The following is a 57,671-nucleotide window of genomic DNA, read 5'->3' as shown; positions in this document are numbered from 1 at the left end:
CTACTTAGAGAATTCTTTCCTAAGAAAACTGATTTAGCTAAAATCAAAAATAAAGAACTAGTAGATGTTATATATAAAATAAACTCCAGACCGAGAAAATGCCTAGAGTTTGATACGCCATTTGAACGTTTTATGCACGAATTAAATTTGTTAGGAGAGGTGTCGCAATAATTATTGCAATTCAACATAAAATAAAGAGAGTCTTTAGGGACTCATAACTCTTATACACTTGGTGCGGATGAAAGGACTTGAACCTTCACGCCGTGAGGCATATGCTCCTAAGGCATACGTGTCTACCAATTCCACCACATCCGCATATTTGATATTGTGAAATATTTCTGTAAGTAAGTATATCAGTAGATAAAATAAATTACCACATTTTTAATATTTTTATTTAACAGGAATTTTCTTTGCTAAATCTAATAACAACTCAATCAACTGCGAACTCATAATAGGAGCTTCCTCTTTGCTTTTAAATAATCCTTTTGATTTTTTAACTTGATTATTCTCTTCATTATTGAATATTCGGTATGCAACTGTTTTGATAATTTCATTTCTTAATTTCACATCACCTTCAATACTTAGCAGATAAGGCTTTAATGCTTTAAGTTGATGAGCTGTTCGTTGATTAGCTCGCTGTGCTTTGCGGTGCTCGCTTGATTGAGTGGCTGTATATCCTGCTACACCTCCAGCAAATAGCATAACAAATGCTCGAGCTATTAAGAATTGCCATGACGCGTCCTTAATATGAATAACTTCATAAACTACCCAGCAAGAAAGTCCTAACATTACAAGCAGTAAAATTGTTGTTACTACACTCCATACATAAGCAGCTATTTTATCTTCCTTAGCACTACTAGAATAATCGTGGATTAGTGTTTTATCTCCAGCCATATTCAATAATTCATCTATTCTAGCAAGGCTATCTCTTGCCTCTATCTCGGTGGCATTTAACTTCTTGCCTATGCCATCTGCAATGCGATCGGCTTCATTACTCTTTTTACTAAATGCTTCTTCAATTGTACGTTTCTGCTCTTTGATAAATTCATTAACTGCCTCATTACGTACATTTTCAGATTTTGTAAATGATAATTGTTGTTCAGCAGAGATTTTATTTGATGAATCTTTTATATCTTTTAAGTCTTTGTTAAGTTCATCTATTTTCACACCAAGTGCTTCAAACTCGTTTTTAGCTTCAGTAACTTTTTCGTCAATGGTCTTTTCTGAGGCGGCTCCTTTAGCGGATATGCTATCAATCTCTTTTGCTGCTACACGCTTATATTGACCAACTGACCTATTTAATCTCGCAATAGCCTTGCGAGTTTCCTTTATGTCCATAGTGGGCGTTAATGAAGGAATGTACGACAATATACCATCAATGTATCCATTCATATAAGAAATACCTAGATACACATCATCGTGAGCGTTTTGCCAGTTGTCAAAGCACGAGCTTACACTTGAAAGATAGTTGTTGATATTGTCAAGATTTGATATTGATATTAAGCGGTCGTCTGTATTACTAAGTCTATCCACTAAGAGTTCAATGACTAGTTTTGCCCGATTAATATCATCGATTGCTTCAAGAGATGCATTACCAAGATCTACTTCATCAAACCTGGCTAATAATTTCTTGGCTGCAGTATACGTGGCGCTATTATGTACGCGATCTTCCCATTTGCTCATGAGACGCTATCCCTTTTACCTAATTAGTTTGCCACCCCTTATTTGAACTTCAACTATAATTATATCACTTTTGTTCTTGAGAACGGCTACCCCCTAAGAGTAGAGAATCTTACTTATCCAATTTGATTAATTAAACTCCGCCCTAGACTCCAGAATTGACTCCTTGCGCCCTGTACAATAACAAACAAAAACAGCGAGTTAGAACTCTTATATCATTTTTGCCTTTATTGCCCATTATTTGCCTGTTGTAAGCCTCTTGTCGGCGGTGTGTGCAGTTCCTCCGCTAAGTGAAAAGAAAGCTTAATTATCTAGCCTTAGGAGCATATGCCTCACGGCGTGAAGGTTCAAGTCCTTTCATCCGCACCATAGTTGAGATAGTTTGACAGACTAAGCCCTGACTCAGGGCTTTTTTAGTGGACAATAAACAATATTGTGCGATGTATGATGGAGTTTACGCCTCGCCTACCACTTATGAGGAAGGATCTCCGATATGATGCAAAACCCGACGCTAACGTCGGGTTACGGGTTATATTAGATTGCCTACTTTTATACTGAAAACTTACCTCTCTCGGCGGAAAGAGGTGAGAAAAGCATTACCATAACTACGATTGTCCACCACAACAATTTCCCTAGTTAGATTCGGAAACTCACCTCTTCCTGGATGTGATAATACCATAAGCGCCCCAGGTTTGAGAAGACTTAAAAGTTTCGATACTGTGGAAAACTGCGTATCGTGATATGGCGGATCAACAAAAATAATGTCATAATTTTCTGCTTTACCAGATTTCAGCCATACGCTAACAGATGAGTAGACCAATGAAACGTCGTTTTCGACACCAAGCGATATCATATTTTTGTGTAATATATTTTGCGCGACTTTATCACGCTCAATGAATGTAACATGCGCCGCGCCGCGGCTAAGCGCCTCAAACCCAACCGCGCCTGTTCCTGCAAATGCATCAAGTACATACGCACCGCGAACTTCACTGCCAACTCGGTTGAATAGCGCATTGCGGATACGTTCGCCCATCGGCTTAGTGCGCGTATTGCTTGACTTCGGTGCGTCAAGCTTACGTCCGCCGTATTTGCCAGCAATGACGCGAATTGATGTCACGAAGCCGCCTCGCGATACGCCGCATACCATGCGTACATCACGACCGCACAAATTTTCGGAATCAGCGTGCGCCGCGTTTGGTTTGCAAGGCGCGCCGTCCATCCTTGTTTCCAAAATGTTTCATACATGTTTAACGCGTAGACTTCCTGCACTGCACCCAAGAATACACGCTCCAGCCCTAGATCATCCGCACATTTTACCCATTCTTCGCTCGGTGCAGAGTCGGCGAATGCTGTTGTTTTGATTGCTGCCGCCACACCGATTTCAAACAGTAAATGTGTCGCAAACACACCTTTCGCACCCCAATATTCCCAATTACGCCCCATCGTGTCACGCAGATTTTCACCTTTAATAATATTCTTATCCTTAATCGACAGGCGCTCTTCTTTTGGCTTGCCCCATAGCTCCTCAATCTTATCACTGAGTGGGTAGTGATGTGCTGGCGTCAAACCGTCAGTGATCGCATGCGCCATCCAGGCGGCCTCGAACGCGGCGCGCACCCGGTTCGTATTGCGAAGCGCCTGCACCAAATTCACGTAATGATCGTTTATCATACCGACAAGCGCCCGATCGTTCGGATTCGCCGGGTCAATATAGTGCCACGGCTCATCAACACTCGGGCTTTTACGTTTAATACCATCTGGACCATTATTACCTTCAAAGTGTAGAATCTCGCGCGTTGTCGGGAAGGAATGCTCTATGCCCGTGAACTTTCGCATGTTGCGTCGCGCGATGCGGTCGATCTTTTGATGAACCCCCATGATATTGCCTGAATGGGAACGAAATGTCGTACCACTGTACATAATTATTTATTATACCATGTTAGTTAAGCGTCGTCAGGCGTTGATTGCGACGGACTTCGCGCGCAAGATCTGGGTAATCTGCCAAGTTTTCGCCGCTCGTAATAAACGCCTGCGCCGCTTTTTGAGCACGAGTAATCAACTTCGTGTCAGCAAGCGTCGCGATTTGCAAATTAAGCGCGCCATGTTGCATGCGCCCATAAATTTCACCAGGACCACGCAAACGCATATCAACTTCTGCTAGGTAAAACCCGTCGTTTGACTGCTCAATCTCGCGTAAACGCTCACTTGGTTTATTATTCGTGCTCATCATCAAATAACAATAACTTTGGTGCTTGCCGCGCCCAACACGCCCGCGCAGCTGATGAAGCTGGCTGAGGCCAAATTGCTCCGCATCTTCAATCATCATGATAGTTGCATTTGGCACGTCCACGCCAACTTCAACTACCGTCGTACTCACTAAAATATCATATTTTTTATCTTTGAAATCCTGCATAACGTGGTCTTTTTCGTCTGGTTTCATTTTGCCGTGTAGTAGTCCGATCGTACGATGACCAAATACGCTGTTTTTAAGTTTTTTGTATTCAGTTTCAACGCTTTTGCGATCGTTTTCGGGATTATCGCGGATCAGTCCGCAAATGATATACGCCTGACGACCAGCTTGCAGCTCACGCTCAACCCGCTGATAAATTTTATCGCGCGACGGTGGCGAGACGAGGCTTGTCTTAATCGGCTTCCGTCCATTAGGAAGCTCGTTAAGTACCGATACGTCTAGCTCACCGTATACCGTGAGCGCAAGCGAACGCGGAATTGGTGTTGCCGTCATTGCCAGCAAATGCGGCAGTACGCCCGATTTACCAAGCAAGCGCTGGCGCTGCTCTACGCCGAATCGATGCTGTTCATCGATTATTACGAACCCGAGATTATGAAATACAACTTTATCCTGAAACAATGCGTGCGTACCAACTACCACATCAACATCACCATTAGCAATCTGCGCGTATAACGCCGCGCGTGCCGCGCCCTTCACGCTGCCAACAAGCAGCCCAACTGTCACGCCAAATGGCGAAAGAAGTACGCGTAGCGTTTCAGCATGCTGTGCCGCTAATATCTCCGTCGGTGCCATCAACGTAGTTTGGTAACCAGCACTCGCCGCCTGACATGCCGCAATACCCGCTACTACTGTTTTACCGCTGCCAACATCACCCTGAAGCAAGCGATTCATCGGCGTAGCGTGCTCGAAATCCTGCAATATGTCCCACGCCGCCCGACGTTGCGAATTTGTAAGCGCAAATGGCAATTGCGATACAAATTGCCGTACCACATCAGACTCAAATACAATACGATGACCTTGTAGTTTTTGGTTTTCAATTTTATTCAATTGGCTTGCCAAGATTAACTGGAATAGTTCTTCAAACGCTAGCCGCTCGCGAGCGCGCGCTACATCGTCCACCTGGCGTGGAAAATGCATTGTACTGATTGCATCAGCGCGCGGCATGAGCGCTTCATGCGCAACAACGCTCGGCGGTAGCGTCTCCGGCAATACACTCATCAATGGGCGCAATTGCTCAATAACTTTGCGCACCGTCCGTGACTTAAGTCCGCGCAGTTGGCGATATACCGGTAGTAGTCGCTCAGCTTGCACTGGCAGCTCCTTTGCAAGCTCAGCGCTCGGGTTCGTCAATTGGTAGCGCCCGTAATTGTATTCAAACACACCGCTAAAGAAAAAATATTCATCGCTTGCGCCTAACTGCTGCATACGGTACGGTTGGTTAAACCATACGGCATTTAGCTTTCCACTGTCATCTGCTAGTACTGCCGTCGTCAAACGCAAACCGCGGCGCACAGGACGCGTGCTGATCTTCTCGCAGCGAGCACGAATCGTTACGTTGCCAGGTTTAAGTTCAGCAATCGACGCAACATTCGTGAAGTCTTCGTGTCTACGGGGCAAAAACACTAGCAAATCACCAACCGTCTCTAGCCCTGCACTGCGCAACTGTGCCGCCGTTTTTGGCCCAACGCCTTTGATTTGCTCTAATTTGGTTGCTAGATTCACGTTCCTGGTTATTCCGTCACGCCGAGCACGCCGTCTAACGCATATGCCGTTGTTTCCCAGCCATCAACCGCAATACTGTCAATGCCCATCGCTTTAACCGGATAGTCGTTACCGCCCTCATTGAGTTTGTCTCCAAAAAAGAGCACTTCATCTTTAGAAATGTCAAGCGCGTCGATCAGTTTGCCGATACCATACGCCTTATCAATGCCCGGGCGTGTGATATCCGTGCTCGTCGTACCGCCGATTCTTACCTCAAGTCCTGGCAGCTGTTCGGCAACTTTGTCGCGATATACCGGACGCACATCTTTGAATTTCTCTGCCCACGCGTATTTGTCCTCAGGCGTCGCTTGCTGCCCAAGCGCCGACATCGTGATTTGGCTAATACGGTCTTCAATAATTTTTCCTGCTGGCTTGTCGCACCAAATTCCCATGTCTTTAGCGGTTTTTTCGAGTACGTCAATAATATGTGCACGCTCCTTCTCGCTCAAGTCCTCAGCGTATTGCAACTCCCATTCGTTCCTAAGCGTATCGTACCGGTAGTAGCGCGTGCCGCAAGTCGGCATCGCATGAAAGCGCGCCAGTTGCTGCGGCGATACACTCAAGCGGTCAATTACTTGCAAGCGAATTTGTTTGAACGTGCCACCTGTAATCACACAGACATCATAATACTCTAGCAAACGACCCAGCAACGCCGCCATACGGTCGCTAATCGGCGATTTTGTCACCGCCAACGTATCGTCCAAATCAAATGCCAGCACCTTCTTCATGTATTTCCCCTCAGCGAACGAGTACGAACCCGTTCTTGCCTCTTTTAATTAAATTAACGCCTGATAATTCGCGATCGGCAGTAATCTTTTCTCCATTCACGCTAATAGCGTTATTAGCGATTAAGCGTCGCGCTTCGCCGTTACTCACACATGCACCCGCTTCAACAAGCGCCGAGACGACGTTTTGCGGCGACACGGTCGGAATTTCTGCCGACAACGCATCAAGATCTATATCATTCAGCTTCTGAACGCTTAGTTCGCCGAAGAGCACGCCCGTGACGCGCTCAACACTTTCACGCCGCTCGCGACCGTGTACAAGGTCAGTAACTTCGCGTGCCAAAGTTTTTTGTAGCGCCCGCTCACCTGGATTTAAATGATGATTGTCAATCAGCGCTTCAACTGTCTCACGCTCAAGCAGCGTATAAATCTTAATGAGATCTTCACTTGTCAAATCATCGCAGTTCAGCCAAAATTGATAGAATTGATACGGACTGGTCTTGTTCGGGTCAAGCCACACTGCACCGCCCTCAGACTTGCCAAACTTCACGCCAGTCTGCCTGTTGATAATAAGCGGCGTTGTAAATACATGCGCATCACCACCTTCAAGCTTGCGAACCAAACTTACACCCGTAACACTATTGCCCCACTGATCAGCGCCCGCCAACTGCAGCGTTGCGCCCTTTTCACGATACAAGTGCAAAAAATCATAGCCCTGAATCAGTGCATAGCTAAACTCGCCATAGCTGATGCCGCTACCGCCCTCGCCAATGCGCTGCTGCACAAACTCGCGATCAAGCAATTGCGTCATGCTGACATGCTTGCCGATTTGATGCAAAAAATCAATATAGTTAATATCGCGGAACCAGTCAGCGTTGTCGACAATTTCAAACTCTTTGCCGTTAAAAATCTTCACAAATTGCCGCCGCAAGCCTTCAACATTTCGCGCCACTGTCTCAGCATTACGCAAATCGCGCTCCTGCTTTTTGCCGTCTGGATCGCCGATCATTCCAGTTGCGCCACCGACAAGCAAAATCGGCTTATAACCATACTCGATGAACTGGCGACACATCATCATTGCTGCTAAATTGCCAATCTGCATACTATCTGCGCTCGGGTCAACACCGAAATAAAATGTACGCGTCTCGCGGTCAAGTTCTTTGATATCAGAGAATGTCATCTGATTGACAAATCCGCGCCAGGTTAACTCTTCGCTCAGCGTCATTTTATATCCTTTCCGTACGCTTATAAATAACTAATGCCAGTGTATCATAAAAGGACTAGGCGCGCGACATAAATAGTGCTACAATAGAGGGCAATATTGCTTATGGGAAGAAAGTTTACTGTGGGGAAAAAACAGGGATCAACGAAAAAAGGCGTGAGCGTTTATTCTAACCTCGCCCGCAAACGGCAAGTTAAAAAAGACGCTAAGGCACGAAAGAAAGCAGAGTATTTAGCAACGCTACCGAAACATCCGCTGAAGCGCCTACTGTACCGGTTACATCCGAAACGCGTAGTGAAGTACTGGTTTAGCAGGCAGGGACTGTTCATGTTCATGAAAATTATCGGCGTATGTATATTGCTGCTCGTGCTGGCAGGAACAGCGCTTTTTGCTTATTTTCGCAAAGATCTTGACCAAATTAACCCTGACACACTATCACAGCGCGTACGCACCACAGTAACAAAATATTACGACCGCAATAATAAACTGTTATGGGAAGATAAAGGCGACGGCGACTATACACTGGTTGTTGACCATAAAAATATTGCACCGTGCATGGATCAAGCAACAGTCGCGATTGAAGACAAGGATTTTTATAAACATGGCGGCATTAGCATTTCCGGCATCGTACGCGCTCTGCTGAGCAATGCCCAGGGAAATGCTGTTCAGGGCGGCTCAACCCTAACGCAGCAGCTGATCAAACAAGTGTTCTTCCGCGATGAAGCAACAAAACGCGGGCTAGCAGGTATTCCGCGCAAAATTAAAGAGATTATTTTGGCAGTTGAGGTTGAGCACATGTATAGCAAAGAGCAAATCTTAGGGCTGTATCTAAACGAATCACCATATGGCGGTCGGCGCAATGGCGTTGAGTCAGCGGCGCAAACATATTTTGGCAAGTCATCGAAAGATTTGAATTTGTCGGAGTGTACATTGCTCGCAGCAATTCCCAACAATCCGAGCGCATACAACCCATACAACGTCGCTGGACGCAATGCTCTACTCGCACGTCAGCGCAAAGTGATTGATAGTATGGTTGAGATGAAATACATCTCTAAGGAGCAAGCAAATCAAGCAAAAAGTGTCGCTATTATGGACACTGTGAAACCACTTGCCGATCAGTATTCCAATGTGAAAGCACCCCATTTCGTGCAAATGGTCAAAGAGCAGCTAGAGGGAGAACTCGGCAAAACGATCGTTGGCGAAGGCGGATTAACAGTAAAGACGACTCTCGACATTGACGTGCAGAATTTGCTGGAATCAAATATGACAGCGATGTTCAATGGCAGCATGACAAGTCGTGACTGTAACTATCGAAATTGTCCGAACTATGCTGGGTTTACGAACGGCGCAGCAGCGATTGAAGATACAAAAACCGGACAATTACTCGCATTAATAGGTAGTCGCGATTTTAATTATGCTGGATTTGGTCAAGACAATGCCGCAAAAGCATTTATCCAGCCGGGGTCGTCAATCAAGCCGTTTGTCTATGCACAGCTGTTCAGTGACCAAGGCAGTGGCAAGCAAAATTACGGCAGCGGGTCAACACTCACCGACACCAAAACAACATTCCCGGGCAATTATACGCCGCAGAACGCCGACAATAAATTTCAAAATAACATTAATATCCGCCAGGCGCTTGACCGTTCACGTAACATACCTGCCGTTAAGGCAATGGCGATTAACGAGCAGAACAATTCTGGAAGCACCTGGTCTCTCATTCGTGCCACCGGTAATAAGTACTATTGCACTAATGGCGCCGACGCGCAGGCTGGTCTGTCAAGTGCGCTTGGTAGCTGCGGCACACGGCTTATTGATCATGTCAATGCCTACTCAACATTAGGTCGCCAGGGCGTCTATATGCCGCAGACATCAATTATAAAGGTCGCGAACAGCAATGGCGAAACGCTTAAGGAATATAAGGCATCAAGCAAACAAGTCGTCAATCCGCAGGCGGCATACATCGTGACCGATATCCTAGGAGACGCAAAGGCGCGTGCCGGGCTTGGCTGGAACCAAGATTATTTACCGGCGCTCACCGGGATTGGTGTTCATGCCGCCGTCAAAACAGGAACAAGCAACGGCGAGAAGAACGGTAGAGTTGCATCAAAAGATATTTGGGCAGCCGGCTACACACCAAGTCTATCAATGGCAGTGTGGTTTGGTAACTCTGACACGTCAGTACTCAAGAGCGGCAACTCTCTCATCTCTGCAATGTTCTTTGATAAAACAATGGCAGCCGTATCAAAGCTATACGCCGACCAGAAGAAGCTGTCGCTGAGCGATTGGTACACAACACCAAGCGGTATTCAAAATATTAAAGGAGAGATCTTTCCCTCGTATTACAATAAATCGACTGGTACGTCAACAGCAAAAATGACGTTTGACAAGGTATCAAAGAAGAAGGCAACCTCATGTACACCAGAAGATGCAAAGATTGAGATTGGCGTTATCAAGGCAAGAGACGACTTTACCAAAAAAGAAATTATTACCTCGACTGATGGCAGCTATGACACCAATGCCGACGACGACGCACACCAATGCGACGATGCCAAACCAACTGTGTCAGTCAGCACAACATCAAGCGGCACCGTCTCCGTCACATATACACATGGACGCTACACACTTCAGTCAATTGAGTTATTGTCCGGCAGTACGGTTGTTGCTAGTAAACAAATCGACAGCAATGGTACATGGACGCTGTCACCAACCGATTTAGCGTCTGCTGCAAATGGTACAATCACCGCAAAAGTAACTGACGTTGGCTACTACACCGCAACGAATAGTACGAGCTATCAAAAGAGTAGCAGCTCATCAAGCGGTAGTTAGCAATAAGAGCAGGGCCGTAGTAACGTAGTAAACAGATTAGCCAATCAATCATTTTATACTAAACCCCAAACTAAGATTTGGGGTTTAGTTTAGTAACCAAATAGCGCGACAGTTCAAGCGAAAAATATGCTCACTGCTGCTCATTCACAAGAGCGATCAAGTCATTCTCGTGATTTTTGCGCGAATGATTCGTACGGCGCGGTGCAGATGCGCCACCGTCTTTTTGCGAAGTACGCGTTCGGCGAGAAGATTTGCTATTTGTCGTATTATTACGCTGTACGTTCGATGCACTCCTACTGCCTCGACGGCGTTGACTTGAAGCAGACAAGGCAACCGACTCGTTTGGTGTATTATTTACTATTTGCGATTTTACCGCCTTATTTAGCCCACTCGACACCGTAGCAGAAATTGCACCTTGCGGTTTTGACGATTGGCGCTGCGTACGGCGCTTTTCCGGCTGAATCTCGTCTACTAATTTCGCAAACATCATACGCCCCGCCGCTGTTTGCAAACTGCGCACAATTTCAACCGTGTGCGTTTGCCCGATTTTACTGCTCGCCTGCTCAACGACAACCATCGTGCCATCTGATAAATAACCAACCGCCTGGTGTGAGTCTTGCCCTTTTTGAATTAGATCAAGAAGAAGTTTTTCTCCCGGCAAATACTCCATACGCAAACTTTGTGCCAGTTCATTCAGATTCAACACTTCCGTACCCTCCACCGCTGCGACTTTGTTAAGATTATAGTCAAGCGTCATAATAACCGCACCGTGTTGTTTTGCGAGCGATAATAGCCGATCATCAACGCCTTCGCTGGCACGACTACCATCTTGTAATAACTCCACTGCGACGCGCTCCATCGCCTGCAGTTCAGTCACAACGTCAAGCCCATGACGAGCACGCGCACGCTTATCGCTGTCAGCGTGGTCTGCCAAAAATTGTAGTTCACCGATCACCGAACGCGGAATCACCAGTGTACCGCCAATGAACCCTGTACCCGCTACTGCGACAATCCTCCCATCCATCAACACCGATGTATCGACCAGAATAGCACGATCTTTCGCTTTAATATTCGTCTTTGGCAACCGTGCCAATAGATACGACACTTCACCCAAAATTAGTAGCGTCACCGCTAGTAATACAATGTCCTTTGCTTCCATACTTTCCTTTCTTTTTACGAGATCTTGTCTTTGTTAACAACTACTTCATGTAGTCGATAAGCGCCTGACGCAAATCACACACGCCGCGCACAAATGAATTCTTTTTGCCCGATTTTGGAGCAATCGCCTGAGTAAAACCAAGCTTTTTCGCCTCAGCAACACGTCTGTCAGTTAATCGTGCCGAGCGAATTTCACCGCCCAGACCAACTTCACCGAACACTACTAAGCTATCATCTAGCTTGCGCCCTGCTGCTGCCGAAGCGATCGCCATTGCAACAGCCAAATCAGCTGCTGGATCAGCTAGTTTCAGCCCACCTACTACATTGATATAAATGTCTTTATCAGATAATTTCAGTTTTGTGCGTTTCTCAAGCACAGCAATCAGCAGGTTGAGGCGATTCAAATCAAATCCACTCGCCGTCCTTTTAGGATACCCGAAATTTGTCGAATTGACAAGGGCTTGAATCTCCACCAAAATCGGGCGGTTACCTTCAAGCGTAGCAAGCACCACTGATCCATCAGCGTTTTGACGCTCAGCAAGCAATGCCTCCGACGGATTTTCGACGACACTTAAGCCACGCTCGCTCATCTCAAAGATCGCCGCTTCACTGGTTGAGCCGTAACGATTTTTCACTGCACGCACTACCTTGAAGCCACCATAACGGTCGCCCTCAAACTGTAGCACGACATCAACCAAATGTTCCAACACCTTCGGTCCGGCAATTGAACCTTCTTTCGTGACATGCCCAACTAAAATTACTGCCGCACCAGATGTTTTAGCAGCACGAATAATCGCGTTGCTTGAGTTGGTAATTTGACTGACCGTTCCCGGCGCGCTCGTCACCTCTTCAAGACTAAGCGTTTGAATGCTGTCAATTATAACAAGTTTGTAAGCGCCGCTGCGAATCGTCGCCGCAATGTCGTCAGCACTCGTGCTTGCGACAAACTGCAAATGGTCGTCCGCTACCGCGCCCAAGCGCCGAGCTCGCAGCTTAACTTGCGACGCTGATTCCTCGCCGCTCGCGTACAACACTAGCACATTTTCAGAGACATGCGCTGCTATTTGCAGCAATAGCGTCGACTTGCCAATACCCGGCTGACCGGCCAACAGCATAACACCACCCGGTAGAATACCGCCGCCCAATACTGTGTCTAAATCGGCAATACCCGTGCCAAGGCGCGCGGTTGATGCTTCTGCTGAGATTGAACGCATTGACTGCGCTTTCAATATATTGCCATGCGCAGCGCTCCGTGCCACTACAGAATTGCCCACCGTGTGCACAACTTGCTCCACGAGTGAGTTCCACTCACCGCAGTTCTCACACTTACCGACCCACTTCGGATAGCTCGCACCGCATTGCTGGCACACGAATTGACTGCGTACTTTCGCCACTACTTCACCTCACTTGGCGCGCTCACACCGTTCATGCTTTGGTTCAATTGCTGCGCCCGCACAGCAAGCTTGTTGTATTCAGCAATCATAGTATTATACGCTGATATGCGTGTGTTCAACTGATTTTGCTGACTATTTAACGACGCAACGCGCCCCGAAAGTGCACTTCGCGTCGCATAGAACTCTTGCGACGAAAAATCACCGCTTACCGCTCGCTGATTGAAGCTTTGAATATCGGAGTTTAGTTGATTCAGTTCATTCTGGTAAGCATCCGTTTCAGTTTTAAGTGACGATTCTTCAGCAGATATCTTCGCTTTTAACGACGTTGCCTGCTGGTCTAACTCCGAAAATACTTGCGTGTAACGCTGATTTAGCGTCACGATACTCGCACGGTTCGTAAAGTAACGCGCATAATATCGCTCTAGCTCACTATCAAGATTTGCGATCGTTGTTCCTAAAATTGAGTGCAATTCATTAATCTCAGCGCCTGGCTCCGCCTGCTTATAATACTCCATTAGACGTTTTAATGTCGGCTCGTTTTTCACTTTTTGATACGCTGCACGCACTAATCCGTCCACTTTATGCTGTTCAAATGTACTCAACCGCGCATAAGCCGCATGCAACAACTCATGTGCCGCCGTCACATCAAGCGCACCATCAAGCTCGCTGTTTTGTACATTATATAAATAAATCCGGTCGCGGTAGTAGCACCCCAAGATCGCTGTTGTCCGCTCCACACTATGACAACTGCCGTTAAACTGTCCGGAATCCTGCACCTCAGGACTAGTCGCGTAAAAAATCCGTCTGCCCGCTGACGTCAGCGTTACACGCTGCTCAATCGCTGAGATATGCGATGACGGCGTATACTGCTGCGCGCGGAACTCGTCAAGCAGTTGCGGACCAAACCAATACGCCGCCGCTAGCCCTCCAGCAACCGCCACAATCGCAGTAAACGATCGCATAAAGCTAGTTCGTTTCAGTCTCACTACGCCGTTCAATCGCAATTGCCCCCTCGGCCAACACTACTTCTAGAATATCACCTTTTTGGTATGAATTTGCTAAAACTCCCTCAGCAATCGCATGCTCGACTTCGTCTTCAATAACGCGACGTAATGGACGTGCACCGAATTTAACAGTGTACCCCTTATCAATTAGATATCGTTTCGCTGCGGGCGCAACCTTCAGTGCCAAACCTTGACGCACAAGTCGCTGACGCAACTCACCGATCAGCAAATCAAAAATTTTACCAACTTCCGACCGCGTGAGCGCGCGGAACGTGATAACACCATCAAAACGATTAATAAGCTCTGGTCGCATGTACTTTTCAAGCGCATCATGCGTTAAGCGGGCATTGCGCTCATGCAACGAATCAAGCTGTCCGTTTTTTATGCTGCGCGCACGAAATCCAAGTTCCGATTCTTTCATCATTTGATCGGCACCAAGGTTGCTCGTCAGAATGATAATCGTATTACGAAAGCTTACTTCCCTGCCTTTTGCGTCGGTCAACACGCCATCTTCAAGCAGCTGTAATAGTAAATTAAATACATCCGGATGTGCTTTTTCAATTTCGTCAAATAATACAACGCTGTAAGGCTGGCGCCGAATCTTGTCAGTCAGCTTACCGCCATCTTCGTAGCCAACATAACCTGCCGGCGCGCCAACAAGTCGCGATGTATTATGCTTTTCACCGAACTCACTCATATCAATTTTGACAAGCGCATCTTCGCTGCCAAACACTTCACGTGCTAGCACCTTAGCAAGTTGCGTTTTACCTACACCTGTCGGTCCCATAAACACGAAGCTACCAATCGGGCGACGGCTGCTTGCTACGCCAGAGCGGCTACGTCGAATCGCCCGCGCCACTTTCTGGATCGCTTCACGTTGTCCAATAATATACTTACTTAAATGCTTTTCAAGCTGTTGCAACAATTTTGCCTCACTGGTCTGTACTTTTTCGACTGGAATATCCGTCATCACCGCGATAGCATGTGCCACATCGTCATCGGTTAGCTGAATCGCTCGTTTACCCTCTTGCGCGATTTTTTCAACCTCTAGCTTTTCATTAATTTGGCTAATCCGCTGCTTGTAGAGCGCCGCCCGCTCATAGTCTTCATGTGTGACCGCCTCTTCCATGCGCTCATTCAAATGTTTGAGTTCTTTCAGATAATCACGCTGCCGGCTCGGTACATGTCCTTGCTTAACTCGCACGCGCGCTGCAGCTTCATCAAGTACATCAATTGCTTTATCTGGCATAAACCGATCAGATACATAGCGGTCGCTCATATACACCGCCGACTCAATCACACTGTCGGTAATCGTCACTCCGTGATGTTTTTCATAATAGCTTTTCAGCCCTTTTAAAATTGCAATCGTTTGCGTAATCGTTGGTTCTTTTACGACAATCGTCTGAAAACGTCGTTCTAAAGCTGCATCTTTTTCGATATGCTTACGATATTCATCAAGCGTTGTTGCGCCAATCATATGCAACTCGCCGCGGGCAAGCGCCGGCTTCAAAATGTTTGCCGCATCCATACTTCCCTCAGCCGCACCTGCTCCCACTAGCAAATGCAGCTCATCAATGAATACGATAATATTCGCTTGCTTTTTGATTTCTGCGACGACCTTTTTCAATCGGTCTTCAAACTCGCCGCGATATTTCGTACCTGCGATCATCGCCGCCATATCTAACATAATCACGCGTTTGTCAAGTAAATGTGCCGGCACATCCTCGTGCACGATACGCTGCGCCAAACCCTCAACGATAGCCGTCTTACCAACACCCGGCTCACCAATCAGTACAGGATTATTTTTTGTACGCCGGCTAAGAATAGTAATCATACGTTCCAACTCTTTATCGCGCCCAATCATTGTGTCAAGCTCGCTTGCCGCCGCTTTCGCTGTCAAGTCAATTCCGAACACACTAAGCGCACCGCCACGTACCGCTCGCCGCCGCGGCTCAGTCGCGATATTTCCATGCTCATTGCGATTCTCCTCAAATGAGTCCTCAAGCTCACTCATTAATTTATCAACGTCTACACCCATGTCGCGTAACAACGTCGTAGCCCGCGCATTTCCTTGGCGTAACACGCTATACAGAATATGCTCAGTGCCCAAAAAATCGTGATTATATTCTTTAGCAGCTTCCCACGCCATACGTAACGTCAACATCGCCGTTTCGCTTAAACCTACTACGCCCGTACTTGTCACGACGCGCGACGGTTTGATATCAAGCGCTATTTCTGCCTGCTGCAGTGTTACACCCGCATCTGCAAGCACTTTTGCCGCTGAGCTCGATCCCTGCGCCAATACACCTAGTAATAAATGTTCGGTTCCAATATAATTGCTTCCGTTACCACGTGCAATCGCATCAGCATGTTGCACGCTAGCGCGTGCATTATCAGTCAAATGTGAAATAAAATCTGCAAAATCCTCTGGCATCATTCGTTGCTCTCCATTTCTATGGCATAGTTACCCATACGCCCTAGTATACCGATAATGTTAGCACTCGTCAAGGTAGAGTGCTAACATTCTTACAATTTTCATACGCTTCATCATGCAAAGCTGTCGATGGTACGCCTGGTCAAACAAAAAAGCCTCTCAAGGATTTGGAGGCTTTCTGCTTTAATTTTAATGTAATAATTCTATTCTTGATCTTCAATCGCCGCAAACAGCCCATCTTCAATGTTTGTACGTGGTTTTTTCTCAACCGGCTTGGCAGCTGCTGTTTCAATATCCAATTCGTAGCCCGTTAAGCGGCTCGCCAGACGTACGTTTTGTCCGCCGCGACCGATCGCGATTGATTGTTGATCTTCTGTAACGTAGACTTTCGCTGATTTATGTTCTTTATCAATTTCAACTTTCACGATTTCCGCTGGGCTAAGTGCATTACGGATATATGTATCAATATTCTCGTCGTAGGTTACAATATCAATTTTTTCCTGATCGCCAATCTCATTCATTACCGCGTTAACGCGTGTGCCGTGCCCGCCAACGAATGTGCCAACCGGATCAACGCCCGGCACTAAGCTCGCAACTGCCAACTTCGTGCGGCGACCCGCCTCGCGCGCAATGCCTTTGATTTCGACCGCACCTGTTTCCATTTCTGGTACTTCCTGACGGAATAGATATTCAATAAAAGCTTCATTGCCACGACTAAGCACCAGCTGTGCGCCACGCCCGTCGCGCTCAATGTCCTTAATGAATACCCTGAGACGCTGTCCAACTGAATAATGTTCTCCTTGAATTTGCTCGCTTTGCGGTAAAATACCCGTCGCTTTGCCTAACTCAACACGCACAACGCGCGGCTCTACGCGCTGTACAACGCCCGTCACAACCGTACCAATTTTATCTTCAAATTCAGCCAGCACAACCTCGCGCTCTGCTTCACGTAAGCGTTGAATTACGACCTGCTTGGCAGTCTGCGCCGCCACGCGCCCGAAACTCGTAACGTCGTGTGTTTCCATCACGACTTCACTACCAAGCTCAGCGTTTTTATCAATTTTTTGTGCATCTTCCAAACTAATTTGGTTAATGTCGTTTTCAACATCCTCAACAACTGTTTTCACGACCGACACTTTCGCTGTGCCATCATTAATATTGAGTTCGGCGCGTACGTTTTGCTCGCGCTCGCCGTTATCGCGGCGCCACGCCGCAGCGATTGCTTGCTCAATTACACCCAGCACGACATCCTCAGGAAGCGCTTTCTCTTCGGCAATCGTACGCATTGCTAACGTCATTTGTTTTACGTTCAAATCTTGCATAATGTTCCTTTCTTACGAAAAATTCCGACCTGCCGGCCGGATTAGTGCGGTTTTATTGTACCCAATTGCAGTGTCCGCTGTCAAGAGCCACCCGCTAAGGATACTCTAAACTAAAACGGAACATCCCATATACTTAGAGATGTAAAGCAACTAAGTACAGAAAGGACGCTCCGTATGTCTAACATACCAAACTTTGCCAGCAATAAGAAGTGCTGGAGGCTTATCAACAAGCTTGTCTTTGGGGAGGAGGTGTCGTGCCCGCTCTGCGGGTGCGAGCTGCAAGAAAACTACCTCTCAAGATATCTCTGGTGCAAAATATGCCGCAAAAAGCTCAGAGCCACTGCCTGGCATGGTTCCTGGCTGTATGGCATGAAGCTGTCGTCCAAACAACTATTCAAGCTAATCTGGTGCTGGCAGAATCGTAAAAGTGTTGAGGCAGCTATACTGTTTGCTGGCGTTAGTTATCCAACTGTAGCTAGATGGTTCTCCCGCTTTCGAGAGAACCTGCCAGACGCTGCAACAATGCTAGAAGGCTTAATCCAAGCCGACGAAAGCTACTTCTCAAAGCTCAAGAGTAAACAAGCTACCTACATAGTTACTGGCGCCATTGAGCAGGATACCGGGCGCTTAGCCTTGCGTATAACCGGCGGCTTCCATGACGGACGAAGCCAAGATGTGCTTGAACAGTTCATCCAAGACAGCGTAAAACCAGGCAGCCTAATTATTACCGACAAATGGTACGGTTACGACGAATTACCGCTCCTAGGCTACGAGCATGAAAGCCACAACCACAGCAGAGGCGACTTTGCTAATACCAACAAAGCTGAGCTAATTTGGAGCGTAGCCAAGCGCCACATGCGCAAACTCTACGGACAACGCATCCTAACCCACCAACTAGAAGAACTCTGCAAAGAATGGATGGCAAGAGCCAACCGCCCCAAGCTATTCGAGGACCCGATGACTTACCTGCGCTTTACTTTGGATGTTCCGGGTTAGTTGACTGAACCCCGCTAAGCCTCTTACCGTTGCTCATATTGACGCCTCCACCACCGAAAGACGTGCTATACTGATGCCTATGCAGTTATCCGATTTTCATTACGATATTCCACATGAGCTCATCGCCAACCAACCGCCCGCTGTACGCGGAACGTCACGATTACTTACACTTAACCGCCACACTGGTGCAATCAACGACCGCCATTACCCTGATATCGTTGATTACCTAAATACGGGCGATGCGCTCGTCATTAACGATACGAAAGTGCTAAAAGCTCGCCTGCGTGCCCGCAAACCAAGCGGCGGCGAGCGCGAACTAGTGCTCGTCGAGCAGCATGGTTCACACGACGATTGGTTTCGGCATAAAGTAATTTACCGCCGTAAGTTGCATGCCGGCGATACGCTTTTTGTTAGTGATGACGAATTAGTTGTTGAAGAAATTTTGGGCGGCGGGGTTGCTGTCGTTCGCAGCCAGCGCAGCCTACTTGACATTGCAGAGGAATACGGCTCAGTACCATTACCGCCCTATATGAACCGCGATGCTACGCCTACTGACATTGAGCGCTACCAAACCGTTTTTGCGCACAAAATCGGTTCAGTCGCCGCGCCAACTGCTAGTCTCAACATGACAGACGAGATCCTCGCGCGGCTACGCGCCAAAGGTGTTGTTATCGTGCATGCTACATTACATGTCGGGCTTGGTACATTTCTGCCGATTCGCGTAGATGACATCACCAAGCATACTATGCACCAGGAATATTTCTCAATACCTGCCGCCACCATAGCTGCAATCCAAACCGCAAAGGCTAGCGACAACCGCGTTATTGCACTCGGTACAACAATGACACGCACACTTGAATATGCCCACCAACAAATCCTGCACGAATCGCCGCACGACATCACCGGCGAAGCAGATATATTTATCTATCCGGGCTATAAATTTCAGGTAATTGATGCGCTAATTACAAACTTTCATTTGCCAGAAAGCACCGTCCTCATGCTCACTGCTGCATTTGCTGACTGGAATGTGCTGCGCCCCGCATACAAGCACGCTGTCGCCGAGCGATACCAGTTTTTTAGCTACGGTGATAGCATGCTTATTACATAAACAAAATTTTGAAGATATGAAAAATCATCCTCTTTATTGGCGGCTAAGAATAAAGTTAAAGATTTATATAGTATTCAAGTATTTTGATATCTCTTAATGTCATAAATTTCGTTCTGTAAATAGAATCATACTCTGATGCTTGCATAGCGTCAATCGAAAACTTCATTTTTTCTAGAGCCTCCAATTTTGGAGGCCAAACAACAGTCGCCCCTTCATCTTTCTCTTTTTCTGTCAGGCTATTCTTGCCAAGATCGGCAACTTTTTGCGCAGAATATACGAAAGACAACTGCTTAAAGTTTTCCTGAGATTTGTACTCAACAGCAACACCAAGTTTTTATTGTATATCAATCGTGCAGCCTAATTCTTCCCTACATTCTCTCTGGAACGCAGCAGTTGAGTCTTCACCATCGTCCACACCTCCGCCAGGCAGTTTGTATTCTTTCTTTTTCGCTTTATATAGAAGTGCAATTTCTCTATTTTCATTCACAACAATGCCTCTTGCTCCCAGTCTTACAACAGGATCTCTGTCGTGTTTAATTGGCTTAATCCCAAAATCCTTATCTGTTATATACACGATTTCATCTAAAGCGGTCGTGTGCATTAAATTAAAGTTAAGTGTCATCTTCTCTCCTTTGTGAACAATTTGATTTATACATTTCCTGTTTGATGCTAGACCATGCCGTGGAATGATACAATAATAAATATGACAACTACCACGGAGTATACAGTACTTGAAGTCGAACGCAAACGCACATTTACCGGTAATGTGGATACGTTTATTGCAACGCTACGAGCACATGGTTTCGCACAGACTAGCCAATTACACGAAAATGATACCTATTATTCTCGCCCCGACGTTGATTTCATGCAGACTGTTGAGTGTTTGCGCGTGCGTGAGCGCGATGGGTTTGCCGAGGTGACATATAAACCGGCAACATCGCACGCAACAAGTACAAACGATGGCGTAATCATGAAACCGGAGACAAATCTATCAATTGCGCCAAACGATACAGCAACTGCCAAACAATTGCTCGTAAATCTTGGCATGATAGAACTAGTGACGGTTACTAAATTCCGACGTATATTTACCTCAGCGGCATATCCCAGCACTGTAATCGCGATTGATGAAATTGCGAATGTCGGAACATTCATTGAAACAGAGGTAACGCTTGCGGATAAAGCAGTAGCGCTTCAAACTGTTGACAAGCTGGAACGGTTACTTGATATAGACACGCTTCCTCTTGCAACGAAGCCGTATCGCGATATGTGTATGAAGATAAAACCTAATCAGACTGCATAAATTTAAAAGCAGCAAACTGCCAGCCTGTGTGTAAATGACTGTCAAAACGGTACACCACCGCTAAGCTATGTAAGTATTCTAAACTAGTACTAAAACAAGCTCGCCTGTACTGGCGCGAGTTTTAGTGGCGCAATGTCGCCTGCAATCGTGACATAATTACCAAGATACTGTTTCATCGGCATTGCAAGTAGCCGATTTTGCTGTTCCATAACGAGTAGCTGTCCGATCAATCCTACGAATGTACCAGAGAGATGCGGTTGATTCCATAGCTCTATAGCGGTACACGACGAAAGCACCACGTCGTCGATCATTACGCTTGACAATTCAGCAAACTGTGGGTTAGGAAATTGTATATTCAGTGCACGCTGGATCGCCGTAATCATCTGCTCTAATTTTCGCCGCGCCGCTACTTCGTCGTACGAGTTTTCGACTAAAATTTGCGCCTTTTTGCGCAACTGGACGCTTTCACACAATCCAGGCAGCCGGGCAATCTGTGCTTCATACTGCCGCGCGACGTTGGCGCTCGGGAACGTTTCGAGAATTACAACACTCCGCGCACCTTGCTCAAGCAGTCGTGCCAATCCACGCCCGGCATTTGAAATCCCAACTTTAACAGTCTCTGATGAAAAATACGCAAGGTACAATAAATGCGGTTTTTTGTTGAGTTCAGCTTGTTGCACACTCAATTCTGTCGTGTTGTAGAACGCTGGATTAAAGCCAGTCTTCTGTTGGCATTCAGGACACTGTTCATATTTTTCAGAGACATCGCGCTTGCCTGGACACTCATAACACTCGCCAGTTCGCATATCATACCAACCAGTACAGCGTTTGCGGCTTAGATCAAATGTCAGCGTAAAGTTACCGGCAGGACGAGCATATACAAAGACGCCGTCAGCATCCATCAGCCGAAAATACGGAGCGTTACACGTACTGTCAAAGCTAACTCTCGTGAATAGAAACTTTCCAAGCGGCAAATCAACTAATTCACGAATCATCTTTTATCTACTACAATGCGGCTTCTACCGCTGCCCAGCTGGCATCTGGGTCGTCTTCCGGCACGATGATAGTAACTTGATCGCCAACGTTAATACGGAAGTAGGTGACGCTCGCAAGTAAGATACGATACTCTTTGCCCTGCGCTTCAACATAGTATGCACCGTCATGCTGAACGAGCGTACCAATGATCTGCTTGCGTGCGACTGGCCCAATTTGTTTGTAAATGAAGCCACCGTCGCTCGCAATGGTTAGCTTGAGAATGTCGCCTTCAACCAGTTTCGATTTGCTAGCATAGTTGGCAGGCACTGGATAATTCTTGCCGTCTGGACCGACCATGGTTTGCCCGTCAAACACACCCTCAATAATTTTTCCGGTAACATCCTCGCGACTATTAACCGGTGTCACAATCTGCCCGTCATCGCCCAAAATACTCATGAGCAATTCTTTAGCGGCAGCTAAATTTGTTTCCGCTTCTTGAATCAACGACTTAAGCCGTTTGACTTGTTTTTCTGGTAATTCTGACATACTGGTTCTCGCATTCCTTTGTATGTTTTCTTGATGATATCAATTTTATTATACGCTTTCACTAGTTGCTGTCAAGGATTACATCGTTTATCCACACGAATAACAGTAGTTCCTGAAAAGTCGTTGTATTTTTTGTGCAGCACCATGGCTGCTATTTTGTAGGTGGCGCTAGCCGTACAGAGATATGAGCAGATTTTGTGATACCACGAAAAGCACGCTGCGTTATTGATCCTGCGAGTTCATTACGGGTTGTTCGCGTGAGCGTCTTTTCATAAAAATACATTGGAACAGCGGCGTAGGCTGGATGTGTTTTAAAAGCGCAAACAAGCGGTTCAAGCATCTCATTAGTAATGCGCACTTCGTGAAAATGGTGCGCGATTTGTTCTTCCGCTGCGCGGCAGTCAAACGGTTTTTTGACCGTAAATCGCTGCAGCACTACATTGCCATCCTGATATGCAGTGAAGACGCCGTTCTGCTGCGGATATGCAGCGACTGTGTCAAACGCACCATCACGCGCAATATCTAGTAGTGCCGGGTAAAAACAGAAAAAGGATCTCGTTGCCTCATCGCTTGCGTCGCTTGCCTCTATTGTGAGCATAGCGGTGTCAAAAAGCTCAGGACGTTCAGTGATAATAAACGAGTCGTCAGCTGACACGCGTACGCCGCTTGCGCCACCGACAATGCGCTGGCATGCTGCGAGCTGGCTCATCAATAAAGCATCGTTCTGGACATTAACGATAGCCATCAATTCAGCTTCAATATGTGCGAGCGATTCTGCAACAATGCGCTGGTTAATACTAAATTGTTCCGTGTAAAGTGACTGCTCAAATAACGCAATATCCTCGTCTGTGTATAGCTCGGCGTGAAAGAATATCGTCGACTCAACTGTATTACCATCAACATTGCCGACAAACGCACGCGACCGGTCAGCCGCTCGCAGTGATAATAAAAACCGGCGAATGACTATATGCTCAAACAAGTGGCATACGTCGTGCGAAAAAGGCAAATCATAGAACGCGTAGAGTCTAGCAGCAACCATACGGTTAGTATAGCAAAAGTTATCTACGGCACGCTCTGCATGCTCATCAGCAATAAAAAGACCTCGTGAGAGAGCGTCATTAACTAAAACTAAATTACCCCGCTCCTACTTTAGGGCGGGGTAACTCTATAAAACAATGCGATCTCGTAACTATGTAGAAGCGAGCCTACGCCAATTCAACAGTTGCGCCAGCGTCTTCCAGAGACTTCTTGGCAGCTTCAGCTTCGTCTTTTGACACTTTTTCTTTGATCGGGCTTGGCGCATTATCAACAAGCGCTTTAGCTTCACCGAGACCAAGTCCAGTTAGCTCTTTTACCGCTTTGATAACGGCAACTTTTTGCGAACCAGCGTCCTTTAGTGTGACAGTGAATTCGGTTTTTTCGTCGGCAGCAGCAGCTCCTGCGTCAGCGGCTGGACCAGCGACTGCAACCGCAGCAGCAGCCGGCTCAATGCCGTATTCTTCTTTCAAAATGGTTTTTAATTCATTCACCTCTAGAACTGTCAATTTAGTCAGTTCTTCGGCAAGTTTCTTTACATCTGCCATAGAATTTCTCCTTTGGTATTTTCTAACATTAATACTAAACTTTGGTTTTTACGCAACAGCCTTATCGGCAACACCGTCAAGCAGCGCATGAATATTGCCAGAAAGTGCATTCGTAACGTCGTGAACCGGCGAGAGTAATTGCGCCACCGTTTCAGCAATAAGCTGATTCTTGCTCGGTAAGCCAGCAAGCGCCGTTACTTCAGCAGTACTTTGCGCTATGCCTTCGCCACTGAAGCCAGCGACGAGCTCAAGCACTGGATGAGTTTTAGCAAAATCATTCAGCACCTTAGCAGGCATAACTTCGTCGTCCTGCGATACAGCATAAAGCAACTGTCCTGTGAGTGCCGATGTGTCGGTGCTCTTATAGGTGTTACTCTCACTCATCGCAACGCGTACCAGGCGATTCTTCACCACCTTGATAACAACGCCAGCCTCGCGTGCGTTTTTACGCAATTCCTGCAATTCAGCTACGCTGATCCCTTGGTATTTTGCGACAGCCGTGCTTTTCGCGTTCGCAAACAGCTCACTCATTTCTGCGACCAAAGCCTGTTTCTTGTCTTTGCTAATTGCCATAGACAAAATCCTTTCGTTTGCTTTGATAAATGAGACCGCATTGTTAAGGTTCGACACTGACAAAAAAACGCCCCTGCATGCGCAAAGACGAAAAAACGAAGTAATTTCCTCGGTAGCATTCTTATCGGCACTACGCTTTTTGCGACTCGCCCGCTACGGTCTTTGGCAATGTCTTACCAGATATTGTAACAGAAGAGTGCTAAGACCGCAAGAATGCGCGCGAGATTTACCATAGCAGCAATGCAGCACCAACCAACTGGACACTTCCACTTATGAAATAATCTGCAAAATCTCCGCCCGAATCTCCGCTGGTGTCTTATAATGATCTGACACAGCGCATTCAACAACGGGCAGTGACATATCGCGAGCGAGCACAGCGTAACCGTTATCTACTCTACGCTGAAAATCATCAGCGCGCGATTCAAACGCATCAAGATATATTAAACTACTACGCTCGGCAAGACGGCGCTTGCGCTCAATGTCGTCGTTAATAACCAGAACAACTACATGATCCGGTGCCATATAACGCGCATCAGTGAAAAGCGCTGTCGTTTCGCGAATATGATCAAGATCAAGCCCTTCGCCGTAACCTTGGTATGCGAGCGTCGAAAGATAATTGCGTGCCGCTAGTACGACCGCACCCCGCTCAAGTGCCGGCGCAATACTGTGCTGCCATAATTCTCGCCGCGCCGCGCTGAACAATGCCAGATTAATTTCTGGATCACGTTGCAACTGTCTATTCTTGATAATTGCGCGCAGATAGCTAGCAACGGGTGTCGTAAACGCTGGGTCGCCACCGCCTGGCTCTTCAACAATTACCACGCTACGCCCCTGCTCATGGAAATATGTTTGCAGTAGGCGGACTTGTGTTGATTTGCCCGTACCATCATTCCCCTCAATGACAATATAGCGCCCGCGCGTAATCATTATAGTAATCCTTCAGCAAGCCCCTCAACTACCCGCGGCAGCTTAACGGGCGATGCGTAGGCGCGCGGCAACAACATATCGGGGCGCCAAGCGGCCTTGATAGCAGCAAGATCAGTACTTGATACAGATTGATAGTTGCCCGAAGCGCGCGAATATTCTGTTTCAACCGGACCAGTGGCACTGAATACAATTTGCGCGATACGATAGCCAACGGGCAATACGATATGTTCGCGCTCATTGAGATTATGAATTTCCATTGTCCAACGGTTGATATAGCCCGGATCGCCCCATCCCGCGCAATAACACGCCGATATGCCAATGCGCCCTGTAGTACTGCGCGCTTGCATGCTAGTCGTACCGGGCGGCAAAATACCGATAAACTCATGCGTATGCGCGAGGATCCGCTCATTCGGTCGTAGGACAATAACAGGGTGGTCGGCGGAAATATTAGTAATCTCTGCGATATTTGCAATCGGGCTCGCCAAGCGTTTTTGCGCATCGCGCCACGGTCTTGCAATATTATACGTACCAAAATACCGCTTAACGTCCGCCTGGTCAAACGGATTAAATAACGCATCGCCATTCTCGATTCCGCCGGCGTAGTAAAAATAATAGCCAAGCATCACGTCAATACTTGAGCCATTGATTCGCGCGGGTGCCGGATCGCACACAATATGCCCGCTCGCAAGCGCTTTTTTTATCTCAATGTCGCTATAAATAGCCGTTGATTCTTGCACAATTTCCCCTAACGTTACCAATATTGTATCATGAACGTATGGAAAAATGTATTGTCGTGGCGTACGATAGAAACCGTGGTATCGGCGCACGCGGTGATTTGCCGTGGGGGCGTGCACTACCGGCTGATTTGAAACATTTTCGCGCGCTGACAATAGGCAAATCAGTCATCATGGGGCGCGCAACGTTTGAGTCGATTGGACAAGCGCTGCCGCAGCGTGAAAATATCGTAGTAACACACCGAACGCTTGACGCAGCAGGCATTACAGCAGTCGACAGCCTAGCGCGAGCATACAGAATCGCGCAGCATCAGCCGTGTGTAATCGGCGGCGCGAGTATCTATGAGCAAGCACTGGCGGATTGTGACGTTATTTATGCAACTGAAGTTGATCATTCGTTTACTGGCATCGACCGTTACTTTCCATCACTCGACGACAGCTGGCACGAGCGCGAACGTCAATCATTCCCGGCAGATGAAGCGAATCAATACGCCTATAGTTTTGTAACATATATGCGCGCGTAATACATGCAGTCTTGCTGCACACTTAAAACCCTACTACACCGCTACCGGTGCTTTGATGCTCGGGCAATACTGATAGTTAATAAGCTTGATGTCATCCGGCGCAAACTCGAAGATGTTATCAACCTCTGGATTCAACCATAGCCTTGGCAGCGGCAACGGCTCGCGGCTAAGCTGTTCATCAACCTGCGTAATGTGATTATTATAGATATGCGCGTCGCCGAATGTATGGACAAACTCGCCCGGTTTGAGCTCGGTGACATGCGCCATCATGCAGAGCAATAGCGCATAGCTAGCAATATTGAACGGCACACCCAAAAACATATCAGCGCTACGCTGGTATAATTGACAATCTAGGCGATCGCCGCGCACGTTGAACTGGAACATTGTATGGCATGGCGGCAGCCCCGCTACTGCCATCTCGTCAATATCGGCGGCATTCCACGCGCTCACAATGTTGCGCCGGCTAGCCGGGTTCGTTTTGATCGTGTCGACAGCGCGCTGGATTTGGTCGATTTCGCCGCCCTTTCCATCTGGCCAATGCCGCCATTGATAGCCGTAAACTGGACCTAAATCACCCCATTGCTCAGCAAAAGCGTGGTCTGTCGCAATGCGTCCAACAAACGCTTTCATACCGTTACGCCACTCCGGTGTAGACGTTTCTTCTGGAGACACCTGGCGCCCCTCTGTCGCCTCTACGTAATGCCGGTACGGCCAGCTGTCCCAAATGTGTACATTCTGCCGTGCGAGCGCTTCTAGATTGCGGTCGCCGCTTAAAAACCATAACAACTCGCGTTTGCAAGTATCAAAATAGAGCCGTTTCGTCGTGAGTGCGGGAAACTCGCCGCTCGATAGATCGAACCGTATCTGCCGCCCGAACACGCTGCGCGTACCTGTACCGGTACGATCATCCTTACTCTCACCATTATCACGCACATCGCGCAGCAAATCAAGATATGCATGTTCTTGCGTTCTCATTCGTTCCCTCATGAAATTACCGTCAATTCCAGTGTACGACGAATATAAAACGAGTGCAAATCCTATTCCAAAAGAAAAGCCGCCCCAGACAGGAGCGTGAACAGACAGCTTATGTCTGGGGCGGCTCAACTGTCATGGGGCGATGACGGGAGTATCGGACTCCGCTCTCCGCTCGCACTCGCGCAAGGTGTCATTGGGAGTAAACGTAATACTCCCAAAAAAAGGAGAATGTACCGAGTACATACTCCTGCGAGGAGACTTGCTTTCCAATTTAGCCCCGTGGTTTAATGGATTTTTGGAAAGTCTAATATAACCGGAAAGGGCGTTAGAAACGCGTCTAACAACAAGCATATGCAACTTTGCTACGATGAACGTATAGTTATCGAGAATAGGTTAAAGAATGGCGAATCATACGCTGCCATTGCCAAGCCGCTTGGACGCTCAACCAGTACTATCTCTCCGTGAGGTTAATAGCTTTATTGAGGAGCAAATACAAAGGCTGCCCGGGTCGAAAACGGAATAAGAATAGACAGCCGCGTTACTATACCGGCCATTGCCAGCCTAGATAGCCCGCAAGTACCGCGGGCCCAAGTTATGGTTAGTACCATTCGTAAGGCTAAAGAGGGCGTTAAAAGGCACGGCAGAGGCTACATAGCAAGATGTATAGCTATTAACCCATACCGAGCGCAAGTCCGGATTAGGCTCTATTAGTTTAGCTATTGGCTGCAATGCCGCCAGTATTACCAAACAAACCAAGGTGGATATTGAAAGAGTCTTTAGCAAAAGTAATGTTGCCACCATTACTTACGGCAATGGGGGCTGAGTTTAGCAGCTGGCCGTGCCACTTGAGAAAACACTGGCTGCAGATATTTACTTTGCTAACCCGTATAAATCCAGCCAGCGCGGCAGGAATGAAAACTTTAATGGGCTAATTAGAGATTTTTATCCTAAAGGCACTGACTTCAAAAAGCTTACGGCTCTAATGTATATTAGACTTAGAAAATCTATTGAACAACAGACCCAGAAAGCGTCTAGGCTACTTAACCCCGCTTGAAGTCTTTAAGGCAAATTGTTGTGGTTAGGGTGTTAAGTTAAGTACCATCAAAGCCATAGTCCTACTCCCCTGTTAGCTACGGCATAAGCATTGACAGTATTAACAATATAGTGTATAATGTTGTTACTAATGAGTGAGCGACGTCCTGATGGTATGACGCCCTCGCGGCGCGCCCCCTTCTCCATCTTGCCCTCGCCATTATCATCATCGCTGGTCAAATGCCCAACGTCGGTGATATTTTGTGTTCGGACAACTGGAATATCTTGCCAGCGTAATAGTCGCACCAATACATCCCAATAGATATAGCCGACCCAATTGCCGATGTGCGGCTGCGAATACACCGTCAGCCCGCAGGTGTACATGCGAACCGTCTGCCCATCGAGCGGCTGGAGTTCATCTTTGTGGCGCGTGAGGGTGTTGTAGAGTTTCAAGGACCTATTTTACAGGAAAATTGGCGTCTGCTATGAGTTTGTATTTGTAGACGAAACTAGACTAAGCATGCAACAAATACAGTAGTTACTTTTTAAGCATATCTGGTAGGGGCGAATCAAAGGTGACGCTTCGTATTGAGGCGATGGTATCAAATGGAGTCAAGTGGGGATATTGTGCTCGGTAAGCCGCCATAACATCGCCAAAAATTGCATCGCCCCATGAAAGACCGAGAGCCTCGGCGGTTTCCCTGACTGCATGTTCATCGTTCGCTTCGATTTCGATATACGGCGCTAGCCATGGCCATTCATCGATGACAATTTCAGCATCACCTAACCGCCACGTTTCGCGTTTGGACTCTTGGAAAGAGGTATATGGGAGACCAGCAGCCTCTAGGATAGCGATGGTTTCTTCAAAATTATCGACGTTCACCTCGTGCTCTTTGGCTCCGTCAACGGATAGCTTGTCAAATTGCTTGTAAGTCATCGTCACGCAGTCGCCCTCGTCGCGGACGCGCAAATAGCCTTTGTTCTGCTTCATTTCGGGGCTGTCAATTGTCACTCGCCGCATTAGCCGCTCAGGCTTTTCGGATGATCCGCCAAGAGACCGCAGCTTCTGCCGAATCTCAGAGGTACTTATGTTGACAAATTTAGCTTCATACTCGGTTTTCATTGTAGTCACATTCCTTGTATTAAGTTGGTTTACTAAAAGTTATGCTGAAAGTTCACTAAGGCTACGAATCCTGGTGATACTTATTGGTATTTTTTTGTTATTGATGGTTACTTCTGTAGAGTCGCCAACTGATAGATCAAGTATGGCTTTGCCAATAGGGCTAAATATTGTCACGCCTTTAACATCACTGCGTCCGCAGAAATCCTTAACATCATGGGTTGCGCCAGTCACAAGAGTCGTTATAATGTTCCCAGTTTTGTCGTATCCGATATCGACAACACTGCCAAGCGATACCGTATTGCCTTCGGTTTCATCCGTAGATAAGTGCTTCGTTTATGGATTCGTGGAGGGCATTAAGCTTCCTTGCAGCCAATGCAGGGTTTTGATACCTTTCATGCTGTGTCATTGCTAGTTCTTCAGAGGTTGTCCCGAAAATGCTGAGTTTAATTTACTTGGTTTTCGGTCGCAATCCCCGGCCCCATCGTCGTAGCAATAACGGTTGACTTAACGTAACTGCCCTTCAGGCTAGATGGCTTCTGACTCTGCAGACTAGCAAAGAATGTTTTAGCATTCTCCTCAAGCTTATCAACACCGAAGCTAACCTTACCAATGCTCAGATGGATGATCGCTTGCTTGTCAACACGATACTCAACCTTACCAGCTTTGGCTTCGGAAACCGCCTTGGCAACGTCAGCAGCAACAGTGCCACTCTTTGGGTTTGGCATTAAACCTTTCGGACCAAGTTGACGAGCGTACTTGCCGAGTTTTGGCATGTAAGCAGGAGTGGCAATGAGGACGTCAAAATCAAGCGTGCCTTTGTCGAGCAACTTCGCAACAACTTCTTCACCTGCAACGTCGGCGCCAGCTTCCTTTGCTTTAACAGCGTCAGCTTCTGGCGCAAAGACGGCAACACGGACGGTTTTGCCTGTACCGTGCGGCAGCACAACAGTAGCGCGAATGTTTTGATCAGCTTGGCGAGGATCGACACCCAAGCGCACATGAACCTCAACACTAGCATCAAACTTTGCTGGATTGGTTTCAGCTGCAAGCATAAGCGCATCATGTAGATTATAAATCTTATCTGCCTCAACTTTCTCAGCAACTTTACGATAAGCTTTACCGCGCCGCTCAATCAACGGACGAACTTTTGGTGCCGGACCTTTTTTTATCGCTGCGTCAACATCGCCTTGCGGCGTAGTGTCGCCAGCTTGTTTGCGAGCTTCTTTTTCTGCTTTTGCTTCAGCCTCTTCAAGCGCCTTAGCGCTGCGCTTACCACTTTTTGCCACAGCAGCTTCACGCTCTGCGACAACACCAGAGCCTTTAGTTGATTCGTTTGCAGTAAGCGATGCGTTGGCTGCACTGATCGCTGCTTCAATTTCTGCGATCGTGTTTTTTGCCGAAACATCAAGTTTTAGTTTAGCTGCTTGCTCAAGCAATTCGGCTTTCCTTGCCATAGTTTAGTGATTCCTTTCTGTGGTGCAAACGACGAGTCATTATCTTGACTAATCTCCCAATCTATTGAATTATTACACCTTTGATTGTACCAAAAAGCGCACGAAAAGTCTAGATATTTTGTATCTGTTCTTTTGCAATATTACGCAAAAAATCGTTGACAGCGTATTCTTGGCGTGCTAGTATCGGCCTTGCATGTTTACACTTTACTATTGACATATAAGCGTAAGCATTACATACCACGGTTTGATAATTTACAAAATTTATTACCTTTTGCCGTGGGGGTATAAGGAGGAAACCATGCGTTTCAACAAAGCATTAGCGGTGTTGGCAGTTGCCATTGTCGCAGCGCTCTGGAGTGCTCCGGCGTTTGCCGAATCTGCACTAACTACATCGGACGGCAAAACGTCAACCGATAGTAAACAAGAATCTGACAAAAAAGACAAAGAGCCAAAAAACGATAAAAAAGATGTCATCGTAACAGTGGCGGAGGGCGACTCGCTGAGCTTGATTGCCGAGGCAAACGGTACGACATGGACGCGTCTATTTGATGCGAATGAATCAATCACCAACCCAGATACGATCAATCCGGGCGATAAAATCCGCGTGCCAGCCGCCGACGAGCAGCTCACTGACCGTACAAGTGCCGCGCTTGCCGCCCAGCGATCCGCCCGCACGCAAGCAGCGCCTGTACCTGTCGCTCGGCGTAATACATATACGACACACCAATATACGAGCAAACCAGTCAGCTCAAGCAGTTACTACATTGGCAACGGCATGTGGTGCACCGACTACGTACATAGCCGCCGCCCTGATGTTGCGGTGTACGGCAACGCTGGCTATAACTGGATCAACGCCGCACAGCGTGCCGGCAAATCTACCGGCACAACACCACAAGCCGGCGCGGTCGCCGTCACAAATGGACACGTCGCCTATGTCGAAAGCGTTAATGCTGACGGTTCATATACCGTGTCTGAGATGGGCTGGAATTACAAAGCCGGTAATTATAATAAGCGTACGGTGCGGTCTGGGACATTCGGACAGTTTATCTACTAAACGACCGCGAGTGAGAAAGGGAAATGTGCTTCTTGTCCACGAGAAAGCACATTTCCTAGTCAGACTTAATAATTATCATACACGTAGTCGATAGCGACATTAAAGAGCTTTGCATAGCAACCTTCTTCGCTAAGCCCAAAGACCGTACCAACCATGTGGAGATATTCACTATCTATTTTATGGACTATTTTCGTTTCATTATAGAGAATAACCTACCAAGTTTCTAACTTGCCAATTATTCATCAGCTGTTGATATATAGCTACTTATCTTTTCTACAGATGATAGCAAAAAAACAGAATAAGTTTTGACTCACCAATAACGAGAGCCAGCCGTCTTTATCTGCTTTAAGATATGTTGGATTATCCGGGATTTACCTTTTTTAAGTTGATGGATTACCAAATTATTGCTCGATAAATTCCTATGACCTGCTTAAGCCGTATGTATTCTGCCAACTCATCACCGCGTAGTTCAGCGATTTCTTCCATAGTAAAATCGTCAGGGTGTCGATTCATCTTTATTCCATACCTCTTCTTGGCGTACTCAATGACATCAGATTCTGACACTTTAAATCTTCCTTCACTTGGTTCGTTATCTCTTCTAGGCTCATGCTCCATATGTATATATTATATCATACACCATGCGCAATTAATAGCTCAAGAAGGATTAACGATATTCAATGTTAATCCAGCCAGCGCAGCGAGCATAACGCCAGCAGAGCGCATCGTGGCTAATATTAGAGGCATTGTAAACTATCGTGTGGGTACATAGAATAAAAAGTGAGAACATCGAAAACAGATATTACTGAAACCGATGCTCTTTTTTACCCACACGGTAATTTGGAATGCCTATTTAGACTCACATCGCCTCATCATGGTGGCTAATGAATAGGTGTCTTTGGAGTCTTTTTGCAGCTAAACTTATCAAACTATTAAAACAAAATGACTCTCTGTCAAAAGACTGGTCGGGATGACAAGACTCGAACTTGCGACCCCACGGCCCCCAGCCGTGTGCGCTACCAAACTGCGCCACATCCCGACAGTTCTTATTATATCAGCGATTCTCAGAATTCCCGTACTTACGCTCTGAATCCATAAACTGCATATATAGCTCAAGCGTTTCAATCCCGAGTCGTCTCATTGCCTGTGCTATCTCAACACCGACATAACGCCAGTGCCACACCTCAGTTTCGTACCCAGTGATACTCGCAAGTTTTTCAGGGTAGCGCTGAATGAATCCGTATTCTGCGCCATGTTCACGCAACCAAGCATATGTAGGTGTTGTTGCAAAACACTCAAGTGCACATGAACCAAGCTTTACATCAACCGCTAAGCCAGTTTGGTGCTCGCTATATCCTGGCCTAGCACTCACTAGATCGGCAGCATCGGTATTTTTGTTAACAGTAACCCAGTAATCATAGACTGCAACCTGGTCGTCATATGAGCGATAGGCACTGCTCGGAGAAAATGACATGCCAGCAGCTGTAATAGCCTGCTTCATATTGGTATAATGTGCAGCGGCTTCGGCACGCAAATATTCGTTATCACCAATGCTAACGAGATCGTTTGGCTGCCATTTTTTCGGGTTAAAACAACGCGTTTTGCTGACAATAACAGTGATAGATGCAGGGTCAACAACAGGCGTGCATGTGTCACTGTAATGCACGATGTCAGCACGTGGACGTCTCTTTGCCTCGGCTTCGGCATTACGAATGTGCGCAAGCTTAGCTTGACGCGCCTGCTTGACGCGCTGCACGCGTTGATACGCCTCGTTAGCAACGATAGTACGTGCCCGGATCTCATTCGTTAATCTATGCGCAGAGTACATCGCCGATCCAACAAATCCACTCGCACTAGCGATCGCAAACACGATAATGCTCATGCAAACAAAATGTCGTCCGATCGCCTGAGACAACCTCTTTTTTATCTGCATATGTTTCATTATATCATTCATATTTTCCTGCATAACGTGAAGTATGAGAGAGCTTCCTTCAATAAAACATTCGTATTCGGCAACTTACTGTGTCCTCGCAGATAATAAAAAGCACTTCAGCCAAAGGCCAAAGCGCTCTCACTACCACCGTCTAGATCTAGTCGACAACTTCTACGCCCATGCTACGGGCAGTACCAGCAATAACTTTTACCGCACCGTTTAAATCAATCGCGTTGAGCTGATCCTTCTTCGCTTCAGCAATTTCTTCTAGCTGTGCGCGTGTAATCTTGCCAACTTTTTCGGCGTGCGGTTTACCGCTACCTTTTTTGATGCCGATTTTTTCGCGGATCATATCATCAACTGGCTGCCCAAGCGATTTCCATGTAAATGTACGATCTTCGTATACTTGAATATGCACAATAACATCTTTGCCCATATCCTTTTTGGTTGCTTCATTGAATGGATTGATAAAATCCATCATATTCAGACCCCATTGACCGAGCGTACTGCCAACCGGCGGACCAGCAGTTGCACGACCAGCCGGAATACGGAGTTTTAAATTGCCTATAACTTGCTTTGCCATAATATTATTTCCTCTTCTTGTGCAATTTGTAATAAGTAATGATTATAAGTGCGTAACAGGCTAATTATATGTTATTTATCATAATTCTGCAAACGTAACCTGTTCGGTTCACTAAACCAACAAAGAACAACCCGCTAAAATAGATAGTGTAAAAGCTAATTCTACGAAAGGGGTTGTTCTAATGAACAGTTTAGCAAATCTGCCGACAGAGCGGCAGTGTCACAAACAAATATTTAAGGCTATCTACGGCGTGTCAGGCTGTCCGGCTTGTGCGCATAGGCTGCTGTATCGCTCTAACTATGCTTGGTGTAGAGTCTGTCGTAAGAAGTGGTCAGTCAAGGCTGCTTGCTGGCTAAAACAGAGCAATTTAAGCTTTCGCAGCATCTGGCTGCTCATCTGGTGTTGGCAGCAGCAAAAGAGTGTTGGCACGACAGTTGACACCACTGGCAGAAGCTACCCGACAGTACGGCGCTGGTTTAGGAGATTTAGAGAACATATGCCGAGCAGCTCTCTCAAGCTATCTGGCATTGTTGAAGTTGACGAAAGCTTCTTCGGTAAACAGCGCTTTGGATCGCAAGCTATTGTTGTCGGTGCAATTGAAAGAGACACCAGGCGAGTACGCCTGCAGGTTATCCCAGATCGTGCTCAAGACACGCTAGAACTGTTCTTGTCTAATACGGTCAGAAGAGGGTCGCACATTACAACCGATGCCCATGCTGGTTATTCTGATCTAGAATTCTATGGCTACACCCATGAACGCTGCAACCATAATTTTGGTCACTTTGAACCCACCAACATGATTGAGAACTTCTGGGGAGTGCTCAAACGATCTCTTAGAAGACTGTACGGCAGATTAACCCTAGCCGACCTCCCCGACATCCTAAAAGAATGGGAACAGCGCCAAAACAACCCTGAAATGTTCTATACTGTAGATAGCTATCTACGAGCTACTGCCGGGCTGTTCGGGGTTGGTGCGGTGAACCACCTGTTCTATTGTCTTCACACACATACAGTACGCTTAAGATATTACACCTTCTTCACCTGTAGCGCATCCAGCTCTACTGGCGTGTCACGCCCAAACATACTAACCATAACCTTGAGTTTACCTTTGGCAGTGTCAATTTCACTTACTGCGCCCTCAAAGCCTTTGAATGGTCCGTCAATGATATTAACGACCTCACCCTCTGAAAAATCAATTTGATGTTTTGGATCTTCTACACCCATACGCTTTTTAATCTTATTCATTTCCGCGTCGGATACAGGTGTCGGCGACGTGCCGCTACCCACGAACCCCGTCACACCTGGTGTATTACGTACGATATACCACGTTTCGTCGGTCAACTTCATCTCAACGAGTACATAGCCCTGGAAGATCTTTGCATCAACAATCCTTCGCTTACCGTTTTTGATTTGAATCTGTTTTTCTTTCGGCACCATCGCGTCAAAGATCTTGTCTGCCATGTCAATAGTTTGCGCACGCTGCTTAATGCTATCCGCAACCTTCTCCTCATAGCCTGAGTACGTGTGAATTGCATACCACTGTCGTGCGCTGTCATAACGATTTTTTACCATACTAATTGATTCCTTTCCTTCCTACTTTGTACCGATAATCAGTTTAAATAGCCACGAAAACCCGTAGTCGATCAATAGAATGACGACAACGAACACAACAGTAAACGCAATAAGTGCGCCTGTCATCGCCCAGGTACTACGACGATCGGGCCAGCGAACTTGCTTGAGCTCTTGCCATGCACCAACGAAATAACCGCGGATAGCACGCAACGGGCTGCGGCGCGAACTTGTAGACTTTTCACCGTTCTCTGCGCTCTTGGGCTTTCTTCGGGCACTGTCTAAGAGCTTTTTGGCTTTAGAGACGGGCTTATCTTTCGCGCTCGGCGTGGATTTTGTTGTCACGTCCGCTGCTGCACTCTGCTTAACTTTTGCTGCAACTGTGCGTTTCGGCGCATTGCGATCGTTCGCCTTAATACGCGTTATAGTTGGCTTATTTTTTTTACCTTTCGTTGATTTTGTTGATGCTGCCACGGTGATTTCTCCCAATTAAATAAGTCTGGTATGAACCAGACTGTCAAGTTTATTGTACGCTGTACATGTCAAAATTGCAAGCGATGCTACTTCCTACGCTTCGCCGACGGCAAACTGAAACTAAAGGTTGAACCGTGATTCAAACGGCTTTTTAGCTCAATCGTCGTGTTTAATTTTTTTGCAAGTTTTTGCGCGACGTACAGTCCTAACCCCGTACCTCCCGTCTCGCGCGTGCGATAATCCTCGCTACGCCAGAACTTCTGGAACAAATGTTGCTGATCGCTGCGACTGATGCCGATACCAGTGTCTTTCACAGTGAATGTAAGCAATCGCGGCGCTGAACGTTTTACCGACACAGTAACGCCGCCCGTTTGGGTATATTTAATAGCGTTCGTAACAATATTTTGCAATAACTCTTTCAAATAGAGGCGACTCTCGTTAACGGCACCAAGCTGCGGGTCAAGGTCTAAATCGAAATAGAGTGATTTTTCGGTGGCCTCAGGAGAGTATTCGGCGTATAGTTCGCTAATTAATTCAGCAACGTCAATTAATTCTGGCGTGTCAGCAATACCACGTTCTGCGCGACTCAGCGTAGATAAGTCATTTGCCATTTTCGCGAGAAATACGACTTGCTGGTGTGCTGCGTTGACTCCTTCGTGCAATGTAGACTGCGGAATATCGGGGCGCTCCATCATAAGCTGGACATTACTGAGCGAGCCCTCGGCGATGGCGATCGGCGTACGTAATTCGTGACTGACAACCGAGATGAATTCATCACGCTCGTCTTCAAGAGACTTTTGCTTGGTTATGTCACGTAGAATAATAATATAACCGTCCCTGCCGCTCGCGTGCGTACTGTTAGCGCTCCGAATCGGCGAATAAACAACACTTAGACGAACAACTTCTCCGGATATTTTAGCACTAAGGTCATCGCGCATGCGAACGCTGTGAATACGATGCAAGAGCTGTGAAAATTTAACCGTCTCACTCTCGTTATTTTTCAGAGTGAGCACGGCATCAATTTTTTTTCCAGTCAGTTCAGAGTTGGTATCAAGCAGATCAAGCGCTGCCGCATTGTACAACTGAACTGTACCACGACTATCAACGCTCAGAATCGCGTCTGCCAAATTATTCACAATCGTCAGTACGCGGTCACGCTGCAGTTTTTCCTCAGTTTGAGAACGCAGCAGCTCACGCTGATCAATCGCCTGTGCTGTAACGATAGCATTCATAATACATGCCACTATCAGCGTGCCGGCAAAATGCAGCCCAATCTGAAACACACGCGTTAAATCGTCTGCCGAAATGATAACACTCGCGCTCGCTGCAACAAATAGCGTTGCCAAACTAAGCTTCACGCCACCTGTGCCGGCATGAACAGCACTCGCCAAAAATAACACTGACCACACGTAGATAAACGGCATATCAAAGCCCGATACAAACAATATATACAGTAGCGCGATAACATGAAATAGTACAATCCGCGCAATTGCGCCGTGCCGCGTTTTCATTGGTGCAAAGAAATGATAGAACGCTAAAATAACCCATGCTGCGTTAATTGCAACGATTAGCGGCGTTAGTGGATAATGCCGCACACCCGGCACTAATTGTAAGTATACGCTATATGCAACCAATAACAGCGGCAAAAACAATCCAGCGTAACGCAAAATCCTAGCACGACGCACATTTACCTCCAAGAGAATATCATTATTCTGAGACGACTCACCCATAATTACTCTTAGTATAGCCATAAGCGCGACAATTGCAAAGAGCTAATAGAATGCCAACTTACTGATCGCGCCGTACATATCCTCAAGAACAGCATCCCTATCATCTGTTCGGTCGTGAACGAAAATTACGCTACAAACGGTGCTTTTGGCTTATTTTACTTCCTTTTGGTCGCACCATAGCCCCTCCTGATCGCAACTCGCCATAATCATAATATTAACTGAATTTGAACCACTATCGCCCTTACTCTTACCCATAAACATCCAATAATTTTGGCTATTCTCTCAACCTAAAAATACCGGATATCGATATCCGGTATTTTTTATCTATTTTACCTCTGTTATCTTTTATTCTTTTTTCTCTTCTTTTATATATAAATATATAGAGGAGAATTATGGTAAGAATTATGAGGAAGAATTATATGGGATTATGGAACTATGAAACTATGGGAGTTATAGAGTTATAGAGTTATAGAGTTATAGAGTTATAGAGTTATAGAGTTATAGAGTTATAGAGTTATAGAACTATAGAGGATATCATTAAAGAGCTATGGAGAGTTAGGAGTTAGGAACATAGGAGTATAGGAGTTGTTAAAGAACTACTAAGGGAGCAGAGAGAGGTAGAGAGAGGTAGAGAGAGGTAGAGAGAGGTAGAGAGAGGTAGAGAGAGGTAGAGAGAGGTAGAGAGAGGTAGAGAGAGGTAGAGAGAGGTAGAGAGAGGTAGAGAGAGGTAGAGAGAGGTAGAGAGAGGTAGAGAGAGGTAGAGAGAGGTAGAGAGAGGTAGAGAGAGGTAGAGAGAGGTAGAGAGAGGTAGAGAGAGGTAGAGAGAGGTAGAGAGAGGTAGAGAGAGGTAGAGAGAGGTAGAGAGAGGTAGAGAGAGGTAGAGAGAGGTAGAGAGAGGTAGAGAGAGGTAGAGAGAGGTAGAGAGAGGTAGAGAGAGGTAGAGAGAGGTAGAGAGAGGTAGAGAGAGGTAGAGAGAGGTAGAGAGAGGTAGAGAGAGGTAGAGAGAGGTAGAGAGAGGTAGAGAGAGGTAGAGAGAGGTAGAGAGAGGTAGAGAGAGGTAGAGAGAGGTAGAGAGAGGTAGAGAGAGGTAGAGAGAGGTAGAGAGAGGTAGAGAGAGGTAGAGAGAGGTAGAGAGAGGTAGAGAGAGGTAGAGAGAGGTAGAGAGAGGTAGAGAGAGGTAGAGAGAATTAAGTAAAGAGAGTTTAGGAAGATTAGTATAAATCATAATGGAAGTAAGCAAACAGGTAGGCAGACGAAGTAAATTAAGTAAATTAAGTAAATTAAATTAAATTAAGTTAAGTTAAGTTAAGTTTTAAGGTAAATTAAGTTAGTTAGTAAATGGATGGACGAATGAATGAATGGATGAGTAAATAAGCGAATAGGTTGGTTAGTAGCAAGTAAATGATAGGTTGTAAGGTGGTAAGTTAGTAGGTAAGTTAGTTGGTAAGTAAGCGGATAGACGAATGAATGGGTGATGGATGAATGGATGATAGATAGACGAATGGATGAGCAAGCAGATGAATAAGCAGATAGATAAGCATATGAATAAACGTTTAGTAGCACTTAAGAAAGGGCAGATAGATATACTTGAGGCGTTGTATGGGTGTAGGTTTTGCAGTTGCAGGTTATTAGCAGATAGCCTTGGTATTAGGTCATTATCAAATTTGCATGAGAAGCTTAATGTATTAGAAACGGATTTCAATGATAACGCTTTTTGGAGCTCTTTGTAAGCCGCACATGAGCTGTCTGCCAAAAGTGTTTTGTCGTAGAGCTTGAACTCCTTTGCAGATTAAACATAATACTCCTCCAAATCCAGCAGATACACCTCGCCATTTTTAATAACCATATCCTTCTCTAGCTATTGCCTTCGCCAGTCGCAATTATGCGCTACAATACGGGTGTGTGGTGCTTAATTTGCTGGCGGTGCGTGCGGTAGTGCGGATCATAACGTTCCACCTCACGCCAGAACGCAGTTGAATGATTCATATGGCGCGTGTGACATAGCTCGTGAATCAATACGTAACGAATCAGTTCGTCCGGCAATTTCATCAGCGCAATGTTGAGGCTAATTGTGCCTGCGCTACTACAACTTCCCCACCGACTACCGGCATGACTGAAACGGACGCGAGCGTAGCGAAAACTATACTGCGCCGCAAGTTTCGCGAGGAGCGGCGGCAATAGCTGCTTGGCTTCTTTACGCAGCGTACGCCCGACCGCATCGCGAATCTGCTGCTGTACAGCCCCGTCTTCAAGTGCGTACGCTGGCGGCAACTTCACGATAATATGCCGTCCGCGAATCACTGCACTCGGCTTTTCTACCATTTGCGTCGGCACAACAGCAATACGATGTTGTCTGCCGATTATCTGCCCATGCTGATACGGCGAGGCAATTGATGTTCGCGCCGCCATACGGCGTAGTTCGCCGCGTGATTGATCAATAAACTCACGAATGAATTTGAGCGGCGTCAACCGCCCGCACGATACCGTAAACTGCCCACCCGTTCCCAAATGAATTCGCACACTGCGCGCCCCCGTCCGGCGCTTCACAATAATATCGCCGAACTCGGAGTCGTGAATCGTTTGTGGGCTACGCAACATACTCAGCCCCCAGTGTTATTACACAAACGCGCCGTAGCATATTACTCTGGTTTTTGTTACATGCGAGATGTACAGAATGCCTAGAAAAATTGCTGCGGTAGCCCGAAAAAGTTTCCCTGACAAACATTGAAGCCCGTATCATTGCACGCGAATCGGACGCTGTGCAACACGCTCGGCAGATTGCACTGATGGGGGCGCAGCAGAGCGGTTTTCGCTTCCCAGACGGCTCAAAACAGTACGCGCCTGCGTGGCATACGTATGCTTACCACTAATCACAATTGGTTTTTCGTGGATATGCGGCTCGCTGAAGCGCTTGATAGCACTATCAAATTGTTCGGCAGTCATAGTCTGTGCTTTCAGCACACGGCGGCGGCACGTAGACTCATCAACTTGCACCCACACAAAAAGCGGCTGGTAATTATGCATACGCGCCCAGCGTGCAAAGTCGGTGCGGTGCGTACGGCTGAGACTATCGCCTTCGTAGATGAATGTCTGATTGGTGCGCGCTATTTCGCCCAGAAACATCGCGTTCAGTTCGCTTGACGCCTCCTCATCGCGCCCACGCTCTTCTACATACGCCGCGTTGATAAATGGCGCATTAAAGGTTTCAGCGAATTGCTGCGCGAAAAACGTTTTACCACTGCCGGGCAATCCTACCATCATGATAGCATGCGGACGAGATAGGTGAACTGGCTTCATGCAGGTATTATAGCATACTGATTAATAGGTGAAATGCTTGAGGTTTTACGGGCGTTGATTTTGCTTAAGATTTGTGACAAAATACAAGGATAAGTACATATAAACGTGCGAGTGGTGGGGCACAGTAAAGGAGGGTATCCATGCAAATCGCAATACTAAGCCGTACGAAACAAATGTTTCGTATGTTAGATGTATCGCGTCAGACGGTTGCTCGGCGGATAAGCATGTCATTTGTGGCAATTGCACTCGTGCTGCAATCGTTCGTGCTCGTGGTGAGCGCACAGGCGCAGACATCAAGTGATGACATGATTTCGGGCGGCGTTGGTAGCAAAGAACAAATTCTAGCACACTACGATGCGAACACAAACAACTTCCGCGATGTCATGACGTATAACGGCATCACGCGAGCAGAGCTAGCGAGCATGTCGGCGATGAAACGTTTCACGGTTGACTCTAGCTCGTATTCGTGGGGCTGGACGCCGCGCTTTAGCGAAGCACAGGGTCAGCGCGCACACTCGGTAGCAGGGCGCACGATTTACTCGCGGCCGCATAGCTTATGGGATTTTAGCTGGTATAACGGCTGGGAGGGCAAATCGGCAACGCGCGGCACGTTCCGTATAGTGTCGGCATGCGGTAATTTAGTGACATATAGCGTGCCAACGCCGCCCGCTCCGAAACCAACGCCAAAGCCGGAGCCGAAGTCGCAGCCTGCGGTAACGTGCGATAGCTTGACGGTCACGCCGGTTCAAGGATCGCGTACGAAAGTTCGTATCAGCGGCAAAGCATCCGGTCAGAACGGCGGCGTCGTGAAAGAGCTCCGTTACTATGTGTTTGATGCGAATAGTAATACGATTATTCAAGCTTCAGCGCCTGGCGCAGAAAGCTCGACAACGATTGAGCTACCAGACGCTGCTGGTACATACAAAGCGCAAGTCTACGCAATAAGCGACCTTGGCAATATCACAAGTACATCGTGTACAGCGCAAATCACCGTACCGGAAAAGCCAGTCACGCCGACTCCGACGCCCGACAAACCAAGTATTACAATTACAAAAACTGTCAATAAACAAAAACACGCCGCAGTCGCTGTCGGTCAAGAATTTACCTACGAGATTACCGTCACAAACACTGGCAAAGTCGCGCTGAAAGACGCCGTCGTTACCGACAATGCGCCGGTGGAAGTATCTCTCATCAAGGCAGACGTGGGCACAGTCAAGGATAATACCTGGACGTATACGATCTCCGAGCTCAAAGCGAGCGAAGCAAAAAGCTTCGTGCTCACCGCAAAATACAGCAAGTATGTTGCGGGTACGCACAAAAATAATGTTTGCGTCGACACGCCGACTATCTCCGGTGAATCGGACGCCTGCGACAATGCAACCACGCAAACCAATGAAACTATTGAAGTCTGCTTGAAAGCGGAAAAAATTATTCGCACGATCAAACGTAGCGAATACGACGCCAGCAAGCATGTCGACAAAAACTCAGACGAATGCAAAACTAAACCAGTAAATCCGCCGGCAACGCCACAGACTCCACCGTCGACCCCCGCGCCGCAGGCACCATCAATTCCGGCGCAGCCCTCAACGCCAGCACCGTCGGCACCAACTGTAACGGTCATGCCGCAGACCGGATCGTTGAATGTCGCGAGCGGATTATTCGGCGTCAGCGGCATCGCCGGCATGGCATACGCCTATATCGCGAGCCGCCGCAGTTTGCGGTAACGCATGCGTGCAACTATGACAATTAGTCAATAAAATACACCCGACATTTCGAGTGTATTTTAGTTGATACAAACGACCGCAAAGGATTCGCATCCTCTTTGAGACTAGACAGCTCAGGAGTGTCAAGATTTAAACCTTTTCTACCACCGTTCATCGTATGAGGTTCTCTTAATATTTTGCTTAGGCTGTTACTCTTGTCTCCGTCAATAAAATCAATGTAGACAAGAGCTGAGATATTTAGATATTGGATGTCTTTCATGGATTCTACCTCGTATCCCTTACTTTATGACTCAAACAGGCATGAATATTATTCAGGCTTAGTAAGTCTTCCTCTGAACAATACCTCCCCCACTTCTCACCATCACCATGCGTTTCAGTATAGTCGATCATCATATCCTCTATCCCCCTCTCACGCGCTAACGTAACAAGATGAAAGGCTTCTTCCGCTACTGCTCTCATGTCTTTCTGTTCGCCATCGTAGGAAATGTAGATATAGTACTTTAGGTCTTGCGGGCGATTGTTGTAGAAATCAAGGTAGCTATCCGGGGTTGGCTGTGCAGCGGAATATGCTTTATCGTCGGGAGTGGCTCTGACATGTACTGCTCCAACGGAATGGTTCTGAATCATTGGTTGGATCTGCCTGGTTGCAGCTTTAGACCAGACAATAGTAATGTAGTTATCGTACGGCTTTGAGTCTTCAGAGTCACCTTTCTCTACGGTGATGACGTATTCCTTGTTTTTCGTAGGGTAAGCAGTAGCTTCCCATACGCCACGCGTATCTATGCTTGCTCCTTTTAGTTTCGGTTTCTCGACAATGAACTCTTCATGATAACGTTCCTGCAGAGACTGTACCATTTGTTCTTGTACGCCTTTTGATTGGCTTTGTTCGGTTATATTAAAGATGACGCTCAGGGTTAATGGTATTCCTACCCAAGGTATAATGATTATTAGTAGGATTATGATGATGGCTTTAGTAAGAGCAGTGATGAGTGGATGCTTTGCTGTCTTTTTCTGCTGTGATTGCTTGGCGGGTGATTTCTTGGCGTTGTTTTGTTTTGCCCTGCTTGCAGATTGTTTAGATACCATCGCTTGCCCTCGCTTATGGTTGTTAGGGTTAGTTTACTGTATTTGGCATTAATAAAAAGATCTCAGGCTTCGAGATCTCCATCAATTTGGCAGGGGAGACAGGACTTGAACCTGCGACACCCGGTTTTGGAGACCGGTGCTCTACCAACTGAGCTACTCCCCTACGCGGACGGTTGATATTATACCATGAGCAACGGCGTTTTGGCTAGTTTTTACGGGCTGGCGAACGCGGCTCGCGCGCTGGTTGTTGTGCGCGCATGCTACCCTCACTAAACGTACGTAACCGCTGATTAATATAAGCATGCACAGGTGTGCGTTTCATGCGGTGCGCGGATTCAGACGTTTTACCGTCTGACGATGATTGCTGCGGACGATCGCGTTTTACACGAACGGCGCGCTTTAAACGCTTGTTAGCTGTTTCATCAGCGTTGTGCGATATTGGCGGCAACGACAGTAATCGCTCACTAGGCTCTTTATCCTCGTCAAACGCACTTACAGCGTTCACGAAAAACTTCTCAATCAACCACTCTCGCCCTGGCGCAGTCTGTCCGACAACAGTAATATGCCAGCGATTATTACCCCACTGATTGATATTGGTGATATGCAACGGACGCGCCAGCATAGTCGGGCCTTTCGGAATCGCGGCGATAACACGCTGAATTGCGTTAACACCACGGTCTTTATCACGCACAAAGATGTCAACCGCGATAGTACGTACACCACGCGGCGCCACGCGCACACCAGTAATATTTTGATTGTGCACCGTGATAAGCTCGCCATTAAGCGAACGGACACGCGTTGACCGTAGCGTGAAGCGCTCAACCACACCAGACAAATCCGAATACGGTTCAAGCTTCACATAGTCACCAATCTTATACCAGTTTTCTGAAATCATAATCGCACCGGCTGTCAAATCGCGCAAAATAATACCGATCGTCTGCCCAGCAATCAACGCGAACATCGCTCCGGCACCGATAGCTGCTAGTCCGCTCGCACCGGATGAGTTATTCCCCGCTGTCGGGCTAAGCAAAATCCACGCTATATATCCAACTACAATTACCACAAGCGCCCGTACAATAGCGATAAACATGCTTAAGTACGTTTCAGTTTGGCGCAATCGCATAGCACGCGCTTCGTCCGACTCTTTGTCGCTACGTGATGCGATACGCTGGGCGATGAAAATTAGGCCTTTCGCTAAAAACTGGCTCAACCAATATGCCACCAACAGGGATGAGATTAAAATAAAGACCGACCGAAACGAGTGCGGCGATAATACGATCTGTTTTATCTCGTCGATAATTGACGAAGCGGTCGGCGTATTTGCGTTCATGTTTTTCTCTGTTGGTTATTAACAATTTTCTATTGTATACAACTAGCAGGTGTACTGTCAAATTGCACAAGCGTTTGGTTCACCAAACGAATCCATAACAAGCCCTAGCCTTTAAGTAGCTGTCTACATTATAGAACAAATCGGGGTTGTTGTAGCGGTTTTCGTATTCTCTTAGGATAAGTCCTAGGTCGTTTAGATTAAAGGTTAGGTCTCGGTAGATATAGCGCAGCGCTCGCTTAATTACACTCCAAGAGATTTTCTATATGGTTAGTGGATCCAAAGAAGCCAGTAGAGTGATTGCAGGCTAGCCATTCATAACCTAGAGCGGGCAATTCATTATAGCCGCTAAATCCATCTGTTAAGACTAGGCTGCCTGCCCGGATGGTTTGTTGCACGGAAGCGCTCGGGCATTCTCTCTATCTCTGCGGTGAATAATTCTTAATCTAATGCGCTGCCTTTTAGGATCTATAGCGCCGATTACTAATCGCTGCTTGGCCCGAACTTCTTCTTGCCAAAGAAGCTGCCCGTCTACCTCGCAAGCACCCTCTAAAATAGCTTCAGAAGGCTTCAGGGAAGCTCGAAAGCGCGCTAGCCACCTTCCGTACAGTTGGGTAGCTAACGCCAGCAATCTTGATCGTTTCTCCTATGCTGCATTTCTGCTGCCAACACCAAATTAGGATAATGATTTGCCTAAGGGTTAGATTGCAATAAGAGAATACCTTGGTATCTGCTTTAACAGAGTATTTCTTTTTGCAATCTGGACAGTACTCATAGTTCTTCCGCAACTTTAATTGCTTGGCTACCGCAATATTTGCAAGAAACCTCTCCCCAGACGCAGCGATAAAACTTACGGTGGCAATGATATTCTGATGGAATATCTGCTAAACTATTCATTAGAACAGTCTCCTCTCTAAAATTAGGTTTGTTTACACTACTTATTTTAGACTAAAGAGGCTGTTCTTTTCTGGATTCGTTGGGTGAACCAGGCGTTTCCGTATGTATTACCCATGCGCTTTATGCTTGGGCGCACACGGCATTGTTGCACAACCCTCTAGACAACAAAAAATGAGCGGTGTTATTCTTTTGGTGTGAAGACTAAAGATAAAAACACTGCTCATACCAATAATAACACTAAAAAGTCTGCTAGGATAACCACGAAGAAGGTTGCTAGGAAGGCTGCCAGGAAGATTACTAATTGGAGCGCGTATAATAACGCCCTCAAGAGTCGAGGAAATCTAAGCATCTTCCTTGCCGAAGATGTTTTTAAGCAAGATGCGCTGAAGCAGAAAAATAATGGTAAAAATGGACACCCGTTTTGTTATTCCGATGAGTTTATTAAATTAATCCTCATCATCCGCGAACTGTTTCATCTGCTACTGCGCCAGACCAGCGGCTTTGCCGAGTTATTGTTTAATGCAATGAAGATTAGCCGAAAGGTTCCAGATTATTCTACTCTCTCTAGGCGAGCTGCCAAACTAACCGTTGACTTCCTGCCGAAATGTCGCTCCAGGGAGAATATTGTTATGCTAATCGATAGCTCTGGCTTTAAGTTATTCGGCGAAGGTGAATGGAAAGCTAGAAAGCATGGCTATAGCCGCCAGCGGACTTGGCGGGAACTACACATCGCTATAGATCACTCTAGCCGAGATATTGTTGGTCTTATTAATACTTCCGCTCATACTCATGACAATACCCAGCTTCTGCCGATGCTAGATCAGGTTCAGTCTCGCTACAGCCCTACCGCTTGTGCAAACCATCATCGGCGACGGAGCTTACGACGCGCAGCGTAATTATCTCGACATCACTAGAAAGCGTGGCATAGAATTCATCGCCCCGCCGCCTAAAAATGCTACACTACACCTCAATACCGGGCGGCACTTTAGTTGGTATGACACACCAGGCTGGGAGGAACGCAACCAAGTTGTTCGGCATGTTATTGAGTATGGTCTAGATGGCTGGAAAGCTGATGTCGACTACCATCGCCGCAGCCTAGTTGAAAATACTTTCTTTAGACTAAAGACCATATTCGGCGAACGGCTGAAATCGCGCACAGAAGCGAACCAACTAACCGAACAAAAACTAAAAGCCCTAATCATTAACCAATTCAATAGCCTAGGACTGCCGAGGTATAGCGGAACCAGCTAACGAGACAAAGCAGGACAAGACAAAGCAGGACGAAGCAAAACCCGCAGCAACTAGGGTGAGCTGAGGGTTTGAGGGTTGGGTTGTGCAACAATGCCGGCGCACACCGCCACCGGTTGCATTTCGCTACTAAGGGGTGTATAACTGTAAGTGAGATAACATAAGGGGAATCAATAAACCGCAAGGTGTACACATGAAGATTTTAATGCTTGGGTGGGAACTTCCACCGCACAACAGCGGCGGGTTAGGTGTAGCATGCTACCATCTATCCAAGGCGCTCGCAAAACACGGCGCGTCAATTGATTTCATTCTGCCCTACTCGGCTCGGCATTCAAATATAGACTACATGGACGTTCATGCAGCGACAGAGTTAACACCACTGCATAGATTTGGCACAATAGGCGCGTATGGCGGCAAAGGTGTTGATACGCTTGATCTTGACCAAGTTGATATGCGTGATCTGCAAACAATGCGCGGTTTGCAAAAACGCTACATCAAATACGTTGAACGTTTTGTACGCAAGACGGGCAGCCCTGATATAATCCATGCGCACGATTGGCTTACAATTGAAGCGGGCTTGCGTGCTAAAGAACTGACTGACGCGCCACTGATTGTTCATGTACATGCTACTGAATTTGACCGCGCCGGTTCGCATAACGGTGGCAATCCGGTTATTCATGAAATTGAATACAACGGTTTGATGATGGCAGACCGGATTATCGCCGTAAGCAATATTACCAAGCAAATTATCGTACAAAAATATGGCATTCCAGCGGACAAAATTGAAGTGGTTCACAACGCGATTGATGTTAATTCGTTTGGCGACTACGAATACGACCGCCGCACATATCGTTATCTTGAAGTGCTAAAAAATGAGGGCTACACGATAGTATCGACGATCACGCGCTTTACGGCGCAAAAAGGTTTAGTGCAATTGATGCAAGGCGCGGCGCGGGCGTGTGAGCGCTACGACCGGTTCGCGTTTTTGTTCGCCGGCGATGGCGACCAGCGCGACGAGCTTATTCAGCTTTCTGCGGATCTTGGTATTTCCGATAAAGTGTTTTTCAGCGGATTCGTGCGCGGCAAACAATGGCGCGATGCGTATAGTGTATCAGACGTGTTCGTGATGAGCTCAGTATCGGAGCCGTTCGGACTAACGGCGCTTGAAGCGGCACACCATGATACGGCGCTGATCATCACTAAACAATCCGGTGTCGGCGAAATATTGCAAAGCGTACTGCGTTATGATTTTTGGGATACCGAAAAGCTCGCCGACCAGCTGGTGGCACTTGCAACGTCACCAGCGCTGCGTGATAGCTTGAAACGCAATGTCAAAAATGAGTACGCGCGTATCAGCTGGAATGATGTCGCTGAAAAATGCATTCACGTCTATAACAACATGAAAACAGGAGAAGTCAATGAGTAGCAAGCGCGGAATCGTATTATATCTGCACGTTCACCAGCCGTGGCGCGTGCGCGAATACACGGTGTTTGATACAGCAGTAAACCACGACTATTTCGGCGAATGCAAAGAGCCGCATCGCAATAACCGTGCAATTTTCGAAAAAGTCGCCGATAAGTCATACCGCCCAATGACGCAGCTACTTAAGCAGCTGCTTGATACACATCCGGACTTCAAAGTATCGCTGTCGATTTCCGGCACAATGCTTGAGCAAGCCGAAGCCTGGGCACCCGATGTGATTGATGCATTCCGCGCACTCATTGATACTGGGCGAACCGAAATCGTCGCCGACACATATTACCACAGCCTTGCGTTTTTCTTTAGCCGAGCAGAGTTTGAGCGACAAGTCGCATTATACCGTGCGAAGATTCGCGATTTGTTCGGTGTCGAAACGCAAGTTTTCCGCAATACCGAACTCAGCTACGACAATAATCTCGCTAAATGGGCGGATGACAACGGTTTCAAAGGCATTTTAGCAGAAGGCTGGGATCCAATTCTCGGGTGGCGCAGCCCGAACTACGTGTACCGTCCAATCAATACGAAACATATTAAATTACTAATGAAAAATTACCGCCTGAGCGACGATATTGCATTCCGCTTCGGCAACCGCGATTGGGAGGAGTTCCCCCTGCGCGCCAGCAAGTACGACACCTGGCTGAATAACGCGCTCGGCAACGACGGACAGATTGTGAATTTGTTTATGGATTTTGAAACGTTCGGCGAGAATATCTGGGAAGATACAGGCATCTTCTCATTCTTTTCAGATTTCGTTGACCGGTGGCTGAAGAATCCTGCCAACACGTTTTATACAGCAAGCGGTGCGTGCGATGCATTCGACGCAGCAGATGAAGTCGATTGCCCATACACGACCACGTGGGCAGACACAGAACGCGACCTCACAGCGTGGCTCGGCAATAGCATGCAGCATGAGGCAATGCGCCATTTATATGAATTAGAAGACGACGTCATGCGTACCGACGACGCCGATTTGATCTCAGACTGGCGACGCTTGACTACGAGCGACCATCCATATTATATGTGTACAAAATGGTTCTCTGATGGCGATGTGCACGCGTATTTTAGCCCGTACAATTCGCCGTATGATGCATTCTTATATTTCATGAACGCACTGCGCGACATTCGCTACCGCGTATATGAACACCACCGGCACGGAGAATTTTAATGGCGCGGCCAATCGTACTGAGCAACGGTGAACTCCACGTCGGACTAAATACGTTCGGCGAAGTACATGATTTTTACTTCCCGTATGTCGGACTTGAAAATCACACTATCGGCAAAGAAACGAGCCACCATATAGGTGTGTGGGTCGACGGCAGGTGCTCGTGGCTGCATGACGGCTCGTGGACGTTCGTATTTAGCTATCCGCACGACGCACTAGTCGGACATATCGTCGCAAAAAATCAGACGCTTGGCGTTATGCTTGAATTTGATGATACAGTCGACGGCGAACTCAACGCGTTTATGCGGAATATACATGTCGTTAATCTTGACGCACACGATAGAGATGTACGACTATTTTTCCGCCAGGCATTCGTCATTGGCGACTCCGCTAGCATGACCGACACGGCGCAATTTTTGCCAAACGACCAAGCAATTGTTCATTACCGCGGGCGGCGCACCTTCGTTATTTCCGGCACCGACGATCAGAAACGCGCGTTTGATCAGTACACGATCGGGCTATTTGGCACCGAAGGGCGTGAGGGTACATTCCGCGATGCCGAAGACGGCGAATTATGGAGCTGCCCTGTCGAACATGGGCGCGTCGATTCGACGATTCGATTTAAGTTAGCTCTTAAAGCGCATAGCTCTGCGCGCGTACACTACTGGATCGCGTGCGGCACGACGCTGCGCGAAGCATTGTTTGTGCATAAACAACTGCGCGATAATGGTCTGAACGACCGCTACATTCTAACAACAAAATGGTGGTATCGCTGGCTGCGCCCCGCCGAAAAGGTTTCACGCAAAATTGATCCAGCGTACCGCGAACTATTCCTGCGGAGCGTCATGCTGCTCAAAGCTCACATCGACAAGCGCGGCGCAATTATCGCTAGCACTGATAGCGGCATGTTGAATTATTGGCGCGACGCATACGCCTACTGTTGGCCGCGCGACGGCGCATATGTGTTGTGGCCGCTGATTCGCATGGGCTATTACGAAGAAGCGTACCAATTTTTCGATTTTTGTAGGCGCGGACTGAACTCTGGCGGGTTTCTGATGCATAAATATCGGGCAGACGGCGCGGTCGGCAGCAGCTGGCATCCGTACGTTCATGATGACGGTTCCGTAACACCGCCGATTCAAGAAGACGAAACGGCGCTGGTACTATTCTTATTCGGTCAATTGTATCGTAATACGAATGATCAGCGGCTTATGAAACGTTTTTATGAGCCGATGGTCGTACCGATGGCGGATTTCTTGGCGAGCTACATTGATTCGTCTACCGGCTTACCGAAGCCATCGTACGATTTGTGGGAAGAGCAATACATGACGACTACTTATACAACAGCTGTCGTCTACGCTGCACTATCGGCAGCAGCAGATTTAGCAGACGATAATCATGATGATGGGCATGCGGTCGCCTGGCGCTCAGCAGCGTCGGACATCGCCGAAGCGGCGCAGAAATATTTAGTCAACCACGACCGCGATGCACTCTACAAAGGCTTACGCCGGCATACTGACGGCTCATACGAGCCGGACCAAACGATTGATTTATCAAGTATCTACGGCGCGTTTATGTTCGGACTTTTTTCTGCTGATAGCGACATTGTCGAGCGCGCAGTGCAAACGGCGCGACGCGTATTCAACGTGTCGCCCGATCGCCCGGGCGTTCCTCGCTATGAAAACGACAACTACCGCCGCCGTAACCCATCGAGTCTCGGCAATTGGTGGTTCGTCACATCGCTGTGGCTCGCACAGTATGATTTGGAAAAAGGCGATGTCGCATCGGCGCGCAAGACACTTGCGTGGGTGCGTGCTCACGCTCGGAAAACTGGCACATTGTGTGAACAAATCGACCCTGAAACAGAGGAAGAAGAATCAGTTTCGCCGTTATCGTGGAGCCAAGCAGAATTCGTTTCGACCGTACTTGACACAATCACGAAAGGAACAAGCAAATAGTGTCTGGACGCGACCGCCTAAAGATTAGGCTTGCGCGGGCGCTGCACCACATGACGCCGGCGCACGTTGTACGGACGCGCCTGACGAAGAAAACGATTCAGAATTTTGCCGATCAAGTCGGGCTGGTTTATTTTGGCTATGTTGACCAGCGCGATGGCGATCGCCGCCCAGTGCGCGGACACACTGTATCGCACACGCACATTGATAATCACGTTTGTATCGGTACAGTGCGCGGCTACAATGCGACAGTGCTTATTCGCAATGATGTCGTGCAGCTTCACGCGCCGAACACGGCCGCAAAAACCAAGCGCCAGCGTTGCCATTGGCTCATCGTGGCGATTGACTTGCATACTCCGCGGACAGTTCCGCACGCTTACATTGGGCTCAAACAGCACGATGCCGTATACCGTTCGTCGTATTCGCACGTGCGACCGCTCGCAATCGGGAATCTCGCGGCGTACGCGCCCCAGTTTTTGAGCAAATATACGGTATACGGCACACCAACGCATGCGCTCGAAATTGAACAGTTAATTTCGCCGCAAATCGCCAGCGTCATCACCTCGCATTTTAGCAAAATGAGCATCGAAATCGACCGCGGCACAGTGTACGTTTATTCCGAAAACGAGCAGCCGAACGAAGTACAGCTTGAGCGAATTTTGTCAAATGCGCTATGGATCGCCGAAGCAATTGATACGGCGTATGGCGCCGAATTGTGAGGGCGCAGTCATTTACGATCCACTTACTGCAGATAGCAAAACCGCCCGTGATTTTAGAGCGGTTTTTATTACGTAAAACAGATTGCTAGCCCTTGCGCGGCTTCACCTCGTTGCGGCCGAGCGATTTCTTCGTTTCAGTATACGTTGCGTGCTTGCGCGCTTTTGGATCGTATTTGCGCAACTTTAATTTATCCGGCGTATTCATCGTATTTTTACGCGTAACATACGTACGATGCCCCGTCAGCTCACTGACGAGCGCCACAATCTTCCGCTTGGTGTTATTCTTCTTTGCCATAACTTCCCTTTTTACCTTTGTACTAAGCTTCGACTATACAATATAACAGATTGGGGGCGAGATTTCAAGGCGGAAGCCAGGCTGGTACAAAAGCACGTTCGGTTGTGTTGAATTTATTGGTAAAAAACAGTAGTAATATGATTTATGCGATGTTTTTTTATTATCATCTATAGTAGTAATTATGAAATGGCGAACTTGCGCTGTTGTTACCAATCTAATGCTACTCGTTTGGTTTGCTCTTGACATGGTTGGTATTAACTTCAGTGGCACATATCTTGTTTCGCAGTCATGGCAGGATGATGGAGTATTTTTTCTTATTGCCATCGTCTGCTTTCTTCTGTTTTTATTCAAAGAGAAAGTAGGAAGATACGTAATTGTTACGTGGCTTACTATCTGGCTTATCACACAATTCCTAAACCACTGGCTCTTCACAATCGTTGGCGGCACTGGCGCGCAAAATCTTAGACGCTTCTTCTCCCGCTCGCTTCACTGGACAGAATCCAAAACGCTGTACATTCCCGACATTTATCATACTGTATTGCGCATTTTCATTGTACTTGCGCTTATTGCCGCCATCTTATATGTACGGTCGCGCAAGAATTCAGGGCGCACATAACTAAAAAGAAATATCTCAAGTTTAATAAAGGCCGCCCGTGAGGGCGACCGAATTGCGGATAAATCCAACGTGGAGCCACGATCGGGGCTTGAACCCGAGACCTCATCCTTACCATGGATGCGCTCTACCAACTGAGCTATCGCGGCACATATCACCACGCTTCGCAACATACTTGCGGAGCATAGCACTTCAAGATTATACCAAACTCCACACCCCCTGCCTAGTACGTCAATTATTTTCGGCGGGGAGCTCTAGCAGATTTAGTTTCGGGTTTTGGTAATTTCGGCGAAACGATAGAGTCAAGAAGCAGCCACATGACGGCATTTGCAATGTACACGCCCGCTATACCTACGGCAGAAAGCATCAGTGCTCGACTGACATCCGTACTAACTAGCACAAGCATACCCGCAACAGTAGACAGCAGTACGGCTATTGTTATGTACGCCCGCTGCAATTTTGTACGCTGGTTCCGGTCGCCGTTCCACTCGGCAGCAAATTGCCGCAAAAACTCTCTCATATTTTAATTATAGCATAACTTTACGTAAAAAGCAATCAAGCCCTACACCAACCCCTCAACCGCAACACTCCCCATACAAAAAGAGGCATCTTGGTTCGTCCTTTGTTAAAATTGGATCTACGAAAACAACCTAATTTTAGCAGAAAGGTATTCCAAAATGCCTCAAAGAGAGTATACACAACTTTCAAGCGAAGAGCGAATTGTTATTGAAGCGCTGCTTAGAAGCTCAGCCAGGGTGCGCGAGATAGCTCGCATGCTAAACCGCAGTCCCTCAACCATCTCTCGGGAGCTCAGGCGAAACCAAAATTTTGCCAAAAAGACCAGAGTTAATAAACCTAAGGAGCTGGGACTAGACTCGAGACACTTTCGCGGTACCGCCAAAGTGCCAGTGATTCGCGAAAAGAAAGCTCGGCATAGAAGACGCCTGTGCCAATTCGAGAGAATAAACTACTTGGCTAAATCCGCCCAGCATAAGATGCTGGCTAGATGCAAGAAACAATCCCTGCTGCTCGGAGCTTTCTGGATACCAGCAAACCAGAGAGTTCGTTGAATCGCGCCTCAGGCTGCGTTGGTCTCCCGAGCAGATTGCTGGCAGGCTGCAGATAGAGATTAACAAAAGAGACAAATCTGCTAGCTTGTCTTACATCTCGCCTAAAGCAATCTGCAAATACGCCAAGAAATACAACCTCCATAAACACCTGCGGCGCCGCGGCAAGAAATACAGATGCAGCCGTATACCTGCCGTACCTGCCGGCTGGATGTCTGCCGGCAAACGCAATATTGCAGCTAGACCCGGCGTAGTGGATGAACTCGGGCGCTTAGGCGACCTAGAGGGCGATACCATCTTCGGCAAAGATAGCCGAGACAGATTGCTAACTCACGTGGAGCGAAAGACGGGGTTAGTCTCAATTAGCCTAGTGTGCGGCTATGATGTACATAAGATACAAAAACAGACCATGCTTGATCTAGAAAGGCTCAGCAGGCACACCGGAGCCTTGCCAAAGACCATAACCTACGACAACGGCGTAGAATTTGCCGGTTGGAGACAAACCGAGAAAGACCTAGGAGCGGATATTTACTTCGCCAATCCCTACCATTCCTGGGAACGAGGCAGAAACGAAAACGCCAACGGGCTCATCCGCGACTTCTTCCCCAAAGGCACTGACTTCAAAAAACTAACTAACCGGGATATATTAAAAGTAGAATCCATGCTTAACAACCGACCAAGAAAACGATTCCAGTGGCTAACGCCACTGGAATACGCCGCGTCTTTGGGTGTTGCGGTTGAGGGGTGGGTTTAAGGCATATCTATACAAAAACAAAAAAATCCCCTCAGGCACGGAGATAAGAAACAAAAAATGGTACCGGAGGTAGGACTCGAACCTACGAAGCTAAAAAGCGGGAGATTTACAGTCTCCTGTCATTGCCACTAGACGACTCCGGCATGACGATGGATAACGCAAGCTCATAAATATGAAAATCTTGCATAACATGGAGCCGCTTCTCGGAATCGAACCGAGGACCTGCTGTTTACAAAACAGCCACTCTAACCAGCTGAGCTAAAGCGGCACGATAATATCCAGAAAATTAGAAAGGTACTAGCTTGCGCTCAAGGTATAGTGTAGCGTATTTGCGCAACGAGAGCAAGCCCTTACATAGTGACGCGACGAGGCTGCTTGATGCGCGCGGCAGGCGGATTCTTGCTATTGATCACGTGATTGATTCTCTTGCGTAATGCATCGGCTTTTTCCTGTTCGCCATTACGCTCGTAGGCGTCTGCTAAAATATTGTAGCTTTGCACACTCGGCTCTAGCTCAATCGCACGCTCTAGGTGCTCAAACATTCGCTTTGGATGGTCAAGCTTTTCCTGCACTTTTGCGTACGCAATATGGCGCGAAGCAACCGTTTCTTCCATTGTGAGCGCCTGTTCAAACGCCAGTGCTGCTTTTTCGTAATTTTCAGTTTCATAATAAATCAGACCAACGTTGTGCAGGCTTGACGCGCTCGGCTCTAAGCTCTGTGCAATCTCAAAACATTCGATCGCATCGCTGTACGCTTGCTGCTTGGCGTATAAAATACCGAGCCGATTATAGGCGGTTGCATTGCGTTCATCAATACGTAGAATGGTCAACAGGGCTTTTTCAGCACGCAAGTATCGCTGAGACTTTAACGATTCCTGAGCAATTTCCCATAATTTATCAAGTTTCGCCGACAGTTTTTGCGGTAAATCCCGTGTCGCTTCACTTGGCGACTGCGTATACCACAGAGTAAAAATCCCAACCGCAACGACAAACAATAATCCAAACATACTGTCGCTATTATACCATTGACAGAACCAGAGCAACAAGCTGCAAGCGTACATTCCCGTTGACAGCGATTCG

General features: G+C 47.2%; 55 protein-coding genes, 6 tRNA genes, 2 pseudogenes and 1 other annotated feature (2 of these 64 only partly in view). Of the genes and pseudogenes, 18 read left to right on the top strand and 45 right to left on the bottom strand.

The window, feature by feature from the left end; translation table 11 throughout:
• Positions 1-171, top strand: a pseudogene (locus J5A52_02760) (IS30 family transposase) (it extends 114 nt beyond the left edge of the window).
• A 59-nt stretch (positions 172-230) separates the two neighbouring features.
• On the opposite strand, the gene J5A52_02755 reads toward J5A52_02760, so the two are convergent.
• From J5A52_02755 to J5A52_02725, 7 genes are all read right to left on the bottom strand, one after another.
• Positions 231-315 (bottom strand) — tRNA-Leu (locus J5A52_02755).
• Between the two features lie 75 nt (positions 316-390).
• Positions 391-1,683, bottom strand: coding sequence for a hypothetical protein (locus J5A52_02750; GenBank protein ID QUB37054.1), 1,293 nt, complete (start codon positions 1,681-1,683; stop codon positions 391-393).
• Positions 1,684-2,242: 559 nt separating this feature from the next.
• Positions 2,243-2,797 (bottom strand): 16S rRNA (guanine(966)-N(2))-methyltransferase RsmD, encoded by a 555-nt coding sequence (gene rsmD, locus J5A52_02745; protein QUB37053.1) that lies wholly within the window; start codon positions 2,795-2,797, stop codon positions 2,243-2,245.
• Positions 2,794-3,600, bottom strand: coding sequence for a hypothetical protein (locus J5A52_02740; protein QUB37052.1), 807 nt, complete (start codon positions 3,598-3,600; stop codon positions 2,794-2,796). Before J5A52_02740 ends, rsmD begins: the two co-directional genes overlap by 4 nt.
• Before the next feature lie 19 nt (positions 3,601-3,619).
• Positions 3,620-5,653, bottom strand: coding sequence for an ATP-dependent DNA helicase RecG (gene recG, locus J5A52_02735; GenBank protein ID QUB37051.1), 2,034 nt, complete (start codon positions 5,651-5,653; stop codon positions 3,620-3,622).
• Positions 5,654-5,661: 8 nt separating this feature from the next.
• Positions 5,662-6,420 (bottom strand): HAD-IIB family hydrolase, encoded by a 759-nt coding sequence (locus J5A52_02730; GenBank protein ID QUB37050.1) that lies wholly within the window; start codon positions 6,418-6,420, stop codon positions 5,662-5,664.
• A 10-nt stretch (positions 6,421-6,430) separates the two neighbouring features.
• On the bottom strand, positions 6,431-7,642 hold the full coding sequence (locus J5A52_02725; protein QUB37970.1) for a tyrosine--tRNA ligase: 1,212 nt from the start codon (positions 7,640-7,642) through the stop codon (positions 6,431-6,433).
• Positions 7,643-7,762: 120 nt separating this feature from the next.
• On the opposite strand from J5A52_02725, the gene J5A52_02720 reads away from it, so the two are divergent.
• A complete protein-coding gene (locus tag J5A52_02720; GenBank protein QUB37969.1) occupies positions 7,763-10,465 on the top strand; it encodes a penicillin-binding protein in 2,703 nt (900 codons plus the stop codon).
• Positions 10,466-10,595: 130 nt separating this feature from the next.
• Here the strand turns inward: J5A52_02720 and J5A52_02715 are convergent, their stop codons facing one another.
• The 5 genes from J5A52_02715 to nusA form a co-directional block, all read right to left on the bottom strand.
• The gene (locus J5A52_02715) at positions 10,596-11,624 is read right to left on the bottom strand and encodes a hypothetical protein (protein ID QUB37968.1); all 1,029 of its coding nucleotides are present in this window, start codon (positions 11,622-11,624) and stop codon (positions 10,596-10,598) included.
• Between the two features lie 40 nt (positions 11,625-11,664).
• Positions 11,665-13,017: a DNA repair protein RadA gene (radA, locus tag J5A52_02710; protein ID QUB37967.1), complete on the bottom strand. Its 1,353-nt coding sequence runs from the start codon at positions 13,015-13,017 to the stop codon at positions 11,665-11,667.
• The gene (locus J5A52_02705) at positions 13,017-14,003 is read right to left on the bottom strand and encodes a hypothetical protein (GenBank protein ID QUB37966.1); all 987 of its coding nucleotides are present in this window, start codon (positions 14,001-14,003) and stop codon (positions 13,017-13,019) included. The genes radA and J5A52_02705 overlap by 1 nt, the downstream gene beginning before the upstream one ends.
• Positions 13,984-16,458 (bottom strand): ATP-dependent Clp protease ATP-binding subunit, encoded by a 2,475-nt coding sequence (locus tag J5A52_02700; protein ID QUB37965.1) that lies wholly within the window; start codon positions 16,456-16,458, stop codon positions 13,984-13,986. The genes J5A52_02705 and J5A52_02700 overlap by 20 nt, the downstream gene beginning before the upstream one ends.
• 200 nt (positions 16,459-16,658) lie before the next feature.
• Positions 16,659-17,777 carry a transcription termination/antitermination protein NusA gene (nusA, locus tag J5A52_02695; protein QUB37964.1) on the bottom strand — a complete coding sequence of 373 codons (1,119 nt, stop codon included), beginning with the start codon at positions 17,775-17,777 and terminating at the stop codon, positions 16,659-16,661.
• Between the two features lie 174 nt (positions 17,778-17,951).
• Between nusA and J5A52_02690 the strand changes: the two genes are divergently transcribed.
• Both J5A52_02690 and queA read left to right on the top strand, forming a co-directional pair.
• Positions 17,952-18,773 carry an IS1595 family transposase gene (locus tag J5A52_02690; GenBank protein ID QUB37963.1) on the top strand — a complete coding sequence of 274 codons (822 nt, stop codon included), beginning with the start codon at positions 17,952-17,954 and terminating at the stop codon, positions 18,771-18,773.
• A 79-nt stretch (positions 18,774-18,852) separates the two neighbouring features.
• On the top strand, positions 18,853-19,881 hold the full coding sequence (queA, locus tag J5A52_02685; GenBank protein ID QUB37962.1) for a tRNA preQ1(34) S-adenosylmethionine ribosyltransferase-isomerase QueA: 1,029 nt from the start codon (positions 18,853-18,855) through the stop codon (positions 19,879-19,881).
• 55 nt (positions 19,882-19,936) lie between these two features.
• Here the strand turns inward: queA and J5A52_02680 are convergent, their stop codons facing one another.
• Positions 19,937-20,167 (bottom strand): hypothetical protein, encoded by a 231-nt coding sequence (locus J5A52_02680; GenBank protein ID QUB37961.1) that lies wholly within the window; start codon positions 20,165-20,167, stop codon positions 19,937-19,939.
• 48 nt (positions 20,168-20,215) lie between these two features.
• Positions 20,216-20,503: an NUDIX domain-containing protein gene (locus J5A52_02675; GenBank protein QUB37960.1), complete on the bottom strand. Its 288-nt coding sequence runs from the start codon at positions 20,501-20,503 to the stop codon at positions 20,216-20,218.
• A gap of 81 nt (positions 20,504-20,584) precedes the next feature.
• Between J5A52_02675 and cyaB the strand changes: the two genes are divergently transcribed.
• Positions 20,585-21,181 (top strand): class IV adenylate cyclase, encoded by a 597-nt coding sequence (gene cyaB, locus J5A52_02670; protein ID QUB37959.1) that lies wholly within the window; start codon positions 20,585-20,587, stop codon positions 21,179-21,181.
• 89 nt (positions 21,182-21,270) lie between these two features.
• Here the strand turns inward: cyaB and J5A52_02665 are convergent, their stop codons facing one another.
• The 7 genes from J5A52_02665 to J5A52_02635 all read right to left on the bottom strand — a co-directional run bounded on the left by J5A52_02665 (position 21,271) and on the right by J5A52_02635 (position 26,522).
• Positions 21,271-22,176 (bottom strand): DUF2797 domain-containing protein, encoded by a 906-nt coding sequence (locus J5A52_02665; protein QUB37958.1) that lies wholly within the window; start codon positions 22,174-22,176, stop codon positions 21,271-21,273.
• A 10-nt stretch (positions 22,177-22,186) separates the two neighbouring features.
• A complete protein-coding gene (locus tag J5A52_02660) occupies positions 22,187-22,702 on the bottom strand; it encodes a hypothetical protein (GenBank protein QUB37957.1) in 516 nt (171 codons plus the stop codon).
• 151 nt (positions 22,703-22,853) lie between these two features.
• Positions 22,854-23,741, bottom strand: coding sequence for a hypothetical protein (locus J5A52_02655; GenBank protein ID QUB37956.1), 888 nt, complete (start codon positions 23,739-23,741; stop codon positions 22,854-22,856).
• Between the two features lie 166 nt (positions 23,742-23,907).
• Positions 23,908-24,285, bottom strand: a complete 378-nt coding sequence (rplL, locus tag J5A52_02650; GenBank protein ID QUB37955.1) for a 50S ribosomal protein L7/L12 — start codon at positions 24,283-24,285, stop codon at positions 23,908-23,910.
• A 48-nt stretch (positions 24,286-24,333) separates the two neighbouring features.
• Positions 24,334-24,858: a 50S ribosomal protein L10 gene (locus J5A52_02645; GenBank protein ID QUB37954.1), complete on the bottom strand. Its 525-nt coding sequence runs from the start codon at positions 24,856-24,858 to the stop codon at positions 24,334-24,336.
• A gap of 52 nt (positions 24,859-24,910) precedes the next feature.
• Positions 24,911-25,042 (bottom strand) — a sequence feature (ribosomal protein L10 leader region).
• Between the two features lie 86 nt (positions 25,043-25,128).
• Complete coding sequence (tmk, locus tag J5A52_02640) at positions 25,129-25,785, bottom strand: dTMP kinase (protein QUB37953.1); 657 nt, start codon at positions 25,783-25,785, stop codon at positions 25,129-25,131.
• Positions 25,785-26,522, bottom strand: coding sequence for a deoxycytidine triphosphate deaminase (locus J5A52_02635; protein ID QUB37952.1), 738 nt, complete (start codon positions 26,520-26,522; stop codon positions 25,785-25,787). The genes tmk and J5A52_02635 overlap by 1 nt, the downstream gene beginning before the upstream one ends.
• A 38-nt stretch (positions 26,523-26,560) precedes the next feature.
• Between J5A52_02635 and J5A52_02630 the strand changes: the two genes are divergently transcribed.
• Positions 26,561-27,043: a dihydrofolate reductase gene (locus tag J5A52_02630; protein QUB37951.1), complete on the top strand. Its 483-nt coding sequence runs from the start codon at positions 26,561-26,563 to the stop codon at positions 27,041-27,043.
• Between the two features lie 33 nt (positions 27,044-27,076).
• Here the strand turns inward: J5A52_02630 and J5A52_02625 are convergent, their stop codons facing one another.
• A complete protein-coding gene (locus tag J5A52_02625; GenBank protein QUB37950.1) occupies positions 27,077-28,018 on the bottom strand; it encodes a thymidylate synthase in 942 nt (313 codons plus the stop codon).
• Positions 28,019-28,369: 351 nt separating this feature from the next.
• On the opposite strand from J5A52_02625, the gene J5A52_02620 reads away from it, so the two are divergent.
• The gene (locus J5A52_02620; protein QUB37949.1) at positions 28,370-28,483 is read left to right on the top strand and encodes a helix-turn-helix domain-containing protein; all 114 of its coding nucleotides are present in this window, start codon (positions 28,370-28,372) and stop codon (positions 28,481-28,483) included.
• Positions 28,484-29,119: 636 nt separating this feature from the next.
• Here the strand turns inward: J5A52_02620 and J5A52_02615 are convergent.
• The 4 genes from J5A52_02615 to rplA form a co-directional block, all read right to left on the bottom strand.
• Positions 29,120-29,503, bottom strand: coding sequence for a hypothetical protein (locus tag J5A52_02615; protein QUB37948.1), 384 nt, complete (start codon positions 29,501-29,503; stop codon positions 29,120-29,122).
• 85 nt (positions 29,504-29,588) lie between these two features.
• Complete coding sequence (locus tag J5A52_02610) at positions 29,589-30,173, bottom strand: class IV adenylate cyclase (GenBank protein QUB37947.1); 585 nt, start codon at positions 30,171-30,173, stop codon at positions 29,589-29,591.
• A 39-nt stretch (positions 30,174-30,212) separates the two neighbouring features.
• On the bottom strand, positions 30,213-30,443 hold the full coding sequence (locus J5A52_02605) for a GreA/GreB family elongation factor (GenBank protein QUB37997.1): 231 nt from the start codon (positions 30,441-30,443) through the stop codon (positions 30,213-30,215).
• Positions 30,444-30,616: 173 nt separating this feature from the next.
• Positions 30,617-31,306, bottom strand: a complete 690-nt coding sequence (rplA, locus tag J5A52_02600) for a 50S ribosomal protein L1 (GenBank protein ID QUB37996.1) — start codon at positions 31,304-31,306, stop codon at positions 30,617-30,619.
• A gap of 619 nt (positions 31,307-31,925) precedes the next feature.
• Between rplA and J5A52_02595 the strand changes: the two genes are divergently transcribed.
• The gene (locus J5A52_02595) at positions 31,926-32,681 is read left to right on the top strand and encodes a LysM peptidoglycan-binding domain-containing protein (protein QUB37946.1); all 756 of its coding nucleotides are present in this window, start codon (positions 31,926-31,928) and stop codon (positions 32,679-32,681) included.
• A 393-nt stretch (positions 32,682-33,074) separates the two neighbouring features.
• On the opposite strand, the gene J5A52_02590 is transcribed toward J5A52_02595, so the two are convergent.
• The 9 genes from J5A52_02590 to J5A52_02550 all read right to left on the bottom strand — a co-directional run bounded on the left by J5A52_02590 (position 33,075) and on the right by J5A52_02550 (position 42,264).
• Positions 33,075-33,245 carry a hypothetical protein gene (locus J5A52_02590; protein QUB37945.1) on the bottom strand — a complete coding sequence of 57 codons (171 nt, stop codon included), beginning with the start codon at positions 33,243-33,245 and terminating at the stop codon, positions 33,075-33,077.
• 395 nt (positions 33,246-33,640) lie between these two features.
• Positions 33,641-33,717: transfer RNA gene (locus J5A52_02585), tRNA-Pro, on the bottom strand.
• A 15-nt stretch (positions 33,718-33,732) separates the two neighbouring features.
• On the bottom strand, positions 33,733-34,611 hold the full coding sequence (locus J5A52_02580) for a M15 family metallopeptidase (GenBank protein ID QUB37944.1): 879 nt from the start codon (positions 34,609-34,611) through the stop codon (positions 33,733-33,735).
• A gap of 157 nt (positions 34,612-34,768) precedes the next feature.
• Positions 34,769-35,194 (bottom strand): 50S ribosomal protein L11, encoded by a 426-nt coding sequence (rplK, locus tag J5A52_02575; GenBank protein QUB37943.1) that lies wholly within the window; start codon positions 35,192-35,194, stop codon positions 34,769-34,771.
• Between the two features lie 1,026 nt (positions 35,195-36,220).
• Positions 36,221-36,766: a transcription termination/antitermination protein NusG gene (nusG, locus tag J5A52_02570; GenBank protein ID QUB37942.1), complete on the bottom strand. Its 546-nt coding sequence runs from the start codon at positions 36,764-36,766 to the stop codon at positions 36,221-36,223.
• A 21-nt stretch (positions 36,767-36,787) separates the two neighbouring features.
• Entirely contained in the window at positions 36,788-36,976 is a 189-nt protein-coding gene (gene secE, locus J5A52_02565) for a preprotein translocase subunit SecE (protein QUB37995.1), read from the bottom strand.
• A 347-nt stretch (positions 36,977-37,323) separates the two neighbouring features.
• Entirely contained in the window at positions 37,324-38,967 is a 1,644-nt protein-coding gene (locus tag J5A52_02560) for a PAS domain S-box protein (protein ID QUB37941.1), read from the bottom strand.
• Between the two features lie 1,887 nt (positions 38,968-40,854).
• Complete coding sequence (locus tag J5A52_02555) at positions 40,855-41,565, bottom strand: M48 family metallopeptidase (GenBank protein QUB37940.1); 711 nt, start codon at positions 41,563-41,565, stop codon at positions 40,855-40,857.
• Between the two features lie 138 nt (positions 41,566-41,703).
• Positions 41,704-42,264 (bottom strand): ATP-binding protein, encoded by a 561-nt coding sequence (locus J5A52_02550; protein ID QUB37939.1) that lies wholly within the window; start codon positions 42,262-42,264, stop codon positions 41,704-41,706.
• Between the two features lie 140 nt (positions 42,265-42,404).
• On the opposite strand from J5A52_02550, the gene J5A52_02545 reads away from it, so the two are divergent.
• The gene (locus J5A52_02545) at positions 42,405-43,988 is read left to right on the top strand and encodes a DUF11 domain-containing protein (GenBank protein ID QUB37938.1); all 1,584 of its coding nucleotides are present in this window, start codon (positions 42,405-42,407) and stop codon (positions 43,986-43,988) included.
• Positions 43,989-44,252: 264 nt separating this feature from the next.
• On the opposite strand, the gene J5A52_02540 is transcribed toward J5A52_02545, so the two are convergent.
• The 3 genes from J5A52_02540 to J5A52_02530 all read right to left on the bottom strand — a co-directional run bounded on the left by J5A52_02540 (position 44,253) and on the right by J5A52_02530 (position 46,404).
• Positions 44,253-45,074, bottom strand: coding sequence for a hypothetical protein (locus tag J5A52_02540; protein ID QUB37937.1), 822 nt, complete (start codon positions 45,072-45,074; stop codon positions 44,253-44,255).
• Positions 45,075-45,161: 87 nt separating this feature from the next.
• A tRNA-Trp gene (locus J5A52_02535) sits at positions 45,162-45,237 on the bottom strand.
• A 42-nt stretch (positions 45,238-45,279) separates the two neighbouring features.
• Positions 45,280-46,404: a mechanosensitive ion channel family protein gene (locus tag J5A52_02530; GenBank protein QUB37936.1), complete on the bottom strand. Its 1,125-nt coding sequence runs from the start codon at positions 46,402-46,404 to the stop codon at positions 45,280-45,282.
• Positions 46,405-47,492: 1,088 nt separating this feature from the next.
• On the opposite strand from J5A52_02530, the gene J5A52_02525 reads away from it, so the two are divergent.
• The 6 genes from J5A52_02525 (at position 47,493) to J5A52_02500 (ending at position 53,862) form a co-directional block, all read left to right on the top strand.
• Entirely contained in the window at positions 47,493-48,194 is a 702-nt protein-coding gene (locus tag J5A52_02525; GenBank protein ID QUB37935.1) for an IS5 family transposase, read from the top strand.
• Positions 48,151-48,549 carry a transposase gene (locus J5A52_02520; GenBank protein QUB37934.1) on the top strand — a complete coding sequence of 133 codons (399 nt, stop codon included), beginning with the start codon at positions 48,151-48,153 and terminating at the stop codon, positions 48,547-48,549. The genes J5A52_02525 and J5A52_02520 overlap by 44 nt, the downstream gene beginning before the upstream one ends.
• Positions 48,550-48,739: 190 nt before the next feature.
• A complete protein-coding gene (locus J5A52_02515) occupies positions 48,740-49,972 on the top strand; it encodes a glycosyltransferase family 4 protein (protein ID QUB37933.1) in 1,233 nt (410 codons plus the stop codon).
• Positions 49,965-51,191 carry a glycoside hydrolase family 57 protein gene (locus tag J5A52_02510; GenBank protein ID QUB37932.1) on the top strand — a complete coding sequence of 409 codons (1,227 nt, stop codon included), beginning with the start codon at positions 49,965-49,967 and terminating at the stop codon, positions 51,189-51,191. Before J5A52_02515 ends, J5A52_02510 begins: the two co-directional genes overlap by 8 nt.
• On the top strand, positions 51,191-53,146 hold the full coding sequence (locus tag J5A52_02505; GenBank protein QUB37931.1) for a glycoside hydrolase family 15 protein: 1,956 nt from the start codon (positions 51,191-51,193) through the stop codon (positions 53,144-53,146). The genes J5A52_02510 and J5A52_02505 overlap by 1 nt, the downstream gene beginning before the upstream one ends.
• A complete protein-coding gene (locus J5A52_02500; GenBank protein QUB37930.1) occupies positions 53,146-53,862 on the top strand; it encodes a hypothetical protein in 717 nt (238 codons plus the stop codon). Before J5A52_02505 ends, J5A52_02500 begins: the two co-directional genes overlap by 1 nt.
• 85 nt (positions 53,863-53,947) lie before the next feature.
• On the opposite strand, the gene rpmG is transcribed toward J5A52_02500, so the two are convergent.
• On the bottom strand, positions 53,948-54,157 hold the full coding sequence (gene rpmG, locus J5A52_02495) for a 50S ribosomal protein L33 (protein ID QUB37929.1): 210 nt from the start codon (positions 54,155-54,157) through the stop codon (positions 53,948-53,950).
• A 181-nt stretch (positions 54,158-54,338) separates the two neighbouring features.
• Here rpmG and J5A52_02490 point away from each other — a divergent pair, with 181 nt between their 5' ends.
• A complete protein-coding gene (locus J5A52_02490; protein ID QUB37928.1) occupies positions 54,339-54,773 on the top strand; it encodes a hypothetical protein in 435 nt (144 codons plus the stop codon).
• A gap of 70 nt (positions 54,774-54,843) precedes the next feature.
• Here J5A52_02490 and J5A52_02485 read toward each other — a convergent pair.
• Both J5A52_02485 and J5A52_02480 read right to left on the bottom strand, forming a co-directional pair.
• A tRNA-Thr gene (locus J5A52_02485) sits at positions 54,844-54,919 on the bottom strand.
• An 86-nt stretch (positions 54,920-55,005) separates the two neighbouring features.
• Positions 55,006-55,290: a hypothetical protein gene (locus J5A52_02480; protein ID QUB37927.1), complete on the bottom strand. Its 285-nt coding sequence runs from the start codon at positions 55,288-55,290 to the stop codon at positions 55,006-55,008.
• Between the two features lie 157 nt (positions 55,291-55,447).
• On the opposite strand from J5A52_02480, the pseudogene J5A52_02475 reads away from it, so the two are divergent.
• Together J5A52_02475 and J5A52_02470 are read left to right on the top strand one after the other, a co-directional pair.
• A pseudogene (locus tag J5A52_02475) lies at positions 55,448-55,615 on the top strand (helix-turn-helix domain-containing protein).
• A gap of 145 nt (positions 55,616-55,760) precedes the next feature.
• The gene (locus tag J5A52_02470; protein ID QUB37994.1) at positions 55,761-56,591 is read left to right on the top strand and encodes an IS30 family transposase; all 831 of its coding nucleotides are present in this window, start codon (positions 55,761-55,763) and stop codon (positions 56,589-56,591) included.
• Between the two features lie 58 nt (positions 56,592-56,649).
• Here the strand turns inward: J5A52_02470 and J5A52_02465 are convergent.
• The 4 genes from J5A52_02465 to J5A52_02450 all read right to left on the bottom strand — a co-directional run.
• Positions 56,650-56,734 (bottom strand) — tRNA-Tyr (locus J5A52_02465).
• 48 nt (positions 56,735-56,782) lie between these two features.
• A tRNA-Thr gene (locus J5A52_02460) sits at positions 56,783-56,859 on the bottom strand.
• Between the two features lie 82 nt (positions 56,860-56,941).
• Positions 56,942-57,598 carry a tetratricopeptide repeat protein gene (locus tag J5A52_02455; GenBank protein QUB37926.1) on the bottom strand — a complete coding sequence of 219 codons (657 nt, stop codon included), beginning with the start codon at positions 57,596-57,598 and terminating at the stop codon, positions 56,942-56,944.
• 10 nt (positions 57,599-57,608) lie between these two features.
• Positions 57,609-57,671: the 3' portion of an AAA family ATPase gene (locus J5A52_02450; GenBank protein QUB37925.1), read on the bottom strand. Its footprint extends 771 nt past the window's final position; only the last 63 of its 834 coding nucleotides appear in the window; its start codon lies off the right edge, out of view; the stop codon is at positions 57,609-57,611.

The organism is TM7 phylum sp. oral taxon 349, assembly GCA_018127705.1.
In the GTDB taxonomy this organism is placed as follows: Bacteria; Patescibacteriota; Saccharimonadia; order Saccharimonadales; family Saccharimonadaceae; genus Saccharimonas.
The sequence above is the reverse complement of the archived record's forward strand: the minus strand, read 5'-3'. Positions and strand labels throughout refer to the sequence as shown.

What these genes read in the sequence shown, in the direction of transcription:
- J5A52_02725 (QUB37970.1), bottom strand. Translation starts at nt 7,642, where the DNA reads ATGACGCTGAGCGAAGAGTTAACCTGGCGCGGATTTGTCAATCAGATG.
- J5A52_02515 (QUB37933.1), top strand. Translation starts at nt 48,740, where the DNA reads ATGAAGATTTTAATGCTTGGGTGGGAACTTCCACCGCACAACAGCGGC.
- tmk (QUB37953.1), bottom strand. Translation starts at nt 25,785, where the DNA reads ATGATTACGCGCGGGCGCTATATTGTCATTGAGGGGAATGATGGTACG.
- J5A52_02580 (QUB37944.1), bottom strand. Translation starts at nt 34,611, where the DNA reads ATGCAGATAAAAAAGAGGTTGTCTCAGGCGATCGGACGACATTTTGTT.
- J5A52_02715 (QUB37968.1), bottom strand. Translation starts at nt 11,624, where the DNA reads ATGGAAGCAAAGGACATTGTATTACTAGCGGTGACGCTACTAATTTTG.
- rplK (QUB37943.1), bottom strand. Translation starts at nt 35,194, where the DNA reads ATGGCAAAGCAAGTTATAGGCAATTTAAAACTCCGTATTCCGGCTGGT.
- J5A52_02655 (QUB37956.1), bottom strand. Translation starts at nt 23,741, where the DNA reads ATGGTTGCTGCTAGACTCTACGCGTTCTATGATTTGCCTTTTTCGCAC.
- J5A52_02620 (QUB37949.1), top strand. Translation starts at nt 28,370, where the DNA reads ATGCAACTTTGCTACGATGAACGTATAGTTATCGAGAATAGGTTAAAG.
- J5A52_02555 (QUB37940.1), bottom strand. Translation starts at nt 41,565, where the DNA reads ATGTTGCGTAGCCCACAAACGATTCACGACTCCGAGTTCGGCGATATT.
- J5A52_02505 (QUB37931.1), top strand. Translation starts at nt 51,191, where the DNA reads ATGGCGCGGCCAATCGTACTGAGCAACGGTGAACTCCACGTCGGACTA.
- J5A52_02645 (QUB37954.1), bottom strand. Translation starts at nt 24,858, where the DNA reads ATGGCAATTAGCAAAGACAAGAAACAGGCTTTGGTCGCAGAAATGAGT.
- J5A52_02665 (QUB37958.1), bottom strand. Translation starts at nt 22,176, where the DNA reads ATGATTCGTGAATTAGTTGATTTGCCGCTTGGAAAGTTTCTATTCACG.
- J5A52_02490 (QUB37928.1), top strand. Translation starts at nt 54,339, where the DNA reads ATGAAATGGCGAACTTGCGCTGTTGTTACCAATCTAATGCTACTCGTT.
- J5A52_02740 (QUB37052.1), bottom strand. Translation starts at nt 3,600, where the DNA reads ATGTACAGTGGTACGACATTTCGTTCCCATTCAGGCAATATCATGGGG.
- J5A52_02480 (QUB37927.1), bottom strand. Translation starts at nt 55,290, where the DNA reads ATGAGAGAGTTTTTGCGGCAATTTGCTGCCGAGTGGAACGGCGACCGG.
- J5A52_02625 (QUB37950.1), bottom strand. Translation starts at nt 28,018, where the DNA reads ATGAGAACGCAAGAACATGCATATCTTGATTTGCTGCGCGATGTGCGT.
- J5A52_02675 (QUB37960.1), bottom strand. Translation starts at nt 20,503, where the DNA reads ATGACACTTAACTTTAATTTAATGCACACGACCGCTTTAGATGAAATC.
- rplL (QUB37955.1), bottom strand. Translation starts at nt 24,285, where the DNA reads ATGGCAGATGTAAAGAAACTTGCCGAAGAACTGACTAAATTGACAGTT.
- cyaB (QUB37959.1), top strand. Translation starts at nt 20,585, where the DNA reads ATGACAACTACCACGGAGTATACAGTACTTGAAGTCGAACGCAAACGC.
- J5A52_02540 (QUB37937.1), bottom strand. Translation starts at nt 45,074, where the DNA reads ATGGTATCTAAACAATCTGCAAGCAGGGCAAAACAAAACAACGCCAAG.
- J5A52_02455 (QUB37926.1), bottom strand. Translation starts at nt 57,598, where the DNA reads ATGTTTGGATTATTGTTTGTCGTTGCGGTTGGGATTTTTACTCTGTGG.
- J5A52_02630 (QUB37951.1), top strand. Translation starts at nt 26,561, where the DNA reads ATGGAAAAATGTATTGTCGTGGCGTACGATAGAAACCGTGGTATCGGC.
- J5A52_02730 (QUB37050.1), bottom strand. Translation starts at nt 6,420, where the DNA reads ATGAAGAAGGTGCTGGCATTTGATTTGGACGATACGTTGGCGGTGACA.
- J5A52_02550 (QUB37939.1), bottom strand. Translation starts at nt 42,264, where the DNA reads ATGAAGCCAGTTCACCTATCTCGTCCGCATGCTATCATGATGGTAGGA.
- J5A52_02530 (QUB37936.1), bottom strand. Translation starts at nt 46,404, where the DNA reads ATGAACGCAAATACGCCGACCGCTTCGTCAATTATCGACGAGATAAAA.
- J5A52_02560 (QUB37941.1), bottom strand. Translation starts at nt 38,967, where the DNA reads ATGGGTGAGTCGTCTCAGAATAATGATATTCTCTTGGAGGTAAATGTG.
- rpmG (QUB37929.1), bottom strand. Translation starts at nt 54,157, where the DNA reads ATGGCAAAGAAGAATAACACCAAGCGGAAGATTGTGGCGCTCGTCAGT.
- J5A52_02700 (QUB37965.1), bottom strand. Translation starts at nt 16,458, where the DNA reads ATGATGCCAGAGGATTTTGCAGATTTTATTTCACATTTGACTGATAAT.
- J5A52_02660 (QUB37957.1), bottom strand. Translation starts at nt 22,702, where the DNA reads ATGTCAGAATTACCAGAAAAACAAGTCAAACGGCTTAAGTCGTTGATT.
- queA (QUB37962.1), top strand. Translation starts at nt 18,853, where the DNA reads ATGCAGTTATCCGATTTTCATTACGATATTCCACATGAGCTCATCGCC.
- nusG (QUB37942.1), bottom strand. Translation starts at nt 36,766, where the DNA reads ATGGTAAAAAATCGTTATGACAGCGCACGACAGTGGTATGCAATTCAC.
- J5A52_02690 (QUB37963.1), top strand. Translation starts at nt 17,952, where the DNA reads ATGTCTAACATACCAAACTTTGCCAGCAATAAGAAGTGCTGGAGGCTT.
- J5A52_02610 (QUB37947.1), bottom strand. Translation starts at nt 30,173, where the DNA reads ATGAAAACCGAGTATGAAGCTAAATTTGTCAACATAAGTACCTCTGAG.
- J5A52_02510 (QUB37932.1), top strand. Translation starts at nt 49,965, where the DNA reads ATGAGTAGCAAGCGCGGAATCGTATTATATCTGCACGTTCACCAGCCG.
- J5A52_02545 (QUB37938.1), top strand. Translation starts at nt 42,405, where the DNA reads ATGCAAATCGCAATACTAAGCCGTACGAAACAAATGTTTCGTATGTTA.
- nusA (QUB37964.1), bottom strand. Translation starts at nt 17,777, where the DNA reads ATGCAAGATTTGAACGTAAAACAAATGACGTTAGCAATGCGTACGATT.
- J5A52_02750 (QUB37054.1), bottom strand. Translation starts at nt 1,683, where the DNA reads ATGAGCAAATGGGAAGATCGCGTACATAATAGCGCCACGTATACTGCA.
- J5A52_02595 (QUB37946.1), top strand. Translation starts at nt 31,926, where the DNA reads ATGCGTTTCAACAAAGCATTAGCGGTGTTGGCAGTTGCCATTGTCGCA.